This window comes from Mesorhizobium sp. BR1-1-6 (genome assembly GCF_020165355.1).
GTDB lineage: Bacteria > Pseudomonadota > Alphaproteobacteria > Rhizobiales > Rhizobiaceae > Mesorhizobium.
Genome location: NZ_JAIUHZ010000023.1, coordinates 1 through 56371 on the forward strand (window position 1 = coordinate 1; position 56371 = coordinate 56371).

Sequence of the window (56371 nt, forward strand, 5' to 3'; positions counted from 1 at the left end):
GCCTTCGGCGGCGCGCGCGGCCGCACCGACGTGCCCAGGATCGTCGACTGGTACATGGACGGCAAGATCGAGATCGACCCGATGATCACCCACACGCTCAAGCTCGAGGACATCAACAAGGGGTTCGACCTCATGCATGAGGGCAAGTCGATCAGGAGTGTCGTGGTTTATTGAGGGCGGCCACACGCCGCGGGCCCGAGGACATCCCCGCTTGGACCGACAGGAGCCCTGTCGGCTTGAGAAGGCGGGCCACAGAAATGCCCGGACTTTTCGCTACCTCCAGCCTCCCGGCCAGGTCGGCGTGTTCCCAAAGTCCGGCGTCGACCGGCGGCGTGACCAAGGTGCACCTCGGTTACGCCGCCGGTGCTGTTTGCAGGGCTGAAGGTTGCGGGTGCGGCGGCCGGCAGCTATGTCGGACGGAAAGGTCATGACGAAAAGGCAGAGTTGATGAAAGTCGTTTCCACGTCCAAGTCGCATGGCGGCGTCCAGGGTGTTTATTCGCACGCTTCAGAGGTCTGCGCCTGCGACATGACCTTTGCCGTCTTCGTGCCGCCGCAGGCTAAGGATGGGCCGGTGCCGGTGCTGTGGTATCTTTCGGGTCTCACCTGCACTCATGCCAATGTCATGGACAAGGGCGAGTACCGGCGCCTGGCGGCCGAGCTTGGTCTCATCGTGGTCTGCCCCGACACCAGCCCGCGCGGTGCCGATGTGCCGGACGAGAAGGATAATTGGCAGTTCGGCTGCGGCGCCGGTTTCTATGTCGATGCGACGCAGCAGCCTTACGCCAGGAACTACCGTATGTATTCCTACGTCCTCGACGAGCTGCCGGGATTGATCGGCGCGAACTTTCCTGCCGACATGGCGCGCCAGGGCATATCGGGGCATTCGATGGGCGGACACGGCGCGTTGACGATCGCGCTGAAGAACCCCGACCGCTTCAGGAGTTGCTCGGCCTTCGCGCCGATCGTTCAGCCGACGACTGCTGGCTGGTCGCGGCCTGCGCTCGAGAAATATCTCGGCGCCGACGACAGGGACTGGCGCGCCTATGACGCCACGCTGCTCATCGAGGACGGCCGCCGTTTTGGCGAGTTCCTGGTTGACCAGGGCACGGCCGATGGGTTCCTTGACGAAGGCCTCCGTCCGTGGCTGCTCGATGAAGCCTGCAAGAAGGCCGGCATCGACCTCACCTTGCGCATGCAGGAAGGCTACGATCATTCCTACAACTTCATCTCGACCTTCATGGACGATCACCTGAAGTGGCATGCCGCTCGGCTAGGCTGAAGAACCGCCGGGCATCATCAGCGGTTATCGCCGGCAAGGGCATCGTCAATCCCTATGCGATGATCGAATCCACCCGCATGCTGCTGCAATGACTTGGCCACAACCGCGGCGCCATCGTCGCTGCCATCGAGAAGGAAACTGAAAATGTCCTCGCATAGGATCGCCGTCATCGGCGGTGACGGTATCGGGCCGGAGGTCGTCGAAGCCGGCGTGAAGGTGCTGGAAGCCCTGACCGCTGTCGAGCCGGGTCTGGCCTTCGACTTCAAGCGCTTCGACTGGGGTTCCGATTATTACCGCCGCAACGGCCGCATGATGCCGCAGGACGGCCTCGGGCAATTGGAGGGTTTCGATGCGATCTATTTCGGCTCGGTCGGCGATCCGAACCTTCCCGACGACGTCACCCTCTGGGGGCTGCGCCTGGCCATCTGCCAGGGGTTCGACCAATACGCCAACGTGCGGCCGACGCGCCTCTTGCCAGGGCTGACCGGCCCGTTGCGGCCCGATCTCGGCAAGCAGATTGACTGGGTGATCGTGCGCGAAAACAGCGAAGGCGAATATGCCGGCGTCGGTGGTCGCGCCCATCGCGGACTGCCTATCGAGGTCGGCATGGATGTCGCCGTCTTTACCCGCGCCGGGATAGAACGCATCGCACGTTTCGCCTGCGAGCTTGCGCTGTCGCGCCCCCGCAAGCTTCTGACAGTTGTCACCAAGTCGAATGCGCAGCGTCACGGCATGGTTCTGTGGGACGAAGTCGTGCGCGGCGTGCTTCGCGACTATCCCGGTCTCAGCGTCGACTGGATGCTGGTGGACGCCATGACCCAGCGCATGGTCAATAAGCCCGGCAGCATCGACACGGTTTTGGCGACCAACCTGCATGCCGACATCCTCTCCGACCTGGCCGCCGCGCTGGGTGGATCACTCGGCATCGGCTCGACGTCGAACATCGATCCCTCGCGCAGCCGGCCGTCCATGTTCGAACCCATCCACGGTTCGGCCTTCGACATTGCCGGCAAGGGCGTCGCCAATCCGCTCGGATCGTTCTGGACGGCGAGCCTGATGCTTGAGCATCTCGGCGAGCAGGCCGCCGCGCGGCGCCTCATGGTTGCGATCGAGCTTGTCACGGACCGGGCGGAATATCTCAGCCCCGATCTCGGTGGCACCGCGAGCACCGCCGAGGTTACCGCCGCGGTGATCGCGGCCCTTCTCGCCAATTAGCGCGGCACGAGCAGGCAAGCACGTCACCGAGGGCGGTGGCCTCAGGGAGTTCGCGCGCCTTCGGCGTCCGTCCCCCGATATTTCACATGCTCTATGAACGCGCGCAGCTTGGGCAAGACCTGGCGTCTGTCGGGATAATACAGAAAAACGCCCGGCGTCGTGACGGCGAAGGGCGTGAGCAACGCTTGCAACCGGCCATCGGCAATCGGGGCTTCGGTGAGAGGGCCTGGCACCTGTGCAAGTCCGACACCTTGGATCGCCGCGCCAAGCAGTGTCGGGTAATCATGCGCGACCAGCGGCCCGGAGACGATTGCCTCGACGGTCTTGTTGCCGTCGATGAAGGGCCAAGGCGCGATCGATCCGTTGGAGCGGCGCATGCGCAGGCAGGCATGGCCGCGCAGATCGTCGAGGCGCTCCGGCCGTTTCTGCCGGCGCAGATAGCCAGGGCTGCCGACGACCACGAGCGGGAACGGCGGCGTCAGCCGAACCGCGACCATGTCGGCGGCGATGAACTGGCCGAGCCGGATGCCGGCGTCGAACCCCTCGGCCGCCAGGTCGACCAGCTCACCGCTTGCGGCGATCTCCACCTCTACTTCGTGATAGGCCTGGCAAAAGGATGCCACCAGCGGCTCCAGCAGGATCGGCACCACGGCGCGCGGCACAGAGAGGCGCAACAGCCCGGTCGGCCGCTGCCCAAGTTCACGTGCGACTTCGCTTGCGGCGACCAGTTCCTCGAAAGCGGGCTTTGCGCGCGAAAGGAACCGTTCGCCGGCTTCGGTCAGGCCGACGCTGCGCGTCGTGCGCATGAAGAGCGCCGCACCGACGCGCACCTCGAGCGCGCGCACCGCCTGGCTGATCGCCGATGGCGTGACGCCGAGCTCCGCGGCCGCTTTTCGGAAGCTGCGGTGTTGCGCGACGCCGAGGAACGCCTCCACGCCGTCGAGCGCACCTTTCCGGATTGTGAAGTTCTGCTTCATGCCCCGTCAACATTATCGCGAATAGTCGACCGCTGGAAGCGGGCGTAAATTGCGCCTTACATCTCTTGGGAGGCCATATGTCGCCTGCAACCATTTTCCTGTTACATCTCGCTCTAGGCTACGTGCCTTGGCTGCTCTGCGTCGGCGTGTATGTCTTGCCCCGGCTCAGATCCGTCAACCTGGTCGAGGCGCAACGTGCCATCGCCACGCTGCACAGCTTCCGCTTCTTCGGGCTTGTCTTCATCGTTCCAGGCGTCGTCGGGCGCGATTTGCCGGCTGATTTCGCCACCTTCGCCGCCTATGGCGACTTCGCAACCGGAGTGTTGGCCATGCTGGCGCTTTTGACGACGAGGATACGTCCGCTGTTCTGGTTGTTCGTCGTCGCGTTCAATCTCGTGGGGACGATCGATATCGCCGTCGACTACTATCACGGCAGCCAAGCCGGTCTTCCTGAGCTGGCGGGGCAGTTGGGCGCTGCATACGCGATCCCCGTAATCTATGTCCCACTGCTGATGATCACGCACGTCGTCGCGTTCTACCTGATGGTGCGCCCCCAGATCCAGGCAGCTCGAGTCTTCGCAGGCGACGCGGCCGCATCTCCGTGAGGCAGCAAGTGCCGGTGTACCGGCGCGCCGCGGCGCAGACGCTTCGCGGCGCGCCGGTATTCGACTAATAGGTCGTGCGCCCGCCCGACAGGTCGAAGGTCGAGGCGGTGGTGAAGCTGTTTTCCTTTGAGACGAGCCAGGCGACCATGGCGGCGGCCTCGTCGACCTCCAGCAGACGGCCGCGTGGAATGCGCGAGCGCATGTATTCGATGTGCTCGGGCGTGAGCTGTTCGAGGATTCGGGTCTGCGCGGTGGCCGGCGAGATGCAGTTGACCGCAATGTCATACTGCGCGAGTTCCTTGCCGAGCGACTTGGTCATGCCGATGACCGCCGCCTTCGAAGCGGAATAGGCGGCGGCGTTGGGATTGCCTTCTTTGCCAGCGACGGAAGCGATGTTGACGATCCGCCCGTAATTGCGCGCCTTCATCCCGGGCACTACGGCGCGGTTGACGTAGAAGGTGCCGTTGACGTTGATGTCGATGATCTTCTTCCACGTCTCTATGTCGTAGCTGTCGAGCGGGGCGGCGGGACCGGCAATGCCGGCAGAATTGACCAGGATGGAGATTTTGCCGGCGCTCTCCTCGGTTTTTGCCCGCGCGGCGTCCACCGTCTCCCAATCCGCAATGTCGACGACCAGGGTCGTGGCGGCCTTGCCAAGGTCGCGCTTGGCCGCTTCGAGGCGCGCCTCGTCGACGTCCCATAAGGTGACCGTCGCGCCGGAGGCGACGAAACGTTTGGCCATCGCGAAGCCGAGGCCTTGCGCGCCTCCGGTGACCACGGCGTGTTGGCCGTCAAGATCGATCCTGTTCATGCCGAGCGTTCTTTCTGGTTGAGTGAATTGAGGTTGCCCGTTGCGGGCGGGCGATGTCGCTACATGGTAGCGCCGAGGTTCCAGGGCACGAACTCATTGTCGCCGTAGCCCAGCGATTCCGATTTGGTACGCGCGCCCGATGCCACGCGCAGGATCTCTGCGAAGATCTCCTGGCCTTTGTCGTCCAGCGTGACGCCGTCGAGGATGTCCCCGCAATTGATGTCCATGTCCTCGCGCATCTGCTCGAAAATGAAGGAATTGGAGGCAAGCTTGATCGAGGGCGTCGGCTTGCAGCCGAAGGCCGAACCGCGCCCGGTGGTGAAGCACAATATGTTCGCGCCGCCGGCGACCTGGCCGGTTGCCGAAACCGGATCGTAGCCGGGCGTGTCCATGAAGACGAGGCCGCGTTCGTTGATCGGTTCGGCATATTCCAGCACCGCGCGCAGATTGGTCGTCCCGCCCTTGGCGGACGCGCCGAGCGACTTCTCCAGGATCGTCGTCAACCCGCCGAGCTTGTTGCCGGGAGACGGGTTGTTGTTCATCTCCATGTCGTGCTTGGCTGTGTAGTCCTCCCACCAGCGGATACGCTCGATCAGCTTCTCGCCGACCGCGCGGTTTTCCGCACGCATGGTGAGCAGATGTTCGGCGCCGTAGATCTCCGGCGTCTCGGACAGCACCGCCGTGCCGCCTTGCGCGACAAGCAGGTCCACGGCGGCGCCAAGCGCCGGATTGGCGCTGATGCCGGAATAGCCGTCCGACCCGCCGCATTGCAGCGCGAGCACCAGTTCGGAGGCCGGTTGTGGCGTCCTTTGCGCGGCGTTGACCATGGGCAGCATATCGACGATCGCCTTGACCCCTGCCTCGACCGTCTTGCGTGTGCCGCCAGTCTCCTGGATCGTCATCGTGCGGAAGGTCGTGCTCTCCTCGATATTGTAGGACTGCATCCAGCGCGGAATCTGGAACGCCTCGCAGCCGAGCCCAACCATCAGCACGCCGCCGACATTGGGGTTCGTGGCAAAACCCCACTGCGTGCGCTTCAAGAGGTCGTAAGCGGGGCCTTTGGTGTCAATGCCGCAGCCAGTGCCATGGACGAGCGAGATCACGCCGTCGACATTGGGATAGTCGCGCAGGATGCCGCAGCGGTTGACCTCTTCTACGATGAAGCGGGCGACGCTGGCCGAACAATTTACCGAGGTCAGGACAGCGATGAAGTTGCGCGTCCCGACCTTGCCGCTCGGCCTGCGGTAACCCATGAAGCTCGCGCGCTCGGCTTCAGGGACGACAGGCGTTTGCCTGGCGTTGGTGCCGAACAGATAGTCGCGTTCGAAATTGCGCAGATATACATTGTGCTCGTGAACCCAATCGCCGGCGGCGATCGGTCCGCGGGCGAATCCGATGGTCTGCCCATATTTCACGACCGGCTCGTCCGAAGCGATGTCGCGGATCGCCATCTTGTGGCCGCGCGGTATGCGCGCCTTCGCGGGCATGTCGCCTGCCTTGTCGCCGATCATCAACGGATCGATCGCCAGAAGGATGTTGTCGGCATGCGAAAGCTGGATGAACCGCGCCATTACAAACTCTGAAAAAGCCCCCGTCGGCACAATGCCGCCGAATGGATCGGAATACTAATATAATAGATTGTCAACGGTCAAGCTGCGAACACGGCTCACCAGGCATCGGCAAGCCGGTCGGATGCCAGGTTCGGGACCTCAAACCTGCGCCGCCCGTCTCAGCGCTCAGTCGAGGTCGTCAGTCGAGAAGCTCGGCGGCGACTTCGAGCGTGTTGCGAAATGACGTCTCGAGGTGATGCTCCATTGCCTGTGCGGCGCCCTCGGCGTCGTGACGCTTCAGCGCGTCCAGAATGGCCTCGTGCTGCTCGATCGTCTGCTCGCCATAGCCGGGCTTCGGAATGGCGAGATAGCGGCCGCGATCCATCTGCGCCTTTGAGATGTCGACGGCGCGCCAAATCATCGGCAAGCCGCATATTTCAGCAATGGTGCGGTGAAAGACGTCGTCGAGCTGAATCGCTGTGGCGTACCTGCCGCGCGCAATGGCGAGCTTATGCGCGGCCATGTTGTCTTCCAGCAATTCACAGGCAGCCGGCGTCAGCTTGGCGGCGGCGCGCCTGGCGCTCTCCATCTCCAATGCACGCCGGATGACATAGGCTTCCTCGAGGTCGGCCCGGCTGATGGGAGCAACGTAGGTGCCGGTCTGCGCCAGGATCTTGACGAGCCCTTCGTCGCTGATGCGTTTGACCGCTTCGCGCACGGGCGTGCGCGAGACGCCCAGCGCTTCGGCAATTGCGATCTCATTGATGACCTCACCCGGTTTCAGCCGTCCGACGACGATCATGTTGCGGATCTTGTTGTAGATCTGGTCGCGCAGCGGGAGGGCTCGATTGAGGGTCGAAGGATCTAGATCCATGGAAAATCCCATCGTTCGTCCACCTGAAATGGCAAAATTATTCGAATGTCAAACGGAATGCACCTGCTTGCGACGCGGGGTTCGTTGCGATCCGACGCCAGTGACGGGAGCGGTCAGATCCAGCTTGCCAGAACTATTATATTAGTGCAATAGTGCCGCCCGTTGCGTGATTTTCAGCCTATGGTGAAGTGCCTGGTGCGGATGCGCTGAAAGGGGCCTTCGGGCCGGCTCGAGGTGGGCCGAACCGTGCCTGGAAATGCATTATACTAACATAACGCTGCCAGCCGCGTGCTACCAGGGAGGACCAAGCCTAGATGAGTGCCGCCGCCGATTGTGCCCTGGACATGAGAGGCATCTCCAAGACTTTTCCCGGCGTGAAGGCCCTGTCGAACGTCAATTTCGCCGTCCGGTTCGGCACCGTCCATGCGGTCGTTGGCGAGAATGGCGCCGGCAAGTCGACGCTGATGAAGGTGCTCAACGGATCCTACGCTCCGACCGCCGGCACGATCCTCGTCGGCGGCGCCGAAGTGCGCATGCGGCGTCCCGCCGACGCCCAGGCGCTCGGCATCCGCATGGTGCACCAGGAGATCAATCTTGTTCCCGACCTGACCGTCGCGGAGAACGTCTATCTCGGCCGCATGCCCGGCAAATGGAGCTGGCTGCACAAGGGCGAAATGGTCAGGAAGGCCGCCGCCGTCCTCGACGAGCTGGGCGCGGCCATCAACCCGCGCGCGCGGCTCGGCGACCTGTCGATCAGCCAGCAGCAACTGGTCGAGATCGCCAAGGCCTATGCGGCGCAGCCCAGGATCATCGTGCTGGACGAGCCGACATCGAGCCTGAGCGAGCACGAAACCGCGGCGCTGTTCCGGATCCTTCGCAAGATGCGCGATGACGGCATCGCCATCGTCTACATCAGCCATAGGCTGAGGGAGGTTCTCGAGATCGCCGACGAGGTGACCGTGCTGCGCGACGGCTCAATGATCGAGACCCGTCCGATCGACGGCATAACCGCGGCCGAGATGATCAGGCTGATGGTTGGCCGCGAGGTCGCCAACGTGTTCCCGAAAAGCCCGGCCGCGATCGGCAAGTCCGTGCTGCGTGTCGAACGCATCGGCGACGGGGCGCATTTCAGTGATGTCAGCTTCGATGTGCGCGCTGGGGAGATACTGGGCTTGACCGGACTGGTCGGGGCGGGTCGCACCGAGGTAGCACGCGCCATCTTCGGCCTGTCGCGGCTGGTGGAGGGAACGGTCAGCGTCTACGGGCGCAAGGTCGCCATCAACTCTCCTTCCGAGGCGGTGCGAGCCGGGATCGCCTACGTCCCCGAGGACCGCAAGGGCGACGGCATCATTCCGGGCATGTCGGTCCGCGAGAACATCAGCCTGTCGATATTGCGGCGTCTGACCAGCTTCGGCCGTATCAGGCGCAGCGCCGACCGTTCGCTGGCGACGACCTATGTGAAGCAGTTTTCCATTTCGCCGCCCGACGGGGAGCGGCGCATCAACCTGTTGTCGGGAGGCAACCAGCAGAAGGCGGTCATCGCCAAATGGCTCGCGGCCAAGCCCTCCGTGCTCATTCTCGACGAGCCGACGCGCGGCGTCGACGTCGGCGCCAAGGCCGAGATCCACAGCATCATCGGCCGGCTTGTCGCCGACGGCATGGCGGTGGTGATGATCTCGTCGGAACTGCCCGAAATCCTCGGCGTCTGCGATCGCGTCGTTGTGATGCGCGACGGCCGCGCATCGGAGGCGCTCGCCCGCGCCGAACTGAGCGAGGAGCGCATCATGGCGCTGGCGACGGGGGAGGCTGCATGACTGATGCGGCCATGGAGACCAGCGGGGCGAACCGCAATGACCGCTTCACGCGCGGCAGCAGGCTTGCCGATGTCCTGTCCAAGGCGGGGCTTGGCTTCGCTATCCTTGCAGTGGTGCTCTACGGCTCATTCGTCAGCCCCGCCTTCTTCACCACAGGCAATCTGCTCAACGTCCTGACCTCGATGTCCATTGTCGGCATCGTCGTCGTCGGCATGACTTTCGTGCTTGTGGCAGGCGGCTTGGCGGACCTGTCGGTGCCGGCCACCATCGCCTGCGGGGCCATCCTCTCGCTCGGGCTGCAGCCAATGATCGGGCCGGTTCCTGCCTTCGTCCTGGCGGTGGCGCTTGCGGGCCTTATCGGCCTGCTCAACGGCGTGCTGGTCGGCTATGTCGGTATCAATCCCATCATCGCCACGCTCGGCATCGGCACCATCGGGCTGGGCATCGTGCAGGCGGCCGTCGGCGGCGTCATCGTCTATGGCAACAATCCCGCTTCGGCCGAATTCGCCAAGGGCCGGCTCTTCGGCGTCCCGGTCGTGGTGCTGATTTTCCTGCTGATCGCCCTCATAGGCCATATCGTCCTCTCGCGCTCCTTCTGGGGCAGGTGGACGCTCGCCACGGGCGGCAATTACAGCGCCGCCGAGGCGAGCGCGGTGCCGGTGGAGGCGGTGAAGGCCGGTGCGTTCGTGATCACGGCGTTGGCTTCGGGCGTCAGCGGCGGCCTGCTGGGCCTGACCTTGCAAAGCGCGCGGCCGCTGATCGGCGCCGGCTACGAGTTCAGCGCCATCACCGCGGTCGTGGTCGGCGGCGTGTCGATCATCGGCGGTTTCGGCTCGGTGCCGAGGGCGATCGCGGGCCTGATCTTCGTGCAGCTTCTGACCAACGTCATGGTGCTCGACGGCGTGCGCACGCCGATCCAGGGTTTTGTCCTCGGCATCCTGATCGTCGGCGCCGTCGGCATGGACGCGGCATTGCGCAAGAGGGGGGTGGCGTGATGAGGTTCCTGGCGCTTGCCTCGCGGCACAGGGTGATGATCATCCTCGGCCTGACGCTGATCATTTCCGCCCTGGCGGTTCCGGGTTATTTCTCCGCATCGACCCTCGGACTCGGCCTCGACCGGGCGGCGACGATCGGCCTGATCGCCATTGGACTTACGGTGCTTCTGGTCGCCGGCCAGATCGACCTCTCCGGCGGCGCGGTGTTCGCGCTGGCGGGAATCATGTCGGTCATCCTGCAGCGCGAGATCGGCATCCTGCCTGCCGCACTTGTCGGTATCCTGGTCGGCATGCTGGCAGGCGCCATCAACGGCGCGCTGGTCGTCGGGCTGAAGGTGAACTCGCTGGTGCTGACGCTGGCGACGATGCTGATCTTCCGCTCGCTCGCGCATTGGATCACCAACAGCCAGCCGGTGACCGGCACCGACATCATGCTTTCACTGGCGTTCGCCAAGATCCATCTCGAAGTCTTCACCATCCGCAGTGCGCTGTTCATCGTTCTGATCGTGCTGCTGCATGTCTGGCTGACGCGTACAATACCGGGCCGAAATGTCTTTGCGGTGGGGTCCAATCCGGCGGCAGCCAAGGAGAGCGGCATCGCTTCCGATCGCATCGTTTTTCTGGGCTTCGTCTTCGCCGGGACGCTCGCCGGTCTCGCAGGCGTTCTCCAGAGCCTCGTCACCAACACCGGTTCGCCCGTCTTCGGCTCGGAACTGACGGTCGCCGTCATTGCCGCGGTCGTGGTCGGCGGAACCCGCCTCGAAGGCGGCAAGGGATCCGCGCTCGGCACGCTTGGCGGCGTGCTGACGATCGGCTCGCTGACCATCGCGATGGAGTTCCAATCCGTTCCCGCATACGTCCAGCAGGTCGTGTCGGGGCTTATCCTGATCCTGCTCGTCGTGCTCGATCGGGCCGTGACTACCAAGGGGAGGGCGCCGGGCACAGGCCCCGCGCTCATTCGCGACAATCCAATCACTCAAGGAGGAAATACATGATCGGGAGGAAACCTATGGTTGGCAAGAAAAGCATGCTCCACATTACCGCCATGGCGGTAATACTGGCCTCGACGGGCTGGGCCAGTGCAAAGACGGTCTGCTACGTCACGGCCGCGGATTCGCATGCCTATGCGACGCCGGCCAACAAGGCGCTCCAGGCGCGCGCCGGCGAGCTCGGCATCGAGATCCTGAGCCTCAGCCAGGATTTCGACGTCCAGAAGGGCACCGAGCAGCTCAACACCTGCGTCGCGCGCAAGGTTGACGGCATCATCCTGTGGCCGCTCGACCCGCAGGCCTACATACCGGGCCTGGCCCGCGCACAACAGGCGAACATTCCCGCGATCCTTATCAACTCGCCGATGAGCGACGATGCCAAGCCGTTCATCAAGTCGTTCACCGGGCCCGACGTTTACGAGGAAGGCAAGCTTGCGGCCGACTCGCTCAGCAAGGCGCTTGGCGGCAAGGGTTCCGTCGTCATCATCGCCGGCCAGGCCGGCAACGGCACGACGATCGGCCGCGTCGGCGGCTTCACCGATCGTCTCAAGGAAACCAGCGCCGACATCAAGGTGCTCGATACGGTCAATGCCGATTTCGACCAGCAGAAGGCGCTGGTGGTCAGCCGCGACCTGATCACCCGTTTCGGCGACCAGATCAGCGGCGTCTACGCCAATGACGACACCATGGCGCGCGGCTTCATCGACGCCTGGAAGGAGGCCAATCCGTCCAAGGCGGCACCGCCGATCGTCGGCATCAACGGCCAGAAGGATGCGTTCGAATCGATCCGCACCAACGAAATGTACTCCACCATCGTGCAGTCGCCGGTTGAGGACGGCCGCCTGGCGATCAACACCATGGCGGAGATCATGGACGGCAAGGAGGTCAAGGACCGTTTGCCGATCCCGCTGACGGTCGTCACCAAGGACAATGTCAACGCGGTCGAGCCGGCGTTCTGATCCCTTGGGGCCGGCTCGGCAGAACCGGGCCGGCTCCTTCGTCTTCTGGCGCGGACGGACGATCCGGCTGCGCTGCTCACTATAGGAAGGCCTGCCAGCCAAGGCTGCGCGGCACAGTTGGAACTTCCGTTTGCGCCCCGGATTATCCATCCGGGAGAACGCCAATGCCTTCTACGGCCATCCGCAGCACACAGTACCATCCCGCCACCAGGGTGCTTTCGGTCTGGTTCGTACCGAGCGGAAACCGCTATGACTACGAAGACGTGGAGCCCGAGACCTACGCTGCCTTCAAAGCCGCCTCTTCCAAGGGACGCTTCTTCAATGAGTTCATACGGGATCGCTACAGGTTTCGTCTGGTCGAACGCGCCCCTGAACGCTGATGCACGCCAGCAACAAAGCGCGGTATCGCGGGACTGTTCGTCGGTCACGAATTCGTGCTGACAGGCATACGCCTAGCAAGATCAGCAACTTAATTGCCGGATATTCGTTTCATGATGTCCTCGAGGCCATGAAATGTCTCAAGTTTACGATCTTGCATCCGGTCTGGTGCGGCGGATCTACGAAAAGCGCATCGACGCGCCGGCGATCCTCGATACCGCCAGCGAATTTCCAAACGCCACCAAGTTCACGGCCGCCTGGCAGGCCATCCGCGACGAAGCGCTTGCCGTGGGCAAGGCGCCCCGCTTCCACGACATCATGCCTGAACAGGCCGACATCTCGGCCAATGACGGTCGCGACTGGCGTATGTTCGTGCTCAAGGCCTACGATGTCGCGGTTCCGCAAAACCTCGCGCGAATGCCGGTCCTCGACCGGCTGCTTGCAGAATGCCCTGAGGTGAAGTCGGCGGCGATCTCTTTCCTGGCTCCGGGCAAGCACATTCCCAGCCACCGCGGCCCTTTCAGGGGCATAATGAGGTTCCATCTCGGCTTGGTGATCCCTCGACAGGCAGATGGTCGTCCGGCGACGGTCATGATGATCAATCATCAGGAGAGGCGGATCGCCGACGGCGAGTGTCTGTTGTGGGACGACACGTTCCCTCATGAAGTGACAAACAACGCCGACAAGCCTCGCGTGGCCCTGCTTTTGGATATCTGGCGTCCACGATTGCCGCCCGACATGGAAATCCTGTCACGGCTGATCGTCCACGGCGTGCAGGCAGGCATGCGCCGCAGAGGCGTGTCCTTTTCTGCGTGAGGAGGCCCGCGGGCCATGGGCTCGCCGAGCGCCTTGGCGCGTCAGTCGCGTGGGCCCGCCACCATCCGTGCGATCCGTGTCATGTCCGTGCTCATTTCACGGTCATCGTCAAGCGGGCTGACAAGGGAGCGCACGGCGGCGAAGGTGCGCTGCGGTCCGTCGCCCATGCCGTCGACGACACCGCGCAATTCCACCCCCGTAGCCGCAAAGATCAGTTCCATCGCAACGAGATAACGCAGCCGCTCGACGATTTCGGCTGTCTTGGCCATTCCCGTTCCGAAGGTTCGCCGCGGCAACTTCGCAGGCGCATCGCCGCCGGCTTGCAACTCTTCTCGTACACATGGATACCTATATCCGAGAATGAAGCTTTCCCCTAAGCTGACGATACGTGAAATGGGAGCATGGATTGCGCGGATTTGGCGAAGGCTTGATCGAGAGGCCGCAAACGGTTGCCGAGCAGGTCGCCAATGTCTTGCGCGAGGCCATTGCCAGCGGGACCCTGAAGGCCGGCACGACGTTGCGCCAGGATGATCTGGCCGAGCAGTTTGGCTTCAGCCGGATGCCGATCCGGGACGCGCTTCGTCAGCTCGAGGCCGAAGGCATCGTGTCCATCCACCCGACAAAGGGTGCGCACGTCGCCAGAATGGACGGCGACGAGATCCGAGAGATCTATGCCGTGCGCGAACTGCTCGAGTGCGAGGCACTGCGGCTCTCCATTCCCGGCCTGCCCGGCGGCAAGCTGGACGAGGCCGAACAGGTGCTCGATCAGATCGATGCCGAGCGCAATGTCGGCAGGTGGGGCGTGCTGAACCGGGCCTTTCATCTGGCGCTTTATGACGCCTGCGGCAATCGCCGGTTGCTCGGCCTGATCGAGGCGCACCATAATGCGGCCGACCGCTACGTCCGTATCCTGTTGTCGAACCTCGACTACCGCGCCCGCTCGCAGACGGAGCATCGCGACCTCTTGGCCGCTTGCCGGCGACGCGACGCCGGCAAGGCCGTCAGCGTTTTGACGCAGCATCTGCGCCAAGGCAGCGAGACACTGGTCAACGCCATAGAGGGCGACGGTCTGTCGCGAAAATCTTAGAATCTTGTCCAATTCCGATGGGCGCGCGTGACGGGCTATACGCCTTCGTCTAGCCGCTGCCGCCAGGGACGCTGCTTTTCAGCTTGCCTGATTTGATCAAATGGAAGAATTGGTTCTGGATTTCTCCCTGAAAATGCGTTTTGAAGAGCGCTCCAAAGAAAAGTGTGATCAAATTGGAAAGGCTGGACTATTGACGGTGCAAAAGGAAGAGATCGACATCCAGAATGCGCTGGCTCTTGCCGAGCGCTTCACGATGGCTGGCCGGCGCGCCTTGGTGACCGGCGGCAGCGTCAGCATCGGCCGTGAGATCGTGCGGGTTTTTGCCGAGGCGGGCGCCGATGTGGCCGTCCATTTCGCTCGCGACGCCGACGTGGCATTCGGGCAGCCGGATGCGGCCGCCGAAGCTGTCCGTGAAATTCGCGGGAAGGGCAGGCGCGGCGTCGCCATCGATGCTGATTTCGCTCGGGCCGGAGAGGCTGCCCGCTGTGTCCAGGCGGCGATCGAGGCGTTGGGTGGTGTCGACGTGCTTGTCGTCTGCGCCTCGATCCAGTACCGCACGCCTTTCCTCGATCTACCCGCCGAGCAGATCGAGCACCAGATCCAGATCAACTTCAAGGCGACGATCGAATTGCTGCAGGCCGCCTTGCCCGGCATGAAGGACAATGGCTGGGGCCGTGTGCTGACGATCGGCAGCATCAACCAGACGCGGCCCGAATCCGATCTCGCCGTCTATGCCGCGCTGAAGAGCGCGCAGCACAATCTGTCATTCAACCTTGCCAAGGATTATGCGCCACACGGGGTGACGATCAACAACCTGTCGCCCGGGCTTGTCGTTACCGAGCGCAATCGCTGGCGCCGCGAGGACGCGGCCAAATGGGCGGAGATCCAGAAGGGGTCCGCGCCGATGCAGCGGGCCGGCGAGGCGCGCGAGATGGCGGGAGCGGCGTTGCTGCTTTGCTCCGACGCCGGCAGCTTCATCACCGGGGCGGACCTGCAGGCGACGGGTGGCCGCCATCTCGGCTGGCAATAGCCGAGATTAACCGGCAAAAGCCGGCTCCGGCAGTCCCGCCACGCCGACGTCGAGCGCAAGCAGGCAACCCGCCAGGGGCTCGTTGGCCAGTTGATCCTCCGTCAGCTTCTGCGTTGCGGTCGTCACGTACAGTGTCTTCAGGCCTGGACCGCCGAAGGCGCAGGAGGTCGGCTGAGTGACCGGCAGAGGGACCAGCCTGTCGAGCCGGCCATCGGGCGCGAACCGCGCCAGCGAGCCGCCCTGGTAGCGCGCATTCCACAGGAAGCCGTCCGCATCGACGGTGGCGCCGTCGGGCTTTCCAGGCGCCGCGTGCCGGTCGGCGAACAGAGACCACGGCCCCACAAGTCCGCTCGCCGGGTCGAAATCCGCCCGCTCTATGTCGCCTTGCCGTGTATCCGTGAAGTAGACAGTGCGGCCGTCCGGGGCAAAGGCGATCGCATTGGGCACGGCGATCCCGTCGCGAATCCGGCTCGAACTTCCGGCGGCGTTGATCCGGTAAAGCGCCCCGGACGCATGCAGCCCATAGTCCCACATGCTGCCGCAGATTATGCCGCCTCCGGGATCGCACTTCATGTCGTTCAGCCGATGCTCGGGCGGCCCATCCTCCACGCGCGCCAGCAGGCTCAGTGCGCCGCTGGCGGGATCAAATGCGTGGAGACCTTGCCGCAAGGCCACGACGACACCGCCCGATGCTCGTGGAACCACCGAGCCGATGACCTCAGGCATCGGCCACGATGTCACCGCTCCTGTCTCGGGCCGCAGCCTGTGCAGGCAAGGACGCCGCAGATCGACCCAGAACAGCTCTCCGCCCCGCGCCAGCCATGTCGGCGATTCGCCCAGCGTGTCGCCCGTCGACGCCGCGACCTCGAACCCGGCCGTCATTGCCGGCCGATATCGGGTTTGGGATCGACGGCGATGCGCGCCAGGAGGTCGTGTTTGGCCTTTTCGATATGCGCGCCCATCAAGGTCGCCGCCGAGCCGGCATCCTGGCGCTCTATGGCCCGGATGATGTGGCGATGATCGTCGATGACGCCATGGAAGCGCCCCTCGTCATAGCCGTAGCGTTGCCAGATCGCCGCCACCAGCAGCCAGTTGCGATCCACCATCGACAGCGCGCCCGGATTGCCGGCCGCCTCGTTGATGACGCCGTGAAAGATGTTGTTGGCATGTGGGACGGCAAGGAAGTCGTCGCTGGCCACTCTTTGCTCAAGCATGTCCTGCGCGGCCTTCAGATCGCACAGATGCTCGGCGGTACGCCGCTCGCTGGCACGCCGCGCCAGCATCGTTTCGACGGCGCTGCGGATATCGAACAGGTCGATCACAAACGACATGTGGACCGTTCTGACGCTGGCGCCGCGATTGGGTTCCAGCACGACCAATCCCGTGCCGCTCAAGGCGCGCAAGGCCTCGCGGACCGGCATATGGCTTACGCCATAACGACCGGCGAGATCGTCGATCCTCAGCCTTGCCCCGAATGGAATGGCTCCGGAAACGATGTCGTCACGAAGAAGCTTCTGAACGTCGGGAATACGCGCCATGCATTCAAGCCTACCCTGATTTGAGCAAATATTGCTCGCACGGCGGTCGAAAGAAGTCAATTTTGCCCTTGCCAAGGCGACATTTGATCAAATATTGAGATTTGAAGAGATTGCCACGCTCGCGACGGTTTGGAAACGCCAATGCCACTGCCTGCCTCCGGTGCCGACAAAATCGACGGCCTGCCGCCATTCAGTGGCTACAGGCGGGTCGATGGCCGCGCCGGAATCCGCAATTATGTGCTGATCCTGTGCATCAATGGTTTGGCGCTGCGTGTCAGCGAGCGAATCGCGGCGGGTCTCGAAGGCGCGCTTCTGGCCGCGACGAGCGCGGGCAGGGGACACATCGAGCCGGACCTCGGCCTGCACCTTGATCAACTTGTCGGTCTCGGCCGCAATCCGAACGCCGCCGCCGTTCTGGTGGTCGGAGTGGATTCGGCGACGACCGAGATGGTCGCGGCCCGCATTTCGGCTTGCGGCAAGCCGGTCGCCAGCGTTTCCTTCGCCGAGCAGCATGAGGACATGCTGTCGGTCATGGGCGAGGGCATCAGGCGCGGCGCGGCGTTGCTGCGCGAGGCTTCGCGGATCCGGCGCGAGAACTTGCCCGGCGCGCAGCTGGTGGTCGGCATCGAATGCGGCCATTCCGACGCGACGTCGGGTCTGGTCAGCAATCCGGTCGTGGGGGCCGCGGTCGATCTTCTGGTTTCGCATGGCGGCACCGTCATTGTCGGTGAGACCGTCGAGTGGCTGGGGGCAGAACATATACTCGCGGCGCGCGCTCGCGATGCAACGGTGGCACGACAGATCCTGCAGGCCGTGGAGCGCAAGGAACGCTTCGCCGCCGCTTCCGGCCACAGCCTGACCGGCAACAATCCGGGCGAGGAGAATATACGCGGCGGGTTGAGCACGATCGAGGAGAAGTCCCTCGGTGCCCTGGCCAAGACGGGAACTTGCCGCATCGACGGCGTGCTCGGCATGGCCGAGCCGGTCACCGCCGGCGGCCTTTACCTCATGGACGGCCCGTCCTTCTCGCCGGAATCGATGACAGGCTTCGCCGCGGCCGGTGCCCAGATCATGCTGTTCACAACCGGGCCAGGCAACAGCACCGCGAGCGCGCTCGCGCCGACGATCAAGATCACGGCGCGGCGCGAGACGGCTCGCCGGCTGCCTGAGCAGATCGATTTCGACGCCAGCCCGGTTTCGGAGGGGATCGAAACCGTCGCCGAAGCGGCGAACCGGCTGCTGGCGACCATCCTCGATGTCGCCGGCGGCACCCTCACCTTCGGCGAGATTTTGGGGGAAGGGCTCGAAGTTCCGACCCGCGTGCGGGGCTCGTTGTGACGGCTATCTCCTCGAACGATGCCGGCCAAAGGACAATGCGCTTTGCGCGCCTGACCAGCCTGTTCGTGTATTTGCGCACGATGGGCCTGTTCGTCCTTGCCTGGTATGTCGGCTCGTTCTTCGTGCCTTCGAAGCTGCTCTTGCCGTCGCCGGTCGCGGTTGCGCTTGCGCTGCGCGATACGGCCCTCAACGGCGAACTGCTCGGCAATGCAGGGATCAGTCTGGCCCGTCTGCTGGTAAGCGTCGCGGCTGCCGCGGCGGTGGCGGTGCCGCTCGGGCTGCTGATGGGCCGCAGCTGGCTCTGGAACGATCTGCTCGAACTGCCGGTGGAGATCCTGCGGCCGATAGCCGGCATCGCATGGATACCGCTTGCGCTCTACATGTTCGGCATCGGCCATCGGCTGCCGCTGTTCATCATGTTCTATACCGCCTTCTTCCCGCTGCTGATCGGCACCGCCGCGGGCGCCGCCGCCGTCGACAGGCGGCTCGTCGCGGCGGCCAGCACGATGGGCCTGTCTGGGCGGGCGATCATGCGGCGCGTCATCGTTCCGGCGGCGCTGCCGGCGATCCTGGTCTCGGCACGGCTTGCGGTGGCGGCCTCGTGGACCGCCGTCGTCGCTGCCGAACTGGTAGGAGCGCCGAACGGCCTCGGCTACGCCATCGAGTACTACCGCAGCATGCTGTCGACGCCGACGGTGATGGCTTTCATCGTCGCCATCGGCCTGCTCGGCTTCCTGACGGACAAGGGGTTGCGCTGGCTCTCTGATGTCTTGACTCCGTGGGCGCGGACGGAGGTGGCGCGATGAACAGGTTTGCGCTTCGCCTCATCGTTCCCGTGCTGCTGCTGGTCGTCTGGGAAGCTCTCGCGTCCGGCTCCGCCCAGGCGCCACGCCCCAGCACGGTGGCCGAAACGGCCATTTCCATGCTGCGCGACGGCGATCTCGTGGCCGGTCTCGCCACCAGCCTCGGACGGGTCTTCGCCGGCTTCGCGGCGGCGGCCCTGTTGGCGATCCCGCTTGGCATCGCCATGGGCAGCATGCCGGCCGTCGAGCGCAATCTCGATCCGCTGGTCGAGACCTTCCGGCCGATAGCGGCACTTGCCATCCTGCCCCTGGTTATCCTCTGGTTGGGCTCGGGCTCCGGGGCAGCTGTCGCCATCGTTGCCTATGCCGCCTTCTTCCCGATCCTGATCAACACCATCTCGGGCGTGAAGCGTATCGAGCCCAGTCTGATGCGCGCCGCGCTGACCATGGGGCTGGCGCCGCTGACGCGGATGCGGGTGGTGCTGCTGCCGGCCGCCTTGCCATCCATTCTGGTCGGCATGCGCATCGGCCTCGGCATCGCCTGGACGGCGATCATTGCCGCCGAGCTCGCGGTCGGCGCCAAGTCCGGCAGCAGCGGCGGCATCGGCCAGATGATGTTCGTCTTCTACGCCTACTCGATCAACCTCAACGGCATGGTGGTCTGCATGATCGCGGTCGGCATCGTGGCCTTCGCGCTCGACCGCATCCTGCGTGCCGCACTCGCCTTCGCCGTGCCGTGGAGCCAGCCATGAGCGATGCCAAGATCCGCCTCGACGGCGTCAGCAAATGCTTCGGGGAATCTGCGTCCGTGGTGGCGGTCGACAGCCTGTCGCTGGACATCAAGGCCGGCGAGTTCATGGCTATCGTCGGCCCGTCCGGATGCGGCAAGACGACCGTTCTCAACATGCTCGCCGGCCTCGACAGGCCGACGTCGGGTACGATGAGCCTGAACGGCAGGCCGATCGAAGGACCGGGGGCCGAACGCGGCGTGATGTTCCAGGACTATGCCCTGTTTCCCTGGCGCACCGTGCGCGGCAATGTCGAGTTCGGATTGATCTATGGGCCGGCCGGGCGAGGGCTTTCGCCCGCGCAGCGCGCCGACCGCGTCAACCGCACCGTCGAAATGGTCGGCCTGACCGGCTCCGAGGACAAGTACCCGCACCAGCTATCGGGCGGAATGCGCCAGCGCGTGGCACTGGCGCGCCTGATGGCGAACGAGCCGGAAATCCTGCTGATGGACGAGCCGCTAGCGGCGCTGGACGCCCAGACCCGCGTCATCCTGCAAGACGAATTGCTGCGCATCTGGGGGCAGGACCGCCCCGCTGCCGAGCGGCGGACGGTCGTCTTCATCACGCACGCCATAGACGAGGCGGTGTTCCTGGCCGACCGGGTCGCGGTGCTAAGCAGCCATCCGGGCCGCCTGAAGCAGGTCATCGACATCGACCTGCCCAGGCCGCGCGGCGACGAGACGCGGCGCTCCGGCGATTTCGCCAGGCTCAGCCAATCGATCTGGGAACTGATCCGCGAAGAGGCTTACCGCGCAACGATGAACTGAAACGACAACAGGGAGAGGATAGTCATGAGGAAACTTATGGAAACCGCATTCAACCGACGCGCAGTCCTGAGTGGCGCCGCGGCCGCCGCGCTGGCCATGCCATCGATCGTGCGGGCGCAGGACCGCAAGCCGGCCAAGGTCTCCATCGGCCGCCAGCCTTACGCGGCCGGCAACTCGCCGCTGACGCAACGCATGATCAACGAAAAGCTGCTGGAGAAGGCGGCCGCCGAACTCGGCTACGACCTGACGGTCGACTGGCGCGACTATCCCTCCGCGCTGCCGATGGTGGAAGCTTTCGTCTCCGGCGATCTCGACATCGGCATGTGGGGCAACACGCCGATCGTGCGGCTGCTTTCGCAGGCGCAGCCGATCAACATCCTCACCGTCGGCGAGGGCCACATGCGCATGGTGCTGGCGACCCGCAAGGGCTCCGCTATCAAGAACATCGGCGACCTCAAGGGCAAGACCGTCGGCGCGCTTGTCGGCGGCGACCCCTACAACGCGCTCTCGCAAATGCTGCTGCAGGAACTGGGCGACGCCGACCCGCGCGCCTTCGGCATCAACATCGTCAACACGCCGACCCAGGCCGTTGCCGCGTCCCTCCCGGAGGGCATGGACGCGTCGGTGGTGATCTACCCGGCCTTCCTGAAGGCGAATGCCGAAACCGGCCTCACCGGGATCATGAATTCGTTCGGCTATACCGAGGCCGGCTACAGCGGACCCGCGGGCGAGGGCGAAGGCCACATGCTGCCCGGCGTCAAGAAGTCGAAATTCTACCCCGACGGCTACTATTTGCACCGTTCCTTCTGGATCTGCAGCGACCGCATCGTCGGCGACGATGCCGCGCTCGGCCAGGCCTTCCTGACGGCCGCGCAACGTGCGCTTGCCGATCTCCAGAAGATCGACGCGCGGGAGATCTCGCAGTCGGTAGTCAAATATTGGGGGCTCGATCCTGCGCTGGGCGCCAAGGTCATCGGCGACGAGGTGCTTTTCCAGCGCGGCTGGATCTGGCCGACCGAAGGCGATGCGGCGGCGATCAGCCAGATCTCCCAGTTCATGGTTGCCGGCAAGATGATTCCTGAGGCGCTGAGCTGGGACCAGGTCAAGGCCGCCTTCGGCAAGGCGGCGCCGCTGCTTCAGAAAGCCTATGAGGGCACGGGCAAGGTGCCGGACGAAAGCGGCTTCACCGACAAGAATGCCAAGGATCTGCGTGGCCTGCCGGCATGGCAGCTCGACCAGTGGAAAGTGCCGTCCTGAGGAGTTCGGGCGGCACGCGCATTCAGAGTAATTCAGGGAAGGAAGTTGATCCATGACGTCAGTCGGTTTTGTCGGGCTTGGAACCATGGGCGCACCCATGGCCCGCAACGTGCTCAAGGCGGGACACGCGCTGACGGTCTTCGACCTCAATCCCGTGGCGGTGAAAAACCTCGTCGAGGCCGGCGCTCGGGCGGCGGCGTCGCCGCGCGAGGTTGCACAGCAATCGGAAATCGTCATCACCATGCTGCCGGATGCGCCTGATGTGGAGGCCGCCGTGCTCGGTGCCGACGGCATCGGTCATGGCCTCAGGGCCGGCAGCCTCTATATCGACATGAGCACGATCGACCCGCAGACCACCCAGCGTATCGGCGCATGGCTGGCGCAACGCGGCGTCGACATGATCGACAGCCCTGTTGGCAAGACGGTGGAGCACGCCATCGCCGGAACCTCGACGCTGATGATCGGCGGCGATGCCGCCGTGCTGGAGCGCGCGCGCCCGATCCTGTCGAGCATGGGGGCCGACCTCATCCATTGCGGCGGGCTCGGCATGGGGCAGGCAATGAAGCTCACCAACAACCTGCTGGCCAGCGTGCTGATAACGGCCAGCTCCGAGGCGCTGGTCGCCGGCGCCAAGGCGGGCCTGACGCTCGACACCATGATCAACGTGCTGAAGACGACGATGGCCTGGAACCAGCAATTGGCGGTGGCGATGCACAATCGCGCGCTCAAGGGCGACTTCGAGCCAGGCTTCATGGTCAAGCTCGCCCACAAGGATTGCCGGCTTGCCCTGGCGATGAATGATGCGCTCGGCGTCGAGACGCCGGTCGGGGGCGCCACGCTTGCCGTGCTCAGGGAGGCGATGGACGCCGGCATGGCCGGCAAGGATGTTGGCGCCGTGCTGAAGTTGCGCGAAGACGCGACCGGCGTCCAGGTCCGGCTTGCCGGCGCATGACCAAGCCTGGAGCCATAGTGCTGCACGCTGACGACGACGTGGCTGTCCTCGTGGAACCGGTCGAGGCAGGCGCCGAAGTGACGACGCGAGGCGCCCGCGAGGGGGTTGTCCTCAAGGCCGGCGCCGCGTTGCAAGCCGGTCACAAGCTGGCGTTGCACGACCTCGCCGCCGGCTCCACCATACGCAAATACGGCGAGGCGATCGGCCGCCTGACGGCTGCCGTGGCGGCCGGCGACCACGTCCACGTGCACAATCTGCAAAGCCTGCGCGGACGCTGACGCCGGGTCAGCACCCGAACAGGCCAGACCTTATCGATCGACCATGGCCACGCCGTCCTCGCGGTTGCCTCCCGGGCGGTTCACTGCCACATATCGCAACATCATTCGTTCGATATGAGGCCCTCCATGTCCCCCGACAGCCGTCTGCCGGCACGTGCCCTTGCTCCCCGCCGTCATGACGAGATCCTGAGGCGCCTGGGTGCCCAGGGCTCGGTCAGCGTCGCCGAACTGGCCGGCTTTTTCGACGTCTCGCGCGAGACCATCCGCCGCGACCTGAAGCTGCTTTCTGACCAGGGACGGCTCGGCATCGTGCATGGCGGCGCCGCTCGCTTCGAGCCGAGCGAGCCGGCAATGGGCCTGCGCAGCCGGGAGAATGCGCACGGCAAGGCGGCGATCGGCAGGGCGGCGGCCGGCCTTGTCAGCAGCGGTATGGTGGTCTTCCTCGATTCCGGCACCACCACATTGGCCGTCGCGCATGCCATGAACGACCTGCGCGATCTCACTATCTGCACGACCAGCCTGAAGATTGCACTGCATCTGTGCCATGTCCCCGGCATGCGTGTGCACATACTGGGTGGTGAAGTCGACCCAGGCGAGGAGGCCGCTTCCGGCATCGATGCGCTCGATGCAATGGCGCGCTTTCGCGTCGACATCGCCTTTCTCGGCGGCGGCGCGTTGTCGCCGAATGGCGAGGTGACCGATTTCACCAGGGCCGGTGCCGAGCAGCGCGGCCGCATGATCGCGCTCGCCGGCAAAACCTATTTCGTCCTCGACAGCAGCAAGTTCGGCAAGCTGACGCCGCTCAGGATTCCGAATTTCGACCGCGCCGCCGGCGTTGTCGTCGACGCTCGGCCGCAGCCTGCGCTTGCCGACGCCCTTTTGCAAAAAGGGCCGGAGCTGATCGTCGCATCTTGATGTGATATTTTGTGACTTTTTGACTTGATATTTGGCTTTCCTGTGTTAGCTTGTCGGCCACCCTCAAGATGGCGGAACGCTCATGGCACATGAATTTCCAACGCAGGCACGCGTCGTGATCGTCGGCGGCGGCATCATCGGCTGCTCCGTCGCCTATCACCTGACGAAGCTTGGCTGGGCCGACGTCGTCCTGCTCGAACAGGGGCAGCTCAGCGGCGGCACCACCTGGCATGCCGCGGGCCTGGTCGGGCAATTGCGCAGCCATTCCAACATGACCAGCCTGATCAGGTACTCCACTCAGCTCTATGGCGAACTGGAGGCCGAGACCGGTCTCGCGACCGGCTGGAAGAATTGCGGCTCGCTGTCGGTGGCGCGCACCGCCGACCGCATGACGGTGCTGAAGCGTACGGCTGCGTCGGCGCGCGCCCAAGGCGTTGAGATCGACGTCATCTCGCCGAGCGAAGCCGGCGATCTGTGGCCGGTCATGGCGACGGACGATCTGGTCGGCGCGGTCTGGCTGCCTGGCGACGGCAAGGCCAATCCGACCGATCTCACGCAATCGCTCGCCAAGGGCGCGCGCAATCGCGGCGCGAGGATATTCGAGCGCGTCAAGGTCACCGGCATCACGGTGAGAAACGGCGTCGCCTGCGGTGTCGAGACCGACCGTGGCGACATCGTCGCCGAGATCGTCGTCAACTGCGCCGGCCAGTGGGCGCGTAAGGTCGGGCTGATGTGCGGCGTCTCGGTGCCGCTGCATTCGGCCGAGCATATGTACATCGTCACGGGCCGGATCGAGGGTGTGCATCCGGGCCTGCCCGTCATGCGCGATCCGGACGGCTTCATCTATTTCAAGGAAGAGGTCGGCGGGCTGGTCATGGGCGGCTTCGAACCGCATGCCAAGCCGTGGGGCATGAACGGCATCCCCGAGAATTTCGAGTTCGCGCTGCTGCCGGACGATTGGGATCAGTTCGAGATTCTGATGGAAAACGCGCTGGTGCGCGTGCCGCAACTGGCGCAAGCCGAGGTCAAGAAGTTCTACAACGGTCCCGAAAGCTTTACGCCCGACAACAATTTTCTCCTCGGCGAGGCGCCGGAGCTGAAGAATTTCTATGTTGGCGCCGGCTTTAACTCGATGGGCATCGCCAGCGCCGGCGGTGCCGGCAAGGCGCTGGCCGAGTGGATCGTCAACGGCGCGCCGACCATGGATTTGTGGCCTGTCGATATCAGGCGCTTCGCCGCCTTCAACAACAATCCGCGCTGGCTGCATGATCGCGTCAAGGAGACGCTCGGTTTGCATTACGCCATGCCGTGGCCGAACCGCGAGCTGGACACCGCCCGACCCTTCCGCCGCTCGCCGCTCTACGACCGGCTGGCCGCCAGGGGCGCCTGCTTCGGTTCCAAGATGGGCTGGGAGCGCGCCAACTGGTTCGCGGCCCCGGGAGAGAGGGCCGGGAACGATTATGCCTTCGGCCGCCAGAACTGGCATGAGGCAGTCAAGCGCGAAATGAAGGCGACGCGCGAGGCTGTTGCCGTATTCGACCAGACCTCTTTCGCCAAGCTTCTCGTGCAGGGCCGCGACGCCTGTGCCCTGCTCAACCGCATCTGCGCCGGCAATGTCGATGTACCGGTCGGTACATCCGTTTACACGGGCGTGCTCAACGCGCGCGGCGGGTACGAAAGCGATCTGACCGTAATGCGACTTGGTGCGCAAAAATTCCTCATCGTCACCGGTTCGGCGCAAGCGGTCCACGACGCCGACTGGATCGCCAGGAACATCCCACCGGACGCACATGCCATCGTGACCGACGTCACCTCGTCCTACGCGGTGCTGGCGCTGATGGGGCCGCGCTCGCGCGATCTCCTGGGCAAATTGTCGTCGGCCGATCTTTCCAACGCCGGCTTCCCCTTCGCCACCATCCGCGAGATCGATATCGGCTACGCTACCGCCTACGCCAACCGCATGACCTATGTCGGCGAGCTCGGCTGGGAGCTGATCGTGCCGACGGAATTCGCCGTCGGCGTCTACGAGGCGCTGCACGAGGCTGGCGGCGAATTCGGCCTCCTGGACGCCGGCTACTACGCGCTTGATGGCTTGCGCATCGAAAAGGGTTTTCGCGCCTGGGGCCGTGAGTTGACGCCTGACATTAGCCCCTGGCAGGCGGGGCTTGGCTTCGCCGTCGCCATGGACAAACCGGGTGGCTTCATCGGCCGTGACGCGCTGGTCGAGGCCAAGCCGTCGACGGCGCCAGCAAAACGCATCGTACTGTTCACGCTCGACCATGCCGAGCCGATGCTGTGGGGCGGCGAGCTGATCCTGCGCGACGGCAAGCCCGTCGGCGAGGTCCGCTCGGCCGCCTACGGTCACACGCTTGGCCGCTCGGTGGCGCTCGGGCTGATCGAGAACGAGACGGGCGTCGACGCTGCGTTTCTGGCTAGCGGCCGTTTCGAGATCGATCTTGCCGGCGTTCGCCACGCGGCCACGGCACATTTGCGCACCCCTTACGATCCGAAGTCGGAACGGGTGAAAGCGGATGTGGAGGAGATCAGGGCCGCCGCCTAATCCGCCGACATCGAACGCGCCATGTCGAGGAAGGCGCGCACCAGCTTGCCGCCGCTGCGTTCGCGCAGGCAGATCAGCGCTTCGTCCATCAACGTCTCAGGCGCGTCGAGCGCGATCGCTACCAGCCGCGAATCCTGGCCGAATTCGGCCGCCGAAACAAAGCCGATGCCGGCACCCGAGGCGACGATCTCGCGGACGGCTTCACGGCCTTCGGCCTCGATCACCGGCCTGAGTTCGACCTTCGATGCCGCGGCCAGATCCTCGAGCTTCTGGCGCGTCTTGGAGCCGCGCTCCCGCATGACCAGCGATTCCTGCGCGAGTTGCTTGAGACTCAATGATTTCTTGCCCGACAGCGGATGATCGACCGACGCAAAAGCGATGATCGGCGTCGAATTGAGTTTCAGCACCTCGAAGTCGCGTCCGGTCGGCACCTCGCCCAGCACGCCGATGTCGGCATCATAGCTGTAGAGGCTGCTGATTACCGTCTCGGTGTTGCCGGCGCGCAGCGAAACCTGGACGCCGGGATAGCGCGCGCGAAAACTGCCGAGGATGTGAAGCAGATGATGCGCGGCGTCGGCGACGATGCGCAGCGTGCCGGAGCGCAGGGCGCGCGATTCCGTCAGAAGCTCGAGCGCCTGCTGCTCGGTATCGAACATGCGGTGGGTTATTTCGAGCAGCTTCTGGCCCGAATGGGTCAGCGTGACCTGCTTCTTGTTCCGATTGAACAGCAGCACGTCATATTCTTCCTCGAGCTTGCGCACCTGGTCCGAAATTGCCGGCTGCGTCAGGAACAGCGCTTCCGCGGCACGTGAAAACCCGCCTGATATCGCCACCTGGTGAAAGGCTCGCAATTGAACGTAGCGCATGTTCTCACCTTTCTAGATCCGAGTTCCGGCCGCCAACCTATCATAAGCCTCGCAGGCAAAAAGGCATGAAGGAACGATTCTTCTTATATCTGGGGAGGATCGCCCACGGTCACGCACGTGTCATGGATACCACGCAGGCTGCGCTCGGCTGGAGGCGCGATTATCCCGCCGGGCAATAATTCGACTGCAAGCCAGATCATCGGGTGAGCTTATACATCAATACAAAATAACGATTTTACAAATACGTCGTTCCAGCCAAGAATGGCCCCACATAAAAAGCAGCGGAGGACACTATGCTCGCCGAGACGAAATTTGCCGCGGAGCCGTTGGCCGGTCCGGCGCTGGGCGAGCCATACCTGCTGACGCCCGGGCCGCTCACCACCTCCTATCCGGTCAAGCAGGCGATGCTGCGCGACTGGGGATCCTGGGACGGCGATTTCCGCGCCATGACGTCAGACATGCGCCGCCGCCTGCTGGCGCTGACCGGCGATGCGAAAGGCGAATTCGACTGTGTGCCGATGCAAGGCAGCGGCTCCTTTTGCGTCGAGGCGATGCTGGGTTCGTTCGTGCCGAAGGACGGCAAGGTTCTGGTCCTGGCCAATGGCGCCTACGGCCTGCGCGCGGCCCAGACCATGCAGTATCTCGGCCGCGCCTATACGCTGATCGACAAGGGCGACTACCTGCCGCCGCGCGGCGACGAGGTGGCCGCCGCCCTCGAGGCCGATCCTGCCATCACGCATGTGATCGCCATCCATTGCGAGACCAGTTCCGGCATCCTCAACCCCGTCGCCGAGATTGCCGAAGCCGTCCATGCCAAGGGCCGCAAGCTGCTGGTCGATTCCATGAGCGCCTTCGGCGCCATCGCGCTCGACGTGAACGAGATCCGCTACGAGGCGATGGTCTCGTCCGCCAACAAGTGCATCGAGGGCGTGCCGGGCTTCGGCTTCATCATCGCCCGCAAGAGCGAATTGGAAGCCGCCAAGGGCCGCAGCCATTCGCTGTCGCTCGACGTCCATGCGCAGTGGGCGCATATGAACAAGACTGGGCAGTGGCGCTACACTCCGCCGACCCATGTCGTCGCCGCCTTCCTTGAAGCGCTTCGCCAGCACGAGGCCGAGGGCGGCGTTGCCGGCCGCGGCGCCCGCTACACCAGGAACCGCGACGTGATGGTGGCCGGCATGCGCGAGCTCGGCTTCGAGACTTTGCTCAGGGATCGCTGGCTGTCGCCGATCATCGTCACCTTCTTCAACCCGGCCCACGCCAACTTCGCCTTCGACCGCTTCTACGAGCTGATGAAGGACAAGGGCTTCATCATCTATCCGGGCAAGCTGACCGTCGTCGATAGCTTCCGTATCGGCTGCATCGGCCAGATGGACGAACATGTCATGCGCCGCGTCGTAGAGGCGGCGGCGCAGTCGCTGAAGGAGATGGACGTCGACACCGCCGCTCCTCCCGCCGCGGCAATCGCCGAGCGCGCCAAACTCGCCGCCTGAAGCGGCAGAATTTTTGAGGATTTCGATGAACCAGATGTCTCCCATCAACGTCGCGGTCAACGGCCGCACCTACGCCTGGCCACGTGTGCCGGCCATCGCCATCTGCCTCGACGGCTGCGAGCCGGCCTATCTCGACGAAGCCATCAAGGCCGGGCTGATGCCGGCGCTGGTCAGGATCAAGCAGAAAGGCACGGTGCGTTTTGCGCATTCTGTCATTCCGAGCTTCACCAACCCCAACAATCTGTCGATAGCCACAGGCCGCCCGCCCTCGGTGCACGGCATTTGCGGCAACTACCTCTACGAGCGCGAAACCGGCAAGGAAGTGATGATGAACGACCCGCGTTTCCTGCGCGCGCCGACCATCTTCCAGGCCTTCTACGATGCCGGCGCCAAGGTCGCGGTGGTCACCGCCAAGGACAAATTGCGTGCGCTGCTCGGCAAGGGCCTCGCCTTCGACGACGGCCGCGCGCTGTGCTTCTCGGCCGAAAAATCCGACACCACCACCAAGGCCGAGCACGGCATCAACAATGCCTCGAAGCACTTTGGGCTGCCGGTGCCGGAAGTCTATTCGGCCGAACTGTCGGAATTCGTCTTCGCCGCCGGCGTCCAACTGCTGAAGGAATTCCGCCCCGACATCATGTACCTGACCACCACCGACTATGTGCAGCACAAATACGCACCCGGCGTGCCGCAGGCCAACGCCTTCTACGAGATGTTCGACAAGTACCTGGCCGAGCTTGATGCGCTCGGCGCGGCAATCGTGGTGACCGCCGACCACGGCATGAAGCCCAAGCACAAGCAGGATGGTTCGCCTGACGTCGTCTATGTCCAGGACCTGCTCGACGAATGGCTGGGCAAGGATGCCGCGCGCGTCATCCTGCCGATCACAGATCCCTATGTCGTGCATCACGGCGCGCTCGGCTCGTTCGCCACCGCCTACCTTCCTGACGGCGCCGATCAGGCCGACATCATGGCGCGGCTGGCGAAGATCGACGGCATCATGCTGGTTGTCGACAGCCCGACCGCCTGCGAGCGTTTCGAACTGCCGGCCGACCGCATCGGCGACATCGTGCTGATCTCGACGCAGAACAAGACCATCGGCACCTCGGAACACCGCCACGACCTGGCAGCCCTCAACGAGCCGCTGCGCTCGCATGGCGGGCTGACCGAGCAGGAGGTTCCGTTCATCGTCAACCGCGTGCTGGCCGATTTGCCTGATGAGCCCGTGCTGAGGAACTTCGACGCGTTCTACTACGCGACGATGGCGGCCGCGCAGGCTTGATCTCGAGCGTGATTGTCGACCCCCACTCCGCCGAGCTTCGCTCGGCACCTTTCCCCCGATCGACGGGGGAGAGGAAAGGCGCCAGGGCTAGCGGCGGCTTAGCCCGGAAACGTGGTGGCGCCGACCTCACCTGATTTCCTCTCCCCCGTCGATCGGGGGAGAGGTGGCCCGAAGGGCCGGAGTGGGGGTCGACAATCCGTTGCACCACTTTCTCCTTCGAATTGCTGGAACGGAACCGATGACCAAGCTCGATACTTCGATCAAAGTCCGCCACGAACCGATGCGCATAGCTGGTCGCAAGGTCGACGCCGACGGCGTCGTTCCTGTCCACTACCCCTATACCAATGCCGTTATCGGCACCGTGCCCGCCGGCCGCGCCGAGCATGCCCGCCAGGCCTTCGAGATCGCCGCCGGCTACAGGTCGAAGCTGACGCGCTACGAGCGCCAGCAGATCCTGTTCCGCACGGCGGAAAAACTGGCGTCGCGCCGGGAAGAAATATCTGATCTCATTACGCTCGAGCTCGGCATCTCCAAGACGGATTCGCTCTATGAGGTCGGCCGCGCCTATGACGTGTTCACATTGTCGGCGCAGATGTGCATCCAGGATGACGGCCAGATCTTCTCCTGCGATCTCACCCCGCACGGCAAGGCGCGCAAGATCTTCACCACGCGCGAGCCGCTGAAGGCGATCTCGGCGATCACCCCGTTCAACCATCCGCTCAACATGGTCTCGCACAAGGTGGCGCCGGCGATCGCCACCAACAATTGCGTGGTGGTCAAGCCGACCGAACTGACGCCGATGACGGCGCTGCTTTTGGCCGACATCCTCTACGAAGCCGGCCTGCCGCCGGAAATGCTCTCGGTGGTGACCGGCTGGCCGGCCGACATTGGCAACGAGATGATCACCAACGACAATATCGACCTGATCACCTTTACCGGCGGCGTGCCGGTCGGCAAGATGATCGCCTGCACCGCCGGCTACAAGCGCCAGGTGCTGGAGCTCGGCGGCAACGATCCGCTGATCGTCCTCAACGATCTCTCGGACGACGATCTGGCCAGGGCCGCGGATCTCGCCGTCGCCGGCGCCACGAAGAACTCCGGCCAGCGCTGCACGGCGGTCAAGCGCATCCTTGTCCAGGAAAGCGTCGCCGACCGCTTCGTGCCGCTGGTGCTGGAGCGGGCCAGGAAGATCCGCTTCGGCGACCCCATGGACCGCACGACAGATCTTGGCACCGTCGTGCACGAGAAGGCGGCGGCACTCTTCGAAGCCCGGGTCCACATGGCCGCCGGGCAGGGCGCCGAAATCCTCTACAATCCGGGCCGGCAAGGCGCGCTGCTGCCGCCGATCGTCGTCGATCGCGTGCCGCACACATCCGAACTGGTGATGGAAGAGACCTTCGGCCCGATCATCCCGATCGTGCGCGCACCGGACGATGACGAGGCGCTGATCAGGCTCTCCAACTCGACCGCCTTCGGCCTGTCGTCGGGCGTCTGCACCAACTCGTTTCCGCGCATGCGGAAATACATCACCGGCCTTGAGGTCGGCACCGTCAACATCTGGGAAGTGCCGGGCTACCGCATCGAGATGTCGCCGTTCGGCGGCATCAAGGACAGTGGCAATGGCTACAAGGAAGGCGTCATCGAGGCAATGAAGAGCTATACCAATGTGAAGACGTTTTCGCTGCCCTGGTCCTGACCGGACGACTCGGCTGACAGAATAACCGAGGGAGCGTTCCACGCTCCCTCATTCGCGTTTCGGAGATGGTTATGGCCGCGATCAAAGAGCTTGTGCATACCGAGGGCGATTCCAACACCACGGCGGCCCGCAGCCGCTGGGATTCCGGCCAGGACGATCCACGCATCCGCGGGCTGCTTGACCGCGACGCTTCGGCCTTCATGCACCAGAGCCTGTCCAGCCCTTGTCTTTCGACGATCGCTAAGGCCGAAGGCATCTGGATCGAGGACACCGCCGGCCGCCGTTTCATGGATTTCCACGGCAACAGCGTGCACCATCTCGGCTATGGCCATCCGAAGCTGGTCGCCGCGATCAAGAAACAGCTCGACGATCTCTGTTTTGCGCCGCGCCGCTTCACCTGCGAACCCGCTGTCGAACTGGCCGAGAAATTGGCCGAGTTGGCGCCCGGCGATCTCGGCAAGGTGCTGTTCACGACAGGCGGTTCCGACGCCATCGAGGTGGCGCTGAAGATCGCGCGCGCCGCGACCGGCCGCTTCAAGACGGTTTCGTTCTGGGATGCCTTTCATGGCGCTGGCTTCGGTGCCGCAAGCGTCGGCGGCGAAGCGACCTTCCGTTCCCATATCGCCGGCCCGATGATGACCGGCACCGAACATGTCGCGCCCTGGGACGGCTACCGCTGTCCTTACGGCCACGGCACCCTGGAAGCCTCCGGGCTCGCCTGCGCCAACATGATCGCCTATGTGCTCGGTCGCGAACAGGATGTGGCCGCGGTCGTCGCCGAGCCGATGCGGGCAACGCCCAACCCGCCGCCGCCCGGTTTCTGGAATCGGGTGCGCGAGGCCTGCGACCGGCACGGCACGCTGCTGATCTTCGACGAGATCCCGACCGGCCTTGGCAAGACCGGAAAATTCTTCGCCCATGAGCATGACGGCGTGACGCCGGACATCGTCGTTCTCGGCAAGTCGCTCGGCGGCGGCATCCTGCCGATCGCCGCTGTCATCGCCCGCCGCGATCTCGACGTCACCGGCGGTTTTGCCATCGGTCACTACACCCACGAGAAGAACCCGGTGACGACGCGCGCGGCGCTGACGACGATCGATATCATCCTGGAAGAAGGACTGGTCGAGCGTGCGGCCGAGCTTGGCCGGCATATGCTGGGACGCATGCAGGATCTGATGGGGCGTTCGCCCCATGTCGGCGATGTCAGGGGCAGGGGACTGATGGTCGGCGTCGAACTTGTCGAGGACCGTACCTCGCGCCAGCCCGCGCGCGATCTTGCCGAACGCGTCTTCTATGCCTGCCTCGAACGGGGGCTGAGCTTCAAGGTCAGCCACGGCAACGTGCTGACGCTGTCGCCGCCGCTGGTGATTTCGAAAGCCGATCTCGACCGTGCGCTCGATATCGTCGAACGCGCCGTGCTGGCGGCCTGACCGTGAAGGCCGTCCGCACCGACCGCGAGCTCGAATGCCCAGGCATCGATGCCGGCTTGCGGGCAAGGGGTGTCGAGCTGGTGACGCTGCCGGACGGCATTTCCGAGGCGGAGCTCAAAGCCGCGGTCGCCGACGCCGATCTGCTCTTGATGTGCTACACGCCAGTCACTGCGGAGGTGATCGACGCGGCGCCCAGGTTGAAGGGCATCGTCAAATATGGCGTCGGTATCGACGCCATCGATATCCCCGCTGCCATGCGGCGCGGTATCCCCGTCGTCAACGTGCCCGAATATGCCGAGGAAACCGTCGCCGAAGGTGCTTTCGCCATGATGGTCGCCCTGGCCAAGCGGCTGCCCGCCATCACCGCGGCGGTATCGCGCGATGGCTGGATCTGGCCCGAGCCGCGCTGGCTGGGCCGCGACATTTCAGGCGCCACGCTCGGGATCGTCGGTTGTGGCAAAATCGGCCGCAGCATGGCGCGCATGGCCGGCCAGGGATTTCATGCGCGGCTTCTTGGCTTCGATCCCGGTGTCGACGCCGAAACGATGCGCGCCGCCGGCATCGAAAAAGCCGACGACCTCCAGGCAATGCTTCGCGCCTGCGACTTCGTCTCAATCCATTGCGTGCTGAACGACAGCACGCGCGGCCTGATCGGCAAGGCTGAACTCGCCTGTCTCAAGCCCTCCGCCATCATCGTCAACGTCTCGCGCGGCGCGCTCATCGACGAGGCGGCCCTTGTCGAGGCGATCGTTTCCGAGCGCATCGGCGGCGCCGGGCTCGACGTCTATTCGGTCGAGCCGCTGGCCAAATCGGGCCATCCGATGGGCGCGCTTTTCGGCCGCGACGACGTCATCCTGTTCCCGCACCTCACCTTCTTTACGCATCAGGCGATGCGCCGGCTCGAGGACGACACGCTCGCGCGCTGCTTTGAGATTCTCGACGGCCGGCCGGTGACCGTGCGCTCGTCCGACCCGCGGTTGCGGGCGCAGACTTCTGGCGTTTCATTCGTCTGATCACCACCTGCTCGAACGCTTCGACGGCCTGCCCTGAGCAGGTCGAAACATGTTCACGACATGACTGCGACGGTTCCATGACAACTATCAGACGAAGTTTGCCTGTCATAAAATAAATAGATTTTACTTATCGATCTCCAATCCCCAGAGTTGCACTTAACGACGACGCTGCCGGCACCCATCGAAGCAGAAGCAGCCGGCGCGGTCGCCACAGTGCATCGCAGAATGTGCCATCAATCAAAAAAGGGGAACTGGACATGAAATCACGCAACGCAACCATGGTCGCGGCTTTCGCCGCGTTGCTGGCGTCGGCTGCCCTCGTCGGACCGGCGATGGCAGATGGCGTCGTCACCATCTACTCCGCCGATGGCCTGCATGACGGCAACGGCAGCTGGTTCGAAACCGAGTTCGCCGCCTTCACCAAGGCCACCGGCATCAAGGTGCAGTATATCGAGGCTGGTTCGGGCGGTGTCGTCGAGCGTGTCGCCAAGGAGAAGTCGAACCCGCAAGCGGACGTGCTGGTGACATTGCCGCCCTTCGTGCAGCGCGCCGCCGCCGGCGGCCTGCTGCAGGATTACAAGCCCGAAGGGGCGGACCAGATCGACGGCGGCACCGACAAATACCGGCCGCTGGTCAACAACTACATGAACTTCATCTACAACAGCGCCGTGCTTTCGGAAGCGCCGAAGAGCTACGACGACCTGCTGGACCCGAAATTCAAGGGCAAGATCCAATACTCGACGCCCGGCCAGGCCGGCGACGGCACCGCTGTCATGCTGCAGATCATCCATGCCTTCGGCGGCGAGGATGCAGGTTTCGAGTTCATGAAGAAATTGCAGGACAACAATGTCGGCCCCTCCGCTTCGACCGGCAAGCTGACGGCGCTGGTCAACAAGGGCGAGCTGCATGTCGCCAACGGCGATTTGCAGATGAACATGTCGCAAATGGCCGACAATCCCAATATCAAGGTGTTCTGGCCGGCGGGGCCTGACGGCGTGCGCTCCACCTTTGCGCTGCCCTATGAGATCGGCCTGGTAACCGGCGCGCCCAATGCCGACAACGGCAAGAAGCTGATCGACTTCCTGCTCTCAAAGGAAGCTCAGTCGAAGGTCAGTTCCGTGGCTCTTGGCCTGCCGGCCCGCAAGGATGTGACGCCGAACGACGCCAATTTCGCGAAGGCGCAAGAGGCGATGAAGGGCCTGACCATCTGGTCGCCGAACTGGGATGACGCTCTGGCCAAGCTGCCTGACTACGTCAAGCGGTGGAACGAAGCGACCGGAAGTTGATCCCTGCCAATCCGGAGGACCATGCCATGTCGGCCGCCGCTTTTACTGGGACCAGTGTCATGGACATCGACGCCGCGAAGGTTCGCGGCGCCGGCTCCAACGTCCATTTCGACAAGGTTGTTGTCGCCTATGGCGCTCACGTCGTCTTGCATCCGCTGACCCTGGATATTGCTCCCGGCGAGATCCTGGCGATGATCGGCCCGTCCGGCTCCGGCAAGACCACCGCCTTGCGGGCGGTGGCCGGCTTCGTGCGGCCGAGAAGCGGACGAATCCGCATTGGCGCGACGGATGTGACCGATCTGCCGCCTTATGAGCGCGGGCTCGGCATGGTGGTCCAGAACTACGCGCTGTTTCCGCATATGCGGGTCGAGGACAACGTCGCCTTCGGCCTCAGGGCTCAGGGCGCCGACAAGGCGCTGATCGCCGAGCGGGTCAAGGATGCGCTCGGTACCGTCGGCATGGCTGCCTATGCAGGACGTTATCCGCGCGAGCTTTCCGGCGGCCAGCAGCAGCGTGTCGCGATTGCGCGCGCTCTTGCCGTGCGGCCCCGCGTGCTGCTGCTTGACGAGCCGCTTTCGGCGCTGGACGCACAGATCCGCCGCAATATGGTCGAGGAGATCGCCAGGCTGCACCGCAGCCTGCCGGGCCTGACGATCCTCTATGTCACTCACGACCAGACAGAGGCGCTCACCCTCGCCGACAAGATCGCCATCATGCGCGACGGCTCGGTCTGTTCGCATGGACCGACGACCGAGCTCTACCGCCGTCCGCCCAACCGCTTCACCGCCGAGTTCCTCGGCCGCGCCAATCTACTGCCGGTCACCATTGCCGAGGCTGCCGGCTCCAAGGGTTTTGCCGCGGCAAGGCATGGCGACGCGGTGCTGATGGGCACCGGCCGTGACGAGAAGGTCGGCGACAAGAGCCTGCTTTGTATCAGGCCCCAGCACCTCAGCCTGACGGCCGATGGCGACCATACCAACCGCATTGTCGGCACGCTCCTGGAGGTGCACTGGCAAGGCGAACTCACCCATCTCGTGCTCGATGTCGACGGCACGACGGTGCGCGTCTCGGCGACGAGACTGCCGATGGCCCTGCCGGAACCCGGCGCCAAGGTGCCGCTGTTCTTCGCGCCCACCGACACCTCGCTCGTTCCGGAAGACGCCGGTGTCTGAGGCTGTCGCTATCGCCTCGCCAGCGGTCAGGAGAGAGCCTGGCAGATTCTGGATCGTGCCGCCGGCCGCACTCTTGGCCCTGCTGTTCTTCTATCCGCTGGCGCTCATCGCCCGGCAGGCCTTCCTGGACGACAGCGGCGTTGCCAATGTCGCCGAAGTGATCCGCGTCCTGCATTCGCGCTTCTTCCTCAACGCGCTGATGAACACGGTGACGATTTCGGTTACCGCGACTGCCGGGTGCCTGATCGTCGGTCTCGTGCTGGCACTGATCCTGGCCTTCGTTCCGTTCCCCGGCAGCGGCTTCATCGCCAGGCTGATCGACACCTTCATCGCATTGCCGACCTTCCTGGTGACGCTCGCCTTCACCTTCCTCTACGGCTCCGCAGGCATGCTCAACGCAGGGCTGATGGAGACCTTTTCACTGCCGTCGCCGCCCGTCGATTTTCTCTATTCGAGCTGGGGCGTGGTGCTGGCCGAGGTCACTGTCTACACGCCGTTCATCCTGCGGCCGCTGCTTGCCGCCTTCTCGCTGGTGGACCGCGGCCAGATCGAAGCGGCAAGCGTGCTCGGCGCGCGGTCGTTCCGCATCGTGCGCCAAATCATCCTGCCGGCCGCCATCCCGGCGCTCATTGCCGGCGGGAGCCTCTGCCTGCTGCTCACCGTCAACGAGTTCGGCATCGTGCTGTTCATCGGCGCCAAGGGGGTCATCACGCTGCCGCTGCTGATCTATGGCAAGGCGATCCAGGAATCGGCCTATCAGGTCGCCTGCATCATCGCCCTGATCAACATCGCGCTGTCGCTCGGCCTGTTCGGGCTCTATCGTTTCGCAGCCGGCCGGCTGGGGGTCTAGCCATGCTGGTCTGGTCCCGCTCCGGTCGCCTCGTTCTGTGGCTCCTCTTCGCGCTGATCTTCGGTGTGCTGTTCCTGGCGCCGCTTGCGGTCATTCTCCTGTCCAGCCTTGCCGGCCAGTGGAACGGGGTGCTGCCGAGCAGCCTGACGACGGAACACTACAGCGACGTCTTGCATGGCGCGGCCGGCGATGCGGTCAAGGCGAGCCTTCTCACCGGTTTTGCAGCCAGCGCGCTGGCGCTGGTCAGCGGCACCTGGGCGGCGCTGTCGCTGCGGGTCCAGGGGCATGCGCTGCGGCGCCTGCTCGGCCTGTTGTTCTTCATCCCCAGCGCCGTGCCTTCGGTCTCCGTCGGCCTTGGCCTGCTGGTCGCCTTCAGCCATCCGCCGCTGCTGCTCAACGGTACGATCGCGATCGTCATGATCGCCCATTTCGTGCTGATCTCAGCCTTCACCTTCGGCAATGTGTCGGCCGGACTGGCGCGACTCTCGCCCGATTTCGAGCAGGTGGCATCGAGCCTCGGCGCGCGGCCGGCCTACCGCCTCTGGCACGTCACCTTGCCTCTGCTCGCACCCTATCTGGTCGCGGCGTTCGGGCTCAGCTTCGCACTGTCGATGGGTGAACTCGGCGCCACCGTGATGGTCTATCCGCCGGGTTGGGTGACGCTGCCGGTGTCGATCTTCAGCCTCACCGACCGAGGCGACATCTTTGCGGGAGCAGCGCTCACCATGATCCTGGTGGTGGCGACCCTGGCGCTGCTGCTCGGTCTGGAGCGCATCACCGCCCGCGCCACGGGATCGTAGCGCTGCCTCAGCCGGGTTTGCGTTCGACGATGTAGATGTGATCCGCGGCCAACACCACTTCGTCGCGCTGGTTGATCACCTCGCAGCGTTCGATCACCCGGCCCGCGGCCGGCCGCTTCGGATCGTCCTCCTTGGCCGCGATGGTGGTGCGCGTGCGGATCGTGTCGCCGATGAACACCGGCTTGATGAAACGCAGCCGATCATAGCCATAGGAGAAGGCAACGGGATTGACGACGCTTGCCGTCAGTCCGATGCCGACCGAGAACACCAGCGTGCCGTGCGCGATGCGCTGACCGAACGGCGTCGTCTTCATGAACTCGGCGTCCATGTGGTGTGGGAAGAAATCGCCGGTGTGTCCGGCATGGACGATGAAGTCGGTCTCGGTAATGGTGCGGCCGCTGGTCAGCCGCGAGGAGCCGATCTCGTAGTCTTCGAAATAAATTATCTGTTCCATGTCCTGCCTTACGGCTTTTCGGCCAGTGGCGTCGCCGGCGCTGCGCTCGATTTATAGGCGGCTTCCACCAGCGCCATCGTGCTCCAGGCGTCCTCGACCGAGCTGACCAGCTCGTCGTCTTCCCCGCAAGCAAAGCGCTGGACATTGGCCATGCGCCCGACAAAGGCATCGGGGAACCATTCGCCGGCGAGTGGCACGGCAATCCAATCCGTCCCGCCTTTCGGGTATATTTCCAGGACATCCGGTTCGCCGCGGGGATAGTCAAGATTGAGGCCGAGTTTGAGATAGGCCGCGCCCTCGGTGCCGCAAATGCGGAATTCGCAGGCCTGGTGCCGGCGCCCGAACTTGTGATCATGATTGATCGACAGCGCGCAGCGCACGGTGTCGCCATAGTCGAGGATGGCGCTGGTGCGCGTCTGCGCCACCGTATGGTTGGGGTGGCCGAGCGTCTTGGCGTGCACCCCTTTGGGGTCGCCCAGCAATTGTCTGACGAGGTCCAGATAGTGGATCGAATGCATCGCGATCTCGACACGCGGCGCCTTGAGCAGGAATTCCCACAACTCCCAAGGTGTCGCCAGCGCCAGCCAGGCGTCGAAGTCGACGACCTCGCCGAGCCATCCCTTGGCGATGGCATCCTTGAGCGCCAGCATCATCGGCGCGAAACGCAATTGGAAATTCACCGCGGCCTTGAGCTTCCTGGCGCGGCAGATCTCGAGGATTTCGGTTGCCTCGCCGAGATAGTTGCCCATCGGCTTCTGGATCAGCGCGACCGCCTCCTCGGGAAGCGCCTTCAGGATCTCGGCATGCCGACTGGGCGGTGTCGCCAGATCGAAGATCGCATCGTTGATTCCGGCGGCTTCTTCCACGGAGCGGAATGCGGTGACACCCCATTTCTCGGCCAGGGTCCGCGCCTTGGCCTGGTCCGGATCATAGAGGCCGGCAATCGGAAACTCGGCCTTCCGGTAGGCGGGAAAATGGGCGTCGCCGACAATCGAACCTGCGCCGAAGGTGACGATCGGCCGGGGCTTTGTAGGCTTGGGCCAGGACTGGATGAGTGAGGCAGGGTCGAAACCGCCTTCAGTCATGATGGAAGACCTCGTCCATCGAAGCCCACCATTCGCCCTCCTTGCGGGTCGCCAGCGGCTCCTGGCAAGGCATGCAGAGGGCCCACCATTCCTGCGTCTTCGGGTCTGCCGCCATCTTGGCCATGTCGGCGGCATAGTCGGTGCCATGGTATTCGAAATAGGCAAACAGCAGGTTCTCCGGCCGCTTCAGGTAGATCGAATAGTTCTCGATGTTGCAGGCCGAGATCGTGGTCAGCACGTCGGGCCAGACGGCGGCATGGAGGCGCACATATTCCTCGACCTTTTCCGGCTTCAGTCCCAGAACCATTCCCATCCGCTGCATGTTCGTTCCCCTATTTCGTGATCGCCGTGGTGAATTCGGCGATGCTCATGGCCTTGACCGCGTCCCAGTCCCAATCGATGCCGATGCCGGGCTCGTCGGGTGCCAGCGCGTGCCCATCCTCGATGCGCATGCGCTTGCCGGTCAACTGGTCAAGCTGCGGAATGTACTCGACATACCGGCCGTTCTGAACAGCGCAGGTGAGGCTGACATGCAATTCCATCAGGAAATGCGGGCAGACCGGGATGTCGAAGGCCTCCGCCGCATGCGCCACCTTTAGCCAGGGCGTGATGCCGCCAATGCGGCCGACATCGACTTGCACGATCGAACAGGCGCCTTTCTGCATGTATTCGCGGAAATGCCTGATGGAATAGAGCGACTCGCCGATGGCGATCGGCGTCGGCGTCGAGTTCGACAGCCTCACGTGCCCATCGATGTCGTCGGCCGGCAGCGGCTCCTCGATCCAGGCGAGATCGAGTTCACTGAGCCTCGCTGCGCGGCGGATCGCTTCGTCGACGGAGAATCCCTGATTGGCGTCGGTCATGATCTCGTAGCCGTCGCCCACCGCCTTGCGCACCGCCGCCAGCCGCGCCAGATCTTCCGATCCGTGCGGTTTGCCGATCTTCACCTTCGAGCCGCGAAATCCCTTGGCCTTCGCGGCCAGCGCGTCATCGACCAGCGCCTGCGTCTCGATGTGCAGCCAGCCGCCCTCCGTCGTGTAGAGCGGGCAGCGGTCCTTGGCGCCGCCCGCCAGCTTCCACAGAGGCAGGCCCTGCTTCTTCGCCCGCAGGTCCCAAAGCGCGGTGTCGATCGCCGCGATCGCGATGGCCGTGATCGCGCCGATCGTGGTGGCGTGTGTGGCGAATTCGAGATCGTGCCAGATCGCCTCGATCATGTCGGGGTCGCGGCCGATCAGGCGCGGCGCCAGATGGTCGGACAAGAGCCGCATCACGGACGAGCCGCCGGTGCCGATCGTGTAGCTGTAGCCGGTGCCGACGGCGCCGTCGGAATCGGTGATCGTGACGAGAGGCGTTTCCTGGCTGACGAAACTCTGGATCGCGTCCGTGCGCTTGACCTTCGGCACAAGGTCCACCATCCGCAGTTCTATCTTTTCGATCGTGGCCATGTCGTCAGCTCCGCAATGACTTTCCCGTGTCGGCGGCAAACAGGTGCGCCTGCGACAGGTCGAGGCTCATGGCCACCCGCTCGCCCGATCTCAAAGCTCTTGGGTTCAGCATGCGCGAAACCCAGTCTGCGCCATTGAACTCGACGAACACCAGCGTCTCGTTGCCGAGTGGTTCGGTGACCGTGATCGGCAATTCGATCTGGTGGACGTCTGCGGCACCACCGGAACTGATACCATGGCCGGTCGGGTAGATGTCGTCGGGCCGCAACCCGAACACCACCTTGTTACCCCTGGCGACATTGGCTTTGAATTGGCTAGGCAATGGCAGCTTTTCGCCGCTGGCGAAAACCAGCTGGCCGTCATCGATCGTCGCCTCGTGCAGGTTCATCGGCGGCGAGCCGATGAAGCCCGCGACGAACCGCGTCGCCGGCCGTCGGAACACCTCGTCTGGGGTGCCGACCTGTTCGATATGGCCGTCGCGCATGATGACGATGCGGTCGGCAAGCGTCATCGCCTCGACCTGGTCATGGGTGACATAGATCACCGTCGACCGCACCTTGGCGTGCAGCTTCTTGATTTCGGTCCGCATCTGCGTGCGCAGTTTGGCGTCGAGATTTGAAAGCGGCTCGTCGAACAGGAACACGTCGGGATCGCGTACGATGGCGCGGCCCATGGCGACGCGCTGGCGCTGGCCGCCGGAAAGTTGCGACGGGCGACGGTCGAGCAGCGTGTCGAGGCCGAGGATGGCCGAGGCTTCGGCGACGCGGCGCTCCATATCCTCCTTGGCGGCCCCGGCAATCTTCAGGGAGAAGCCGAGGTTCTCGCGCACCGTCATGTGGGGATAAAGCGCGTAGGACTGGAACACCATCGAGATGTTGCGCGAACGCGGCGGCAAATCGTTGACGACGCGGCCGCCGATCTCGATCGAGCCGGCGCTGATCTCTTCCAGCCCTGCGATCATCCTGAGCGTCGTCGACTTGCCGCAGCCGGAGGGGCCGACCAGCGCGATGAATTCGCGGTCCGCGATGTCGAGGTCGATGCCGTGCACGATCCCGACATTGCCGTAGCGCTTGGTCAGCTTTTGGAGGGAAACCGTTGCCATGGGATCAGCCTTTCACCGCGCCGGAGGTCAAGCCGCCGACAAGGTGTTTCTGGACGATGTAGGTGAGGGTGAGCGCCGGGATGATCATCACCACGGCGAGCGCGCACATGCCGCGCCAGTCGATGGTGAATTCGGCCGTGTAGTCGAGCAGGCCGACCGGCAGCGTCTTGGCGCTGACCGAGCGGGTCAGCTGCGAGGCCAGCGCGAACTCGTTCCAGCAGGTCAGGAAAGCAAAGATCGCGGCGGAGGCGATGCCGGGCCCGGCAAGCGGGAACTCGACCTGCCAGAAGGCCTGCCAGCGGGTGCAGCCGTCGATCTGGGCGGCTTCCGCGAGGTCCTTCGGCACCTGGCGGAAGAAGCCGTCGATCAGCCAGATGGTGAACGGCACGTTGAGCGCGACATAGGCCAGGATCAGTCCGAAATGCGTGTCGATGATGCCGAGCCTGACATAAAGGAAGAACAGCGGCAGCGAGAGCGCGATACCCGGCACCGTGCGCGTCAGCATCAGGCCGAGGAAGACGCCCGACTTGCCGCGGAAACGGTAGCGCGCGAAGGCATAGCCACCGGCCATGCCGATGGCCACCGCGATCACCGTCGAGGTCACCGAGATGATCAGCGAGTTGCGGAAATATTCTATGACCGGGATGCCGCCCTTGCCGATCCCTGAGAACATCGCGACATAGGCGTCGAACGAGATCTGCTGCGGGATCCACACCGGCGGCTTGGCCATGATCTCCACCGTCGGCCGCAGCGACGAAAGCACGATCCACAGGCCGGGCAGGCAGATGGTCAGCATCGCCAGGAACAGGCCGATGCGATAGGCGATGCCCAGCAGCCGGCGCTTGAGGCGGGCGGAAGAATTCTCGTCCATCACCACTCCGCACCGATCTGCGTGCGCGCCGCGGCGAGCTTGTTGAAGAAGTAGACGGTGAAGGCGATCGACAGCAGGATCGAGAAATAGGCCATGGCGTTGGCCATGCCCATGCGCCCGTCGCTGTAGGCGGTGCGCGCCACCAGCGTCCACAAAAGCTCGGTGCGGCCCGCCGGCCCGCCATCGGTCATGATCTTGACGATGTCATAGGCGCGCGCGACGTCGAGCGAACGGATGGTCATGGCGATGTAGGCGAAAGGCATGACGAACGGCCAGGTCACATAGCGGAACGTCTGCCACGGCGTGCAGCCGTCGACCCGCGCCGCCTCGATTGGCTCCTTGGGCATGGCGAGCAGGCCGGCGAGGATCAGGATGGCGAAGATCGCCGTCGACGACCAGATCTCGGCGATCGAGATGGCGATGAAGGCGAGATGGCCTTCGATCAGCCACGGAATGGCATCCCTGGTGATGCCGAGCGATTGCAGGGCGTTGTTCACCAGGCCGATATTGTCGTTGAACATGAACTTGAACTGGAAGCCGACGAGGATCGGCGAGAACATCATCGGAAACATCATCAGCGTGCGCAGGATGCGCTGGCCGCGCGTCGCCTTTTCGACCAGCATGGCGAGGCCGAGGCCCAGCAGCATTTCGAGATTGAGCGCGATGGTCAGCAACAGAACCGTGCGGCCGAACGCCCACCAGAAACCGGCGTTCGCCAGGATCGAGAGATAATTGCGGAAGCCGACAAAGACGAAGAACGTTTCGGGCTTGGTCAGGCGGAAAGGCGTGAAGCTGGAATAGAGCGACAAAAGCAACGGCACCACGACGACCGCCGCCAGCACGATGATCGCCGGAAGCAGCAGCAGGAATGGCGCGGATGGCTTGAAGCCCTTCATTGGGACCCTGTGAGTTGCATTCGATTGCCGCCTGTCGAGTCGGGCGGGGCAGGCATCGTCATCGTGGGAACACCCGAGGCAGTGCGCGCCTTAAGACGCGAGCGCCTCCCCCATTCCTGATGGGGGAGGCGGTCTTGGGAGCGGTTCTACAGCTTGCCGGCGTCTTCGAGAATTTGCGTCGCCTTGGCGGCGGCTTCGTCGAGCGCCTGCTTGGACGTCTTGTCGCCGAGGATCGCCGCCTGCAATTCGGGATAGACGGCGTTCGAGATCTCGATCCATTCAGGCGTCTGCGGCACCGCGAAGGCGTGCTTGGCTTCTTCCTGGAAGGCGGAGAGGACCTCCTTCTTGTAAGGATCGTTTTCGGCCTGCTTCAGGTCCCAGTCCCAGACCGCGGTGAGGGTCGGCAGCGGGCCCGCGGCGGCCTCCAGCTTCTGGCTGTCCTCATTGGTGAGCCACCACACCAGCGATGCCGCGGCCTCCTTGTTCGGGCAGGTCTCGGTCACCGAGAAGCCATGGAAACCGGACCAGCCGGTGCGCTTGCCGGACGAGCCTTTCGGCGCGACCTTGACGCCGACATTGCCGGCGACCTTCGACGACTTCGGATCGTTGAAGAAGCCGGCCCAGCCCGGCCAGTCCAAGTTGATGGCGACGGTGCCGGAGGCAAAACCCTGGCCGAGATCGTCCCAGAGATAATTGGTGGTTCCGGCCGGCACAGCCTTGGCCTTGTAGAGGTTGACGAACCAGTCGAGCGCACGCACGCCGGCTTCGGAGTTGAAGACCGGCTTGCCGTCCTTGTCGAGATATTCGCCGCCCTCGGCCACCACCATCTCGTAGAAGCGGCCGTTGATCGCCTCTTCCTTACCGGCGAACTGCGTGCCGTAGAAGTTGGGCGGGTTGGCGAAGAACTCGGCCTGGTCGGTGACTTCCTTCCAGGTGTCCGGCGGCACCAGATCATAGCCGTATTTCGCCTTGAACTTGGCCTTGTTGTCGGCGTTCTCGTAGAGGCTCTTCTGGTAGTAGAGGGCAGAGACGTCGAACTGCGCGCGCGGCAGCATCTCCAGCTTGCCATCGATGGTCGCCGCCTTGATCGTCGATGGCACGAAGGCATCGATCTCTTCCTTGGGCAGCAATTTGCTGAGGTCGGTATAGAGGCCGGTATACTGCGGCGCGAAGGAGGAATGGTTCCAGCCGACGCACCAGTTGGTGCTGCCCGAGGCGATGTCGGACTTTAACTCCTTGTCGATGTCGAAGCCGTTCTTCTTGGTCAGGATGTTGACCTTGGCGCCGGTCGCCTTCTCCCATTCGGGGATGCGCTCGTAGAGCTTTTCATATTGCTGGCCGCCGATCAGCTTCACGTCCACGGTAACACCTTCGAACTTGCCGGGCAGGTCGCCGGCAAGGGCTGCGCCTGCGCCTGACGCGAGCAACAAAGCGCCGGCGCACACGCCGGAAAGCAGTCTGTTCATTGGTATCCTCCCTGGGTGCGCCTTGGCGGCGACCGCACTCGTCTGATGACAAGAAGCGTTACATTCATATACAAACAAAACATTCATGGAAACGTCAAGGCGAAATTTGTTTCCGTCGGCTGCGTTCCTGCGTATATGAAGAATCGATTTCACTGGAGGGAAGGCCCATGGATGACAGCGAAGACGAGCGGTATCGCGCGCCTGCGCTCGACAAGGGGCTCGACATCCTGGAACTGCTGGCCGGCGTCGACGGCGGCCTGACGCAGGCGGAAATCGCCAAGAAGCTCGACCGCAGCCCCAACGAGTTCTACCGCATGCTGGACCGGCTGGTGCGGCGCGGCTATGTCACGCGGCTCGACGGTGACCGGTATTCACTGACGCTCAAGCTGTTCGGCCTGGCGCAACTGCACGCGCCGGTGCGGCGGCTGGTTTCCTACGCGACGCCGTTGATGCGGGAGCTGGCAGAGACGTCGCAACAGGCCAACCAACTTGTTGTTTTCGATCGCGGTTCGGCCGTGGTGATTGGCCAGCAGGAGGCGCCGAACTACTGGGGCATCTCGATCCGGGTCGGTGCCCACATCAGCCTGTTCGACACCGGTTCGGGACATGTGCTGCTCGCTTTCCGTTCGCAGGAGGAGCGCCAGATGATGATCTCCGAACATGTCCGCAGCACCGACAATACGGCGCAGCCGCCCGAGTTCTTTGCCCGTCTCGACCAGATCAGGGAACGGGGATATGAGATGATGGCCTCGATGCAAACTGCCGGCGTCTACAATCTGTCGGCACCGGTGCGCGGCTCCGACGGCAAGGCCATCGCGGCGCTTTCGATTCCTTACATCACCGTCGTCAACGCACCGTCCGCGCCGGACATGACCCGCACCATCGAACTGCTGCTGGCCACATGTGAGAAGCTATCGCGTCTGGCCGGGTCGGCCGTCGGTTCATCGGCGTAATTCTTATTTGAATGAAGAATTCCTCCGTGAGATGATGTGAAAGATACGGGAGGAGCCCTGCCATGATCATTGACACCCACCTGCACCTCATCGACCGCTCGGCCTTGCGCTACCCGTGGCTTGCCGGCGTGCCCGCTCTCAACCGCGACTTCTCCTATGAGGAGTACGGCGTGGAAGCTCAACGTGTCGGCGTCGAGCGTGTGCTGCATATGGAGGTCGATGTCGACCCTGCCGACATCGAGGCCGAGACCGAACGTGTCGAAGGCCTGTCGAGACAGGCCGGCAGCATGCTGGCCGGGGCGATCGCCGCCTGCCGTCCGGAAGAGGCCAATTTTGCGGCCTATCTCGAGCGCCAGCGAGCAAAGCCGTTCGTCAAGGGTTTTCGCCGCGTCCTCCACATCATGCCCGATGAACTCTCGGAAGGCGCGCTATTCCGGGACAGCATCCGGCGGCTCGGCGGCACCGGGCTCACCTTCGATCTCGTCGTGCTGCCGCATCAGATCCCCAAGGCGATCGCGCTCGCCGATCTGGCGCCCGACGTCCAGTTCGTGCTCGACCATTGCGGCGTCCCCGACATCAAGGGCAATGGCGAGCACCCGTGGCGCGAACACATGAGCGAAATCGCGCGACGTCCGAACGTCGTGGCCAAGATTTCCGGCGTCGTCGCCTATGCCGATCCCGGCAGTTGGACGGTCGAGACGCTGCGGCCCTATGTCGAACACACGATCGGTTCGTTCGGCTGGGACCGCGTCGTCTGGGGCAGCGACTGGCCTGTCTGCACGCTAGGCGGCGGTCTGTCGACCTGGGTGGCGGCGACCCATGCGTTGCTTGCGGGTTGCAGTGTTGCGGAACGCGACAAGCTCTTGTCGGCGAACGCCCGCAAGCTCTGGCGGCTTTAACCGGCTCCGCTTGGGGTTCTTCAGATCGTCGCCGAAACGTGCCGTTCGCGGCCGTAAAGCGAAACCAGCAGCACGATGATGAAGCCGAGTGCTGCCTGCACCGCCGAGGGCTGGAAACCGAGCCCGATCAGCAGTGTGTTGATCTCGGTCAGCACCAGCACGCCGGCGATCGTGCCGAGATAGCTGCCGCGCCCGCCGACCAGCGCCGCGCCGCCGACGACCACGGCCGCGATGGTCTGGAACAGGTAGGGCTGCCCGACGTCGCCATAGGCTGAGCCGGTGAAGCCGAGCAGCAGAACGCCCGCCACCGCGGCGAAGAAGGCGCTTGCCGCATAGGTGATCACCCACATGCGGACGGGACCGATCAGCGCCAGAGGCGCGGCACCCGGATTGCTGCCGAGTGCGTAGAGCCGGCGCCCATAGGGCGTCCGCTCCAGCACCAGGACGACGAGCGCCGCCAGCACGACAAGACAGGGCACCAGCCATGGAACCGGCAGTGGCCCGGCCGATCCGCCGATCGACACGAAGCTCGAAACCGCTTGCGGCGCGGAGCCTGAAGGGAAGCCCGCGGTCCATAAAAGCACCAGCCCTTGCACGACCATGCCGATGCCGAGCGTGACGATAAGCGGCTGGATGTCGAGGCTGCGCGCGATGAGCCCGTTCAGGCCACCGATAAGGATCGCCAGCACGCCGACGAGGCCGCAGACCAGGACAAAATTCCAGCCATCGCCGTAGAGTTGCGCGGCCACGACATTGGCAAAGCCGATGACGAACGGGATCGACAGGTCGATGCCGCCCATGATGACGACCAGCGTCTGCCCGATCGAGGCGACGGCGAGCAGCGAGGCAAGCACCAGCATGGCGCGCACCGCAAACGGGCTGGAGTAGCCCGGAATGAGGATGATGCCGGCAAGATGCAGAAGGGCGGCAACACAGAAGGCGCCGACGACACGGGCATTGGTTGTCGCGAATAGATTTCGGCCAGCCATGTCAGCGCCTCCCGATGGCAAAGCGTTCCTGCAGCGCGGTCAGCATCACCGCCAGCACCAGTATGGCGCCGTAGGCGATCTGCAGCACGAAGGTCGAGACGTTGAACGTCGTCAGCACGCTTTGCAGCAGGAAGATGTCGACAGCGCCGATCGCGGCACCCGCGACGCCACCACGGCCGCCGGCAAGACTGACACCGCCGAGCGCCACGGCGGCGATGGCGATCAGCGTGTAGGTCGGGCCGATGTTGGGATCGGCCGACCCGATCAGCGCAGTCAGCATCAGTCCGGCGCAGCCGCCCAGGATGCCGGTCATGACATAGGCGATGAAGCGCACGAGCGTGACGTCGATGCCGGCCGTATAGGCGGCGCGATCGTCGCTGCCGACCGCCATCAGCTGGTCGTAATAAGGGCTGCGCCGCACCAGCCACCAAAAAAGGAACATCAAGGCCAGCGGCAGAAGCGAGAGTGGGCCCGCCAGGGCTTTCAGCCAGGCCGGCGCCGGGCCGATCGGCGCCGGCAGGATGGTCAGCGTCACCCCCGTCAGGATCAGATAGGTGCCGAGCGTGGCCACGATCGGCTGGATGCGCACGATGGTCGCCAGGAAACCGTTCGCCGCCCCGACCAGCGCACCGATGAGCAGCGCCGCCGGAACAAGCGCCAGCGGCGAGGATATTCCGGCGCGCAGGAAAAGCACCTGGATCACGATGGCGTTGACGAAGCCCATCAGCGGCCCGACCGAAATATCGATGCCGCCGCGCCCGGCGAGGATCACCGGCGTCGAGGCGATGGCCGCACCGATCAGCGGCGCCGCCAGACCAACCAGCGCACCCCAGGAGCCCGGCTGGAACCGTGCCGGGCTCAGCATCAGATTGATCGCCAGCAGGGCGATCAGCAGTACGACGGCGAAGCCGACGCTTCGGCCGAGGGACAGGATGCGTGCGAAGGGTCTCATGCCGCGCGTCCGAACATGGCTGCGATCACGTTCCCGGTGGTCATCGCCTGGCCGGCGATTTCCGCCACGACTTCATTTTCGCGGAACACCAGCACGCGATGGCAGAGAAGAAGGATCTCCTCGATCTCGCTGGACAGGATGACGAGCCCCATGCCGTCGGAAGCCAGCCCGCGAAAGACGTCGTAGAGAACATGCCGGGTCGCTACGTCGACGCCGCGCGTCGGGTCGTTGAGAAGCAACATTGCGGGGTCCAGCGCCAGGGCCCGCGCCAACAGCACCTTCTGCTGGTTGCCGCCGGACAGGGTGGTGATCGGCGCGTCGGGCCGAGGCGCCGATATCGACAGCCTTTCGCGATAGGCCTCGTAGCGCGCCTTGCGCGCCGCCGGGCTGATCAGGCCGAGGCGGGTATCGCGAGACAGCGTCGAGACGGCGAAATTGTCGAGCACCGATTGCGTCGGGAAAATGCCTTTGGCACGCCCGCGCGGAAGATAGGCGATGCCGCTCGATACGGCCTTGCGGAAGCCGGTGATGGCGCGGGATGCGCCGGGCAGATCGAGGGTTATCGAACCGCCAAGCGGCGCGACCAGGCCGGCGAGCATCTCGAGGAAAAGCTCCTGGCCGTGGCCATCCAGGCCGGCGAGCCCAACGATCTCGCCGGCGGCGACCGCCTGCATGATCGGGCTGGCGTCCGGTGCGATGACGAGGTCGCGGATAGTGAGGGCGGCGCGATCAGCCATGCGCCAGCTCCGCGGCGGTGCGTGGCGCCATCGCCTTGAGAAGCTCCGCCGGCGTCGAAGCGCCGCGCTCCTCGGTGCGCACCACGCTGCCGCCGCGCAGGATCGAGATGCGATCCGAAAGCGACGTCACCTCATCCATGCGGTGGGTGATGAACAGGATCAGGCAGCCTTCGCCGGCAAGCGTGCGCATCAGCGAAAAAACGGACTCGCGGTCGGCGAAGTCGAGTGCTGCGGTCACTTCGTCGAGGATCAGGATCTTTGGATCGCGCACGACCGCACGAGCAAGAACGACGAGTTGCTGTGCTGCGAGCGGCAACTGCCCGGCGGGCATGTCGAGCGGAACGTTGGTGACGGCGAAACGTTTGAGGGCGGCGGCTGCCCTGTCGCGCCGCTCGTTGCGGGGAACCGCGCGCCGGACCAGGCCGTCGAGGCCAAGCAGGATATTGTCGGTCACGCTGCGGTCCGGCGCGATCAGCACTTCCTGGAAGACCGTGGCGAAGCCTTGCGCCTGGAAGGCCGAGGGGGTTCCGCCCGAAAACGGCCTGCCTTGCAGCAGGACCGTGCCGCTGTCGGGCTGAACGATGCCGGACAGCAGCTTGACCATGGTGCTCTTGCCCGAACCATTCTCGCCCAGGATGGTGTGGATGGTTCCTGCCCGGAACGCGATCGAGGCGTCCGCAAGCGCGACCGTCTCGCCATAGCGTTTGGATATGTTTCTGATTTCAAGCATGTCGCGTTTCGAAGCTGGCAAGCCGGCCCTCCGAAAGGAGCCGGCTTGTCGAGGTCTTATCTGGCCCAGGCGTCACTTCGCGCAGGCGTCTGGCACCTTCGAATAGTCCCATCCCTTGGTCGGCGCCGGGTTGGAGAAATAGGCGTCGAGCCATTCTTCCGGCATCGGATCCTTGGGCGGCACCGGGAAGATCGATACGGCATCCGTCGTCATGCAGTCCTTGTACCAGGCGCCGAGATCGGCATTGTGGACCGGCGGAATCGGAATGAGCAGCGTGTTCAGCTTCGGCTTCTGGCCGTCGAGCATGCGTTCGCCGACGCGAAACAGCGTTTCGGCGGTCCAGTGCGGCAGCACGGCATGGCCCTCGAAGCGGTACTTGTCGGGATTGGCCTTCCAGTAGCCCAGGGCATCGCCGGTGATCGAACCGGTGATCAGCGGCGCCGGCCGGCTGGCTTCGGCGAACGCCTCCGCGACGACGCGGCTTTCGCTGCCTGTCGTCCACACCGCATCGATCGGCGCCGGGTTGGTGGCGATCGCCTGCAGCACCACCGTCTTGGTGACATTGGCCGTCCAATTGCCGTTGACCGTGCGCGAGATCTTCAGCTTGGGGTTTTCCGCCAGCGCCTTATCGGCGCCCTGGCGCTCCTGGACCACGATCGGGTGGCCGGCGATGCCCTCGACCAGCAGGATGCTGGCGCCATCAGGCTTGGCCTTGCCGATCGCCGTCATCATGTCGTAGCCCCAGCGCGCATAGTTGGAATCGACATTGATCGCGTTCGGGCTGGTCACCGAACCGGCGGCGGTGATGAACGGGATGCCTGCCTTGGCGGCCGCATCGATGGCGTCATCGAGCGCTGTTGCCGAGCCCGGGATCGAGGTGATGATCGAGCACTTCTTGTCGATGAAGGCGCGGATCTGGTTGATCTGCTGGCTGGCGTCGTTGTTGGAATCCGACACTTCGAAGCTGGAGACGGTGCCGTCGGCGATCAGCCCGTCGACCAGGCGCTTCAGTTCCTTGGTGACGGTGACCCGCCAGGGGTTGCCCTGGTAGGATTCCGAATGGCACCATTTCCATGGCTTGGACGGCGGGTTGAAATTGTCCCAGGCCGATGGCAGCACCTTCTGCGGCGCGCCGTCATATTGCGCCTTGAGTTCATCGGGCAGCCCGCTGATGACGCCTTGTACGTCTTCGGCAAAAGCTGTCGTTGCGAGTGAGGCGAAGGCGGTTGCGGCCACAAGGCCGCGGATCAGGGTTTTCATTTGTCTCCTCCGTTCGATTTCTTCAGGCTCCTCCACCGGCAGTGCCGGTCGCCTGCGCCGGGGCGCTCTGCCGAAATAGGCGATTGAGATCGGCAATGACCTGGCTGGAACGATGCCCTGAGGTCATGCCGGAATTGACGCGGTCGGACGCGGCCTGCTGGAACGCCATGTAACCATTATGGCGAGGCCGCACCCATGCGCCCTCCAAGGTCGCGCGCGTATCGCGATAGAAATTGCCGGTCGCCGCATTGACGGCCTGATCCTCCCAGGCCGCGGCATGGCCGGGCTGTCCGCCGGCCGCGGCATAGGGGCCACGCTGGACCTCGCCGCTGGCGAGCCAGTAGGCGAAATCGGTTGCCGCCTCTTTCGCCTTCGAGAAGGCCGACACCGCTATGCCTGTGCCGCCAAGCGCCGTGCCAATCGGGCCGCTGGATCCGACAACAGGGATGTCGCCAAATGCCAGGCGATGTGGGCGAAACCCGGCCATCGCGTAGGAAACATAGCCGTAGATCAGCGGTGCGCAGACGATCGGGGATCCGGCCTGCGCCATCCGCTCCGAAACGGCGATCGGATCCATCTCGAAGCAGGCCGGGTCGACCAGCGCGGCAATCTCGCGCATTGTCTCGAAGACTTCGCTGCCGGCCTCGCCGTCGATGAGATCGTTGGATGGGTCGGTCGCGCAAGCATGCCCGAGATTGCCTGCGAGCGTGAAGAACACCATCATCGAATGCGGTGGCCGCAACGGCAGCAGCACGCGTGCCTGCCGGGCAAGATCGAGTACTTCGCTCCATCGCGATGGCGGTGCGCCAAGCGCATCGGGCCGCCATGCCTGGACCTGCGTCGCGGCATCGATGGGAAACGCCCACTGCCGTCCCTGCCATGTGTAACTCGGATAGGACTGGCCGACGCTGCCGGAGGAAAGTGCCGCGCGCTCCGCCTCGCGGCCGGCGACGTCGAGCGGCTCCAGGCAGCGTTCGGCGGTGATCTGGCCGACATGCGGATGGTCGATGACGATCAGATCATAGGCGCGCGCCAGTTCCTCGACCGGGAAGGACTCGAAGTCCTGCAGCGAACGCTTGTCCCATTCGACGGCAATGCCGGTTTTCTGCTTCCACAGCGACGAGCAGGCGACCATCGGATCATAGCCGCGCGGATGGTTCCAGGTCATGCCCCTGAGCGTGGGCTTTAGGAAGCGCGTGGTCACAGGCCGAACTCCTCGCGGATCGCGGCGCTATGCTCGCCGATGCGCGGTGCTGCCCGGTCGACCTTGGCCCTGATGCCGTCGACCCTGAGCGGCGAACTGGTGGTAAGGATCGAGACATCGTCCTCGCGCGTCACCGTCTGCAGCATGTCGAGCGACTGGAAGCCCCCGCTTGCCAGCATTTCCGGCCAGGTCAGCACCTTGGCGCACCAGATGTCGGCGGGTTCGAGAACATCAAGCCACTCGTCGACCGTCCTGGTCGCGATCCGCTGCGCGACGATCGCCTTGATGTCGTCGCGCGCGGTGAACCAGGATGCCGGCTTGTCGCGGTAGGGCGCCAGTTCCTCCAGCGACAGCAGGTCGGCGAGTTTCGGGATTGGCGTCATGGCGATGGCGAGATAGCCGTCCTTGGCGGGATAGACGCCGTAAGGTGCCGACAGATAGGCATGCGCGCTGCGGAAGCTGGAGCGGCGCGGCAAACGGCGGCCGTCATTGAGATGCGTGGTCAGTACCTCGAACTGGAAGTCGACCAGCGCTTCCAGCAGGCTGGTTTCGATATGGCTGCCCTGGCCGGTGATGCCGCGCCGCACAAGGGCGGCCAGTATGCCTTGCGCGCATGCCGCGCCCGCCAGCATGTCGCCGATAGCAAGCCCGAACGGCACCGGCCCCTGGTCCTCGTCGCCGTTCAGCCACATCACCCCGGAGCGCGCCTGCGCCAGGAGGTCCTGGCCGGGCCGCTTGACCCATGGGCCGTCCTCGCCATAGCCGCTGATCGAGGCATAGACCAGGCGCGGGTTGATCTTGCGGACCGCCTCGTAGTCGAGGCCGAGCCGTTCGATGACACCCGGCCTGAAATTCTGGATCAGCACGTCGGCCTTCGCCAGCAGGCCGCGCAGCGCCTTGAGATCCGCCTCGTCCTTCAGGTCGATGGCGAGGCTTTCCTTGGCCCGGTTGATGGCATGGAAGATGGTGGAATCACCGCCGATCTCGGTGTCGCTGAGATAGAGCCGGCGCGACAGGTCGCCGCCGTCCGGACGCTCGATCTTGATGACGCGGGCGCCGAGATCCAGCAGCCTGAGCGAGCAGTAGGGCCCGGACAGGAACTGGCTCATGTCGACGACGACGAGACCGGCAAGCGGCAATTCGGCTGCTGCCGGCATTTCTACTTCTCCGTCTTGCCGAGGAAATCGGCAGGGTTGCGGTACTTCACCGTCTGCAGATGCTCGCAATAGAGAACGAGTTCGCCTTCGCCCTTGAACACCTGGTAGCTGGCGCGGATCAGCCCCATGTCCTTGTAGCGCGGCGTCTTGTCGAGGTTGGACCGGATCGAATAGATCGTATCGCCGATGAAGACGGGCTTTATGAAGCGGAGCTTGTCGTAACCATAGGAAAACGCGTTGACGCAGTTGGTTGCGACGAGCCCCAGGCCAGCCGAGAAGACGAAGGCGCCCGCCACCAGCCGCTTGCCGAAAATGCCCTCTGTCTCGGCAAACATCTGGTCCTGCACGTAAGGATGGATGTCGAGCACCAGCGTGTTGAACAGGTGGCTGTCCCCTTCGGCCATGGTGCGGCGCAACGAGCGGATCTTCTGGCCGACCGGCCAGTCCTCGTAGAACCAGTTCTCGGCGTTCCAAACCGGCAAGGCGGCATGTTCCGCGGGCATGTTGGCCGGATGCGTCGAGGCGACGCCGACGGTCGGTGCGAAGTCGTTCATCGCTGGCTCCGCTGGCACTGCGCAAGGCACGGCACAAGTTTCGGAACACGCGTCAAGGCGCCAGATTGCACGACGTCTCCTCCCGTCAATCTTCTTTTGTAAATACTATTTTCACATATGGGGTTGCGTTGCAAGCGAGGACGGGCGAAATTTTGGCTGTTTCCGCTGCGCTCGAGCGCCGGCGAAACAGGGAGAAAAACATGCGCGATGCCTGTCTGGTCTTTGTCGGCAGCCTGAACCGGGAGGCGCCCTATTTTCAGGGCGCACGCGGCGTCGGCCTCGGCGTCTACAGCTTCGACGAGGAGACGCTGGAAACACGAAAGCTGGCCGAGACCAGTGACATCGACAATCCGACCTTCCTTTCGGTGACGCCGGACGGTTCGCGCCTCTACGCCAATTCGGAAGTCTTCCCCTGGCGCGAAGGAACGGTTTCGGCCTACGGCTTCGACCGCGCCTCGGGCACGCTCACTTACCTGAACAAGCAGCCGTCACTCGGCAGCATCACCGCGCATAACACCATCACCCATGATGGCACGAAGCTGCTGGTCGCCAACTACGGCATGGGCGAGGGCGGTCCGGATCGCGCAGTCGCGGTCTATGGCTTCGACAGCGATGGCGCCTTGTCGGCTCCTCTGGCCAGCGTTTCGCACAAGGGCACTGGCCCGAACGCAGCCCGGCAAGAGCGCTCGCATGCCCATAGCGTCACCGAAACCATCGCCGGCGGAACGGCCATTGTCGCCGATCTCGGCATCGACCGGCTGGTGTCCTACCGGATCGAGCACGATGGCAATCTGACCAAACTGGCCGAATCCGCTTTGCCGCCGGGCGCCGGTCCACGCCATCTCGCCTTGCATCCGAACGGCCGTTTTGTCTTCGTCATGAACGAGCTGGATTCGACCATCGTGTCGATGGCGCTGGACAAGGCAAGCGGCAAGCTCTCGACCATCGACGCCAGGCCGGCCGTGCCGGCCGAGGCGCGCCAGGCCAATCACTGCGCCGATATCCAGATCTCGCCCGACGGCCGCTTCCTCTACGGCTCCAACCGAGGCCATGACAGCGTGGTCATCATGGCCGTCGACCAGCAAAGTGGCGCGCTGAGCCTCGTCGGCTATGTCCCTTGCGGGGGCGCCACGCCGCGCAACCTGGCGCTGA

The 56371-nt window shown here is 64.3% G+C and carries 56 protein-coding genes and 1 pseudogene (1 of these 57 cut by a window edge); 33 read left to right on the forward strand and 24 right to left on the reverse strand.

What is annotated here, in order from left to right; all coding sequences use genetic code 11:
• The 3 genes and pseudogenes from LB545_RS27195 to LB545_RS27205 form a co-directional block, all read left to right on the forward strand.
• Positions 1-174, forward strand: a pseudogene (locus tag LB545_RS27195) (S-(hydroxymethyl)glutathione dehydrogenase); the annotation flags it as partial.
• 273 nt (positions 175-447) lie between these two features.
• Positions 448-1281 (forward strand): S-formylglutathione hydrolase, encoded by an 834-nt coding sequence (fghA, locus tag LB545_RS27200; protein ID WP_140555636.1) that lies wholly within the window; start codon positions 448-450, stop codon positions 1279-1281.
• A gap of 144 nt (positions 1282-1425) precedes the next feature.
• The gene (locus tag LB545_RS27205) at positions 1426-2496 is read left to right on the forward strand and encodes a tartrate dehydrogenase (RefSeq protein WP_140514458.1); all 1071 of its coding nucleotides are present in this window, start codon (positions 1426-1428) and stop codon (positions 2494-2496) included.
• 41 nt (positions 2497-2537) lie between these two features.
• Here LB545_RS27205 and LB545_RS27210 read toward each other — a convergent pair whose 3' ends face one another.
• The gene (locus LB545_RS27210) at positions 2538-3473 is read right to left on the reverse strand and encodes a LysR family transcriptional regulator (protein ID WP_140514460.1); all 936 of its coding nucleotides are present in this window, start codon (positions 3471-3473) and stop codon (positions 2538-2540) included.
• A gap of 77 nt (positions 3474-3550) precedes the next feature.
• Between LB545_RS27210 and LB545_RS27215 the strand changes: the two genes are divergently transcribed.
• Entirely contained in the window at positions 3551-4078 is a 528-nt protein-coding gene (locus LB545_RS27215) for a hypothetical protein (protein ID WP_224706108.1), read from the forward strand.
• Positions 4079-4142: 64 nt separating this feature from the next.
• On the opposite strand, the gene LB545_RS27220 is transcribed toward LB545_RS27215, so the two are convergent.
• From LB545_RS27220 to LB545_RS27230, 3 genes are all read right to left on the reverse strand, one after another.
• Complete coding sequence (locus LB545_RS27220; RefSeq protein WP_140497539.1) at positions 4143-4889, reverse strand: SDR family NAD(P)-dependent oxidoreductase; 747 nt, start codon at positions 4887-4889, stop codon at positions 4143-4145.
• A 59-nt stretch (positions 4890-4948) separates the two neighbouring features.
• Positions 4949-6460: a UxaA family hydrolase gene (locus LB545_RS27225; RefSeq protein ID WP_140497541.1), complete on the reverse strand. Its 1512-nt coding sequence runs from the start codon at positions 6458-6460 to the stop codon at positions 4949-4951.
• 178 nt (positions 6461-6638) lie between these two features.
• Positions 6639-7313, reverse strand: a complete 675-nt coding sequence (locus LB545_RS27230) for a GntR family transcriptional regulator (protein WP_140497544.1) — start codon at positions 7311-7313, stop codon at positions 6639-6641.
• 314 nt (positions 7314-7627) lie between these two features.
• On the opposite strand from LB545_RS27230, the gene LB545_RS27235 reads away from it, so the two are divergent.
• The 6 genes from LB545_RS27235 (at position 7628) to LB545_RS27260 (ending at position 13264) form a co-directional block, all read left to right on the forward strand.
• Positions 7628-9127 carry a sugar ABC transporter ATP-binding protein gene (locus LB545_RS27235; protein WP_140555628.1) on the forward strand — a complete coding sequence of 500 codons (1500 nt, stop codon included), beginning with the start codon at positions 7628-7630 and terminating at the stop codon, positions 9125-9127.
• Complete coding sequence (locus LB545_RS27240; protein WP_224681912.1) at positions 9124-10122, forward strand: ABC transporter permease; 999 nt, start codon at positions 9124-9126, stop codon at positions 10120-10122. The genes LB545_RS27235 and LB545_RS27240 overlap by 4 nt, the downstream gene beginning before the upstream one ends.
• Positions 10122-11117, forward strand: a complete 996-nt coding sequence (locus LB545_RS27245; protein ID WP_140686640.1) for an ABC transporter permease — start codon at positions 10122-10124, stop codon at positions 11115-11117. The genes LB545_RS27240 and LB545_RS27245 overlap by 1 nt, the downstream gene beginning before the upstream one ends.
• Positions 11118-11131: 14 nt before the next feature.
• Positions 11132-12070 (forward strand): sugar ABC transporter substrate-binding protein, encoded by a 939-nt coding sequence (locus tag LB545_RS27250; RefSeq protein ID WP_140514469.1) that lies wholly within the window; start codon positions 11132-11134, stop codon positions 12068-12070.
• A gap of 164 nt (positions 12071-12234) precedes the next feature.
• Entirely contained in the window at positions 12235-12450 is a 216-nt protein-coding gene (locus tag LB545_RS27255; protein WP_140525095.1) for a KTSC domain-containing protein, read from the forward strand.
• 133 nt (positions 12451-12583) lie between these two features.
• Positions 12584-13264: an aspartyl/asparaginyl beta-hydroxylase domain-containing protein gene (locus LB545_RS27260; protein ID WP_224706109.1), complete on the forward strand. Its 681-nt coding sequence runs from the start codon at positions 12584-12586 to the stop codon at positions 13262-13264.
• A gap of 41 nt (positions 13265-13305) precedes the next feature.
• On the opposite strand, the gene LB545_RS27265 is transcribed toward LB545_RS27260, so the two are convergent.
• The gene (locus LB545_RS27265; protein ID WP_224680230.1) at positions 13306-13533 is read right to left on the reverse strand and encodes a hypothetical protein; all 228 of its coding nucleotides are present in this window, start codon (positions 13531-13533) and stop codon (positions 13306-13308) included.
• A 137-nt stretch (positions 13534-13670) separates the two neighbouring features.
• Between LB545_RS27265 and LB545_RS27270 the strand changes: the two genes are divergently transcribed.
• On the forward strand, positions 13671-14351 hold the full coding sequence (locus LB545_RS27270) for a GntR family transcriptional regulator (RefSeq protein WP_224680229.1): 681 nt from the start codon (positions 13671-13673) through the stop codon (positions 14349-14351).
• A 196-nt stretch (positions 14352-14547) separates the two neighbouring features.
• A complete protein-coding gene (locus LB545_RS27275; RefSeq protein ID WP_224519090.1) occupies positions 14548-15381 on the forward strand; it encodes an SDR family NAD(P)-dependent oxidoreductase in 834 nt (277 codons plus the stop codon).
• Positions 15382-15387: 6 nt separating this feature from the next.
• Here LB545_RS27275 and LB545_RS27280 read toward each other — a convergent pair whose 3' ends face one another.
• Both LB545_RS27280 and LB545_RS27285 read right to left on the reverse strand, forming a co-directional pair.
• Complete coding sequence (locus tag LB545_RS27280; protein WP_140623748.1) at positions 15388-16263, reverse strand: SMP-30/gluconolactonase/LRE family protein; 876 nt, start codon at positions 16261-16263, stop codon at positions 15388-15390.
• The gene (locus LB545_RS27285; protein WP_140623746.1) at positions 16260-16919 is read right to left on the reverse strand and encodes a GntR family transcriptional regulator; all 660 of its coding nucleotides are present in this window, start codon (positions 16917-16919) and stop codon (positions 16260-16262) included. Before LB545_RS27285 ends, LB545_RS27280 begins: the two co-directional genes overlap by 4 nt.
• A 141-nt stretch (positions 16920-17060) precedes the next feature.
• On the opposite strand from LB545_RS27285, the gene LB545_RS27290 reads away from it, so the two are divergent.
• The 9 genes from LB545_RS27290 (at position 17061) to LB545_RS27330 (ending at position 26577) form a co-directional block, all read left to right on the forward strand.
• A complete protein-coding gene (locus tag LB545_RS27290; protein ID WP_140497563.1) occupies positions 17061-18257 on the forward strand; it encodes a UxaA family hydrolase in 1197 nt (398 codons plus the stop codon).
• A gap of 35 nt (positions 18258-18292) precedes the next feature.
• Complete coding sequence (locus LB545_RS27295; protein WP_140663305.1) at positions 18293-19063, forward strand: ABC transporter permease; 771 nt, start codon at positions 18293-18295, stop codon at positions 19061-19063.
• The gene (locus LB545_RS27300) at positions 19060-19812 is read left to right on the forward strand and encodes an ABC transporter permease (RefSeq protein ID WP_140583911.1); all 753 of its coding nucleotides are present in this window, start codon (positions 19060-19062) and stop codon (positions 19810-19812) included. The genes LB545_RS27295 and LB545_RS27300 overlap by 4 nt, the downstream gene beginning before the upstream one ends.
• Positions 19809-20615: an ABC transporter ATP-binding protein gene (locus LB545_RS27305; RefSeq protein ID WP_140497569.1), complete on the forward strand. Its 807-nt coding sequence runs from the start codon at positions 19809-19811 to the stop codon at positions 20613-20615. The genes LB545_RS27300 and LB545_RS27305 overlap by 4 nt, the downstream gene beginning before the upstream one ends.
• A gap of 24 nt (positions 20616-20639) precedes the next feature.
• The gene (locus tag LB545_RS27310) at positions 20640-21872 is read left to right on the forward strand and encodes an ABC transporter substrate-binding protein (RefSeq protein WP_140564386.1); all 1233 of its coding nucleotides are present in this window, start codon (positions 20640-20642) and stop codon (positions 21870-21872) included.
• A gap of 52 nt (positions 21873-21924) precedes the next feature.
• On the forward strand, positions 21925-22824 hold the full coding sequence (locus LB545_RS27315) for an NAD(P)-dependent oxidoreductase (RefSeq protein WP_224706110.1): 900 nt from the start codon (positions 21925-21927) through the stop codon (positions 22822-22824).
• Positions 22821-23102 (forward strand): UxaA family hydrolase, encoded by a 282-nt coding sequence (locus LB545_RS27320; RefSeq protein WP_140497576.1) that lies wholly within the window; start codon positions 22821-22823, stop codon positions 23100-23102. The genes LB545_RS27315 and LB545_RS27320 overlap by 4 nt, the downstream gene beginning before the upstream one ends.
• 126 nt (positions 23103-23228) lie before the next feature.
• Positions 23229-24017, forward strand: a complete 789-nt coding sequence (locus LB545_RS27325; protein ID WP_140878783.1) for a DeoR/GlpR family DNA-binding transcription regulator — start codon at positions 23229-23231, stop codon at positions 24015-24017.
• Positions 24018-24099: 82 nt separating this feature from the next.
• Positions 24100-26577 carry an FAD-dependent oxidoreductase gene (locus LB545_RS27330; protein WP_224706111.1) on the forward strand — a complete coding sequence of 826 codons (2478 nt, stop codon included), beginning with the start codon at positions 24100-24102 and terminating at the stop codon, positions 26575-26577.
• Here LB545_RS27330 and LB545_RS27335 read toward each other — a convergent pair.
• Entirely contained in the window at positions 26574-27443 is an 870-nt protein-coding gene (locus LB545_RS27335; RefSeq protein WP_140497582.1) for a LysR substrate-binding domain-containing protein, read from the reverse strand. The two genes, LB545_RS27330 and LB545_RS27335, sit on opposite strands and share 4 nt — an antisense overlap.
• Before the next feature lie 293 nt (positions 27444-27736).
• Here LB545_RS27335 and LB545_RS27340 point away from each other — a divergent pair, with 293 nt between their 5' ends.
• The 9 genes from LB545_RS27340 to LB545_RS27380 all read left to right on the forward strand — a co-directional run bounded on the left by LB545_RS27340 (position 27737) and on the right by LB545_RS27380 (position 38465).
• Positions 27737-28936: a 2-aminoethylphosphonate--pyruvate transaminase gene (locus tag LB545_RS27340; RefSeq protein WP_140497584.1), complete on the forward strand. Its 1200-nt coding sequence runs from the start codon at positions 27737-27739 to the stop codon at positions 28934-28936.
• Between the two features lie 25 nt (positions 28937-28961).
• Positions 28962-30218 (forward strand): phosphonoacetate hydrolase, encoded by a 1257-nt coding sequence (gene phnA / locus LB545_RS27345; RefSeq protein ID WP_140629001.1) that lies wholly within the window; start codon positions 28962-28964, stop codon positions 30216-30218.
• Between the two features lie 238 nt (positions 30219-30456).
• On the forward strand, positions 30457-31914 hold the full coding sequence (gene phnY, locus LB545_RS27350; protein ID WP_224706112.1) for a phosphonoacetaldehyde dehydrogenase: 1458 nt from the start codon (positions 30457-30459) through the stop codon (positions 31912-31914).
• 71 nt (positions 31915-31985) lie between these two features.
• Positions 31986-33344: an aspartate aminotransferase family protein gene (locus tag LB545_RS27355; protein ID WP_140555608.1), complete on the forward strand. Its 1359-nt coding sequence runs from the start codon at positions 31986-31988 to the stop codon at positions 33342-33344.
• 2 nt (positions 33345-33346) lie between these two features.
• The gene (locus tag LB545_RS27360; RefSeq protein ID WP_140555606.1) at positions 33347-34357 is read left to right on the forward strand and encodes an NAD(P)-dependent oxidoreductase; all 1011 of its coding nucleotides are present in this window, start codon (positions 33347-33349) and stop codon (positions 34355-34357) included.
• A gap of 257 nt (positions 34358-34614) precedes the next feature.
• The gene (locus tag LB545_RS27365; RefSeq protein WP_140555604.1) at positions 34615-35643 is read left to right on the forward strand and encodes a 2-aminoethylphosphonate ABC transporter substrate-binding protein; all 1029 of its coding nucleotides are present in this window, start codon (positions 34615-34617) and stop codon (positions 35641-35643) included.
• Positions 35644-35702: 59 nt separating this feature from the next.
• Complete coding sequence (locus LB545_RS27370) at positions 35703-36815, forward strand: ABC transporter ATP-binding protein (protein ID WP_224680228.1); 1113 nt, start codon at positions 35703-35705, stop codon at positions 36813-36815.
• Entirely contained in the window at positions 36808-37665 is an 858-nt protein-coding gene (locus LB545_RS27375) for a 2-aminoethylphosphonate ABC transporter permease subunit (RefSeq protein WP_224706113.1), read from the forward strand. The genes LB545_RS27370 and LB545_RS27375 overlap by 8 nt, the downstream gene beginning before the upstream one ends.
• A 2-nt stretch (positions 37666-37667) precedes the next feature.
• A complete protein-coding gene (locus LB545_RS27380) occupies positions 37668-38465 on the forward strand; it encodes an ABC transporter permease subunit (protein WP_140514512.1) in 798 nt (265 codons plus the stop codon).
• Between the two features lie 7 nt (positions 38466-38472).
• Here the strand turns inward: LB545_RS27380 and LB545_RS27385 are convergent, their stop codons facing one another.
• The 8 genes from LB545_RS27385 to LB545_RS27420 form a co-directional block, all read right to left on the reverse strand.
• Positions 38473-38919 (reverse strand): MaoC/PaaZ C-terminal domain-containing protein, encoded by a 447-nt coding sequence (locus LB545_RS27385; RefSeq protein WP_140551264.1) that lies wholly within the window; start codon positions 38917-38919, stop codon positions 38473-38475.
• Between the two features lie 8 nt (positions 38920-38927).
• The gene (locus LB545_RS27390; RefSeq protein WP_140555600.1) at positions 38928-40004 is read right to left on the reverse strand and encodes a Gfo/Idh/MocA family protein; all 1077 of its coding nucleotides are present in this window, start codon (positions 40002-40004) and stop codon (positions 38928-38930) included.
• Positions 39997-40326 carry an L-rhamnose mutarotase gene (locus tag LB545_RS27395; RefSeq protein WP_140555598.1) on the reverse strand — a complete coding sequence of 110 codons (330 nt, stop codon included), beginning with the start codon at positions 40324-40326 and terminating at the stop codon, positions 39997-39999. The genes LB545_RS27390 and LB545_RS27395 overlap by 8 nt, the downstream gene beginning before the upstream one ends.
• Positions 40327-40336: 10 nt before the next feature.
• Positions 40337-41449, reverse strand: a complete 1113-nt coding sequence (locus tag LB545_RS27400) for a mandelate racemase/muconate lactonizing enzyme family protein (RefSeq protein ID WP_224706114.1) — start codon at positions 41447-41449, stop codon at positions 40337-40339.
• A gap of 4 nt (positions 41450-41453) precedes the next feature.
• Positions 41454-42551, reverse strand: a complete 1098-nt coding sequence (locus tag LB545_RS27405; RefSeq protein ID WP_140555594.1) for an ABC transporter ATP-binding protein — start codon at positions 42549-42551, stop codon at positions 41454-41456.
• A 4-nt stretch (positions 42552-42555) separates the two neighbouring features.
• Positions 42556-43422, reverse strand: a complete 867-nt coding sequence (locus LB545_RS27410; RefSeq protein WP_140564375.1) for a carbohydrate ABC transporter permease — start codon at positions 43420-43422, stop codon at positions 42556-42558.
• A complete protein-coding gene (locus LB545_RS27415) occupies positions 43422-44318 on the reverse strand; it encodes a carbohydrate ABC transporter permease (protein WP_140497613.1) in 897 nt (298 codons plus the stop codon). Before LB545_RS27415 ends, LB545_RS27410 begins: the two co-directional genes overlap by 1 nt.
• Before the next feature lie 146 nt (positions 44319-44464).
• Positions 44465-45784, reverse strand: coding sequence for an ABC transporter substrate-binding protein (locus LB545_RS27420; RefSeq protein ID WP_140686654.1), 1320 nt, complete (start codon positions 45782-45784; stop codon positions 44465-44467).
• Between the two features lie 167 nt (positions 45785-45951).
• Here LB545_RS27420 and LB545_RS27425 point away from each other — a divergent pair, with 167 nt between their 5' ends.
• Both LB545_RS27425 and LB545_RS27430 read left to right on the forward strand, forming a co-directional pair.
• On the forward strand, positions 45952-46737 hold the full coding sequence (locus LB545_RS27425; RefSeq protein ID WP_140497617.1) for an IclR family transcriptional regulator: 786 nt from the start codon (positions 45952-45954) through the stop codon (positions 46735-46737).
• 62 nt (positions 46738-46799) lie between these two features.
• Positions 46800-47636 (forward strand): amidohydrolase family protein, encoded by an 837-nt coding sequence (locus LB545_RS27430; protein WP_224706115.1) that lies wholly within the window; start codon positions 46800-46802, stop codon positions 47634-47636.
• A 20-nt stretch (positions 47637-47656) separates the two neighbouring features.
• Here LB545_RS27430 and LB545_RS27435 read toward each other — a convergent pair whose 3' ends face one another.
• From LB545_RS27435 to LB545_RS27470, 8 genes are all read right to left on the reverse strand, one after another.
• Positions 47657-48625, reverse strand: a complete 969-nt coding sequence (locus tag LB545_RS27435; protein ID WP_140514528.1) for an ABC transporter permease — start codon at positions 48623-48625, stop codon at positions 47657-47659.
• Between the two features lies 1 nt (position 48626).
• A complete protein-coding gene (locus LB545_RS27440; protein WP_224706116.1) occupies positions 48627-49577 on the reverse strand; it encodes an ABC transporter permease in 951 nt (316 codons plus the stop codon).
• Positions 49574-50314, reverse strand: a complete 741-nt coding sequence (locus LB545_RS27445) for an ATP-binding cassette domain-containing protein (protein WP_140497625.1) — start codon at positions 50312-50314, stop codon at positions 49574-49576. The genes LB545_RS27440 and LB545_RS27445 overlap by 4 nt, the downstream gene beginning before the upstream one ends.
• A complete protein-coding gene (locus LB545_RS27450) occupies positions 50307-51044 on the reverse strand; it encodes an ATP-binding cassette domain-containing protein (RefSeq protein ID WP_140497628.1) in 738 nt (245 codons plus the stop codon). Before LB545_RS27450 ends, LB545_RS27445 begins: the two co-directional genes overlap by 8 nt.
• Positions 51045-51116: 72 nt before the next feature.
• Positions 51117-52304 (reverse strand): ABC transporter substrate-binding protein, encoded by a 1188-nt coding sequence (locus tag LB545_RS27455; protein ID WP_224706117.1) that lies wholly within the window; start codon positions 52302-52304, stop codon positions 51117-51119.
• A gap of 22 nt (positions 52305-52326) precedes the next feature.
• Positions 52327-53472, reverse strand: coding sequence for an extracellular solute-binding protein (locus tag LB545_RS27460; RefSeq protein ID WP_224706128.1), 1146 nt, complete (start codon positions 53470-53472; stop codon positions 52327-52329).
• A 32-nt stretch (positions 53473-53504) separates the two neighbouring features.
• Positions 53505-54665, reverse strand: a complete 1161-nt coding sequence (locus LB545_RS27465) for a CaiB/BaiF CoA transferase family protein (protein WP_140497632.1) — start codon at positions 54663-54665, stop codon at positions 53505-53507.
• A gap of 2 nt (positions 54666-54667) precedes the next feature.
• Complete coding sequence (locus tag LB545_RS27470) at positions 54668-55219, reverse strand: MaoC family dehydratase (protein ID WP_140562015.1); 552 nt, start codon at positions 55217-55219, stop codon at positions 54668-54670.
• A gap of 200 nt (positions 55220-55419) precedes the next feature.
• Between LB545_RS27470 and LB545_RS27475 the strand changes: the two genes are divergently transcribed.
• On the forward strand, positions 55420-56371 hold the 5' portion of the coding sequence (locus LB545_RS27475; protein WP_140878798.1) for a lactonase family protein. It continues 146 nt past the right edge of the window; the window shows 952 of its 1098 coding nt (coding positions 1-952); its start codon is at positions 55420-55422; its stop codon lies off the right edge, out of view.

Coding starts and splice junctions, on each gene's coding strand:
- LB545_RS27415 (WP_140497613.1), bottom strand. CDS start 44,318: ATGAAGGGCTTCAAGCCATCCGCGCCATTCCTGCTGCTGCTTCCGGCG.
- LB545_RS27265 (WP_224680230.1), bottom strand. CDS start 13,533: ATGGCCAAGACAGCCGAAATCGTCGAGCGGCTGCGTTATCTCGTTGCG.
- LB545_RS27440 (WP_224706116.1), bottom strand. CDS start 49,577: ATGAGACCCTTCGCACGCATCCTGTCCCTCGGCCGAAGCGTCGGCTTC.
- LB545_RS27250 (WP_140514469.1), top strand. CDS start 11,132: ATGGTTGGCAAGAAAAGCATGCTCCACATTACCGCCATGGCGGTAATA.
- LB545_RS27400 (WP_224706114.1), bottom strand. CDS start 41,449: ATGGCCACGATCGAAAAGATAGAACTGCGGATGGTGGACCTTGTGCCG.
- LB545_RS27310 (WP_140564386.1), top strand. CDS start 20,640: ATGAGGAAACTTATGGAAACCGCATTCAACCGACGCGCAGTCCTGAGT.
- LB545_RS27355 (WP_140555608.1), top strand. CDS start 31,986: ATGGCCGCGATCAAAGAGCTTGTGCATACCGAGGGCGATTCCAACACC.
- LB545_RS27450 (WP_140497628.1), bottom strand. CDS start 51,044: ATGCTTGAAATCAGAAACATATCCAAACGCTATGGCGAGACGGTCGCG.
- LB545_RS27470 (WP_140562015.1), bottom strand. CDS start 55,219: ATGAACGACTTCGCACCGACCGTCGGCGTCGCCTCGACGCATCCGGCC.
- LB545_RS27305 (WP_140497569.1), top strand. CDS start 19,809: ATGAGCGATGCCAAGATCCGCCTCGACGGCGTCAGCAAATGCTTCGGG.
- LB545_RS27315 (WP_224706110.1), top strand. CDS start 21,925: ATGACGTCAGTCGGTTTTGTCGGGCTTGGAACCATGGGCGCACCCATG.
- LB545_RS27285 (WP_140623746.1), bottom strand. CDS start 16,919: ATGGCGCGTATTCCCGACGTTCAGAAGCTTCTTCGTGACGACATCGTT.
- LB545_RS27235 (WP_140555628.1), top strand. CDS start 7,628: ATGAGTGCCGCCGCCGATTGTGCCCTGGACATGAGAGGCATCTCCAAG.
- LB545_RS27330 (WP_224706111.1), top strand. CDS start 24,100: ATGGCACATGAATTTCCAACGCAGGCACGCGTCGTGATCGTCGGCGGC.
- LB545_RS27410 (WP_140564375.1), bottom strand. CDS start 43,422: ATGGACGAGAATTCTTCCGCCCGCCTCAAGCGCCGGCTGCTGGGCATC.
- LB545_RS27320 (WP_140497576.1), top strand. CDS start 22,821: ATGACCAAGCCTGGAGCCATAGTGCTGCACGCTGACGACGACGTGGCT.
- LB545_RS27340 (WP_140497584.1), top strand. CDS start 27,737: ATGCTCGCCGAGACGAAATTTGCCGCGGAGCCGTTGGCCGGTCCGGCG.
- LB545_RS27205 (WP_140514458.1), top strand. CDS start 1,426: ATGTCCTCGCATAGGATCGCCGTCATCGGCGGTGACGGTATCGGGCCG.
- LB545_RS27370 (WP_224680228.1), top strand. CDS start 35,703: ATGGACATCGACGCCGCGAAGGTTCGCGGCGCCGGCTCCAACGTCCAT.
- LB545_RS27430 (WP_224706115.1), top strand. CDS start 46,800: ATGATCATTGACACCCACCTGCACCTCATCGACCGCTCGGCCTTGCGC.
- LB545_RS27425 (WP_140497617.1), top strand. CDS start 45,952: ATGGATGACAGCGAAGACGAGCGGTATCGCGCGCCTGCGCTCGACAAG.
- LB545_RS27405 (WP_140555594.1), bottom strand. CDS start 42,551: ATGGCAACGGTTTCCCTCCAAAAGCTGACCAAGCGCTACGGCAATGTC.
- LB545_RS27215 (WP_224706108.1), top strand. CDS start 3,551: ATGTCGCCTGCAACCATTTTCCTGTTACATCTCGCTCTAGGCTACGTG.
- LB545_RS27465 (WP_140497632.1), bottom strand. CDS start 54,665: ATGCCGGCAGCAGCCGAATTGCCGCTTGCCGGTCTCGTCGTCGTCGAC.
- phnY (WP_224706112.1), top strand. CDS start 30,457: ATGACCAAGCTCGATACTTCGATCAAAGTCCGCCACGAACCGATGCGC.
- LB545_RS27280 (WP_140623748.1), bottom strand. CDS start 16,263: ATGACGGCCGGGTTCGAGGTCGCGGCGTCGACGGGCGACACGCTGGGC.
- LB545_RS27290 (WP_140497563.1), top strand. CDS start 17,061: ATGCCACTGCCTGCCTCCGGTGCCGACAAAATCGACGGCCTGCCGCCA.
- LB545_RS27230 (WP_140497544.1), bottom strand. CDS start 7,313: ATGGATCTAGATCCTTCGACCCTCAATCGAGCCCTCCCGCTGCGCGAC.
- LB545_RS27240 (WP_224681912.1), top strand. CDS start 9,124: ATGACTGATGCGGCCATGGAGACCAGCGGGGCGAACCGCAATGACCGC.
- LB545_RS27435 (WP_140514528.1), bottom strand. CDS start 48,625: ATGGCTGGCCGAAATCTATTCGCGACAACCAATGCCCGTGTCGTCGGC.
- LB545_RS27335 (WP_140497582.1), bottom strand. CDS start 27,443: ATGCGCTACGTTCAATTGCGAGCCTTTCACCAGGTGGCGATATCAGGC.
- LB545_RS27220 (WP_140497539.1), bottom strand. CDS start 4,889: ATGAACAGGATCGATCTTGACGGCCAACACGCCGTGGTCACCGGAGGC.
- LB545_RS27365 (WP_140555604.1), top strand. CDS start 34,615: ATGAAATCACGCAACGCAACCATGGTCGCGGCTTTCGCCGCGTTGCTG.
- LB545_RS27295 (WP_140663305.1), top strand. CDS start 18,293: ATGCGCTTTGCGCGCCTGACCAGCCTGTTCGTGTATTTGCGCACGATG.
- LB545_RS27385 (WP_140551264.1), bottom strand. CDS start 38,919: ATGGAACAGATAATTTATTTCGAAGACTACGAGATCGGCTCCTCGCGG.
- LB545_RS27300 (WP_140583911.1), top strand. CDS start 19,060: ATGAACAGGTTTGCGCTTCGCCTCATCGTTCCCGTGCTGCTGCTGGTC.
- LB545_RS27380 (WP_140514512.1), top strand. CDS start 37,668: ATGCTGGTCTGGTCCCGCTCCGGTCGCCTCGTTCTGTGGCTCCTCTTC.
- LB545_RS27210 (WP_140514460.1), bottom strand. CDS start 3,473: ATGAAGCAGAACTTCACAATCCGGAAAGGTGCGCTCGACGGCGTGGAG.
- LB545_RS27395 (WP_140555598.1), bottom strand. CDS start 40,326: ATGCAGCGGATGGGAATGGTTCTGGGACTGAAGCCGGAAAAGGTCGAG.
- LB545_RS27260 (WP_224706109.1), top strand. CDS start 12,584: ATGTCTCAAGTTTACGATCTTGCATCCGGTCTGGTGCGGCGGATCTAC.
- LB545_RS27245 (WP_140686640.1), top strand. CDS start 10,122: ATGAGGTTCCTGGCGCTTGCCTCGCGGCACAGGGTGATGATCATCCTC.
- LB545_RS27445 (WP_140497625.1), bottom strand. CDS start 50,314: ATGGCTGATCGCGCCGCCCTCACTATCCGCGACCTCGTCATCGCACCG.
- LB545_RS27325 (WP_140878783.1), top strand. CDS start 23,229: ATGTCCCCCGACAGCCGTCTGCCGGCACGTGCCCTTGCTCCCCGCCGT.
- LB545_RS27225 (WP_140497541.1), bottom strand. CDS start 6,460: ATGGCGCGGTTCATCCAGCTTTCGCATGCCGACAACATCCTTCTGGCG.
- LB545_RS27460 (WP_224706128.1), bottom strand. CDS start 53,472: ATGACCTGGAACCATCCGCGCGGCTATGATCCGATGGTCGCCTGCTCG.
- LB545_RS27455 (WP_224706117.1), bottom strand. CDS start 52,304: ATGAAAACCCTGATCCGCGGCCTTGTGGCCGCAACCGCCTTCGCCTCA.
- LB545_RS27420 (WP_140686654.1), bottom strand. CDS start 45,784: ATGAACAGACTGCTTTCCGGCGTGTGCGCCGGCGCTTTGTTGCTCGCG.
- LB545_RS27255 (WP_140525095.1), top strand. CDS start 12,235: ATGCCTTCTACGGCCATCCGCAGCACACAGTACCATCCCGCCACCAGG.
- LB545_RS27390 (WP_140555600.1), bottom strand. CDS start 40,004: ATGACTGAAGGCGGTTTCGACCCTGCCTCACTCATCCAGTCCTGGCCC.
- fghA (WP_140555636.1), top strand. CDS start 448: ATGAAAGTCGTTTCCACGTCCAAGTCGCATGGCGGCGTCCAGGGTGTT.
- phnA (WP_140629001.1), top strand. CDS start 28,962: ATGAACCAGATGTCTCCCATCAACGTCGCGGTCAACGGCCGCACCTAC.